At 58.5% G+C, this 57,671-nt stretch carries 47 protein-coding genes; 25 read left to right on the top strand and 22 right to left on the bottom strand.

The genetic code is table 11. The annotated features are described in order from the left end of the window. The 4 genes from ACRQEC_RS07405 to ACRQEC_RS07390 all read left to right on the top strand — a co-directional run bounded on the left by ACRQEC_RS07405 (position 1) and on the right by ACRQEC_RS07390 (position 4,504). Entirely contained in the window at positions 1 to 1,551 is a 1,551-nt protein-coding gene (locus ACRQEC_RS07405) for a sugar ABC transporter ATP-binding protein (protein ID WP_016442279.1), read from the top strand. Positions 1,552 to 1,627: 76 nt separating this feature from the next. Further along, positions 1,628 to 2,251 (top strand): KpsF/GutQ family sugar-phosphate isomerase, encoded by a 624-nt coding sequence (locus tag ACRQEC_RS07400; protein WP_016442280.1) that lies wholly within the window; start codon positions 1,628 to 1,630, stop codon positions 2,249 to 2,251. Then, positions 2,248 to 3,750 (top strand): xylulokinase, encoded by a 1,503-nt coding sequence (gene xylB, locus ACRQEC_RS07395; RefSeq protein ID WP_016442281.1) that lies wholly within the window; start codon positions 2,248 to 2,250, stop codon positions 3,748 to 3,750. The genes ACRQEC_RS07400 and xylB (ACRQEC_RS07395) overlap by 4 nt, the downstream gene beginning before the upstream one ends. A 112-nt stretch (positions 3,751 to 3,862) precedes the next feature. Then, a complete protein-coding gene (locus tag ACRQEC_RS07390; RefSeq protein WP_016442282.1) occupies positions 3,863 to 4,504 on the top strand; it encodes a transaldolase family protein in 642 nt (213 codons plus the stop codon). Here the strand turns inward: ACRQEC_RS07390 and ACRQEC_RS07385 are convergent. Next, the gene (locus tag ACRQEC_RS07385; protein ID WP_016442283.1) at positions 4,501 to 5,577 is read right to left on the bottom strand and encodes an aldose 1-epimerase; all 1,077 of its coding nucleotides are present in this window, start codon (positions 5,575 to 5,577) and stop codon (positions 4,501 to 4,503) included. The two genes, ACRQEC_RS07390 and ACRQEC_RS07385, sit on opposite strands and share 4 nt — an antisense overlap. A gap of 60 nt (positions 5,578 to 5,637) precedes the next feature. After that, the gene (xylB, locus tag ACRQEC_RS07380; RefSeq protein ID WP_016442284.1) at positions 5,638 to 7,104 is read right to left on the bottom strand and encodes a xylulokinase; all 1,467 of its coding nucleotides are present in this window, start codon (positions 7,102 to 7,104) and stop codon (positions 5,638 to 5,640) included. A 164-nt stretch (positions 7,105 to 7,268) separates the two neighbouring features. Between xylB (ACRQEC_RS07380) and ACRQEC_RS07375 the strand changes: the two genes are divergently transcribed. From ACRQEC_RS07375 to ACRQEC_RS07335, 9 genes are all read left to right on the top strand, one after another. Further along, positions 7,269 to 8,537, top strand: coding sequence for an AGE family epimerase/isomerase (locus ACRQEC_RS07375; protein WP_284890312.1), 1,269 nt, complete (start codon positions 7,269 to 7,271; stop codon positions 8,535 to 8,537). A 162-nt stretch (positions 8,538 to 8,699) separates the two neighbouring features. Next, entirely contained in the window at positions 8,700 to 9,884 is a 1,185-nt protein-coding gene (locus ACRQEC_RS07370; RefSeq protein ID WP_016442286.1) for an ROK family protein, read from the top strand. A 157-nt stretch (positions 9,885 to 10,041) separates the two neighbouring features. Next, a complete protein-coding gene (gene xylA, locus ACRQEC_RS07365; protein WP_016442287.1) occupies positions 10,042 to 11,205 on the top strand; it encodes a xylose isomerase in 1,164 nt (387 codons plus the stop codon). Between the two features lie 180 nt (positions 11,206 to 11,385). Further along, a complete protein-coding gene (locus tag ACRQEC_RS07360) occupies positions 11,386 to 13,569 on the top strand; it encodes a glycoside hydrolase family 3 protein (protein WP_016442288.1) in 2,184 nt (727 codons plus the stop codon). Between the two features lies 1 nt (position 13,570). Further along, positions 13,571 to 14,854, top strand: coding sequence for an MFS transporter (locus ACRQEC_RS07355; RefSeq protein ID WP_016442289.1), 1,284 nt, complete (start codon positions 13,571 to 13,573; stop codon positions 14,852 to 14,854). A 227-nt stretch (positions 14,855 to 15,081) separates the two neighbouring features. Beyond that, complete coding sequence (locus ACRQEC_RS07350) at positions 15,082 to 15,804, top strand: sugar O-acetyltransferase (protein WP_016442290.1); 723 nt, start codon at positions 15,082 to 15,084, stop codon at positions 15,802 to 15,804. A 62-nt stretch (positions 15,805 to 15,866) separates the two neighbouring features. After that, positions 15,867 to 17,483, top strand: coding sequence for a hypothetical protein (locus ACRQEC_RS07345; RefSeq protein WP_016442291.1), 1,617 nt, complete (start codon positions 15,867 to 15,869; stop codon positions 17,481 to 17,483). Positions 17,484 to 17,532: 49 nt separating this feature from the next. Next, a complete protein-coding gene (locus tag ACRQEC_RS07340) occupies positions 17,533 to 18,045 on the top strand; it encodes a hypothetical protein (RefSeq protein ID WP_155875813.1) in 513 nt (170 codons plus the stop codon). A gap of 116 nt (positions 18,046 to 18,161) precedes the next feature. Continuing rightward, positions 18,162 to 19,028: a Cof-type HAD-IIB family hydrolase gene (locus ACRQEC_RS07335; protein ID WP_016442293.1), complete on the top strand. Its 867-nt coding sequence runs from the start codon at positions 18,162 to 18,164 to the stop codon at positions 19,026 to 19,028. Between the two features lie 199 nt (positions 19,029 to 19,227). Here ACRQEC_RS07335 and ACRQEC_RS07330 read toward each other — a convergent pair whose 3' ends face one another. The 3 genes from ACRQEC_RS07330 to ACRQEC_RS07320 are packed head-to-tail and all read right to left on the bottom strand — an operon-like array spanning position 19,228 to position 23,596. Next, entirely contained in the window at positions 19,228 to 21,216 is a 1,989-nt protein-coding gene (locus ACRQEC_RS07330; protein WP_016442294.1) for a YjhG/YagF family D-xylonate dehydratase, read from the bottom strand. 22 nt (positions 21,217 to 21,238) lie between these two features. Further along, the gene (locus tag ACRQEC_RS07325; protein WP_016442295.1) at positions 21,239 to 22,168 is read right to left on the bottom strand and encodes a dihydrodipicolinate synthase family protein; all 930 of its coding nucleotides are present in this window, start codon (positions 22,166 to 22,168) and stop codon (positions 21,239 to 21,241) included. A gap of 18 nt (positions 22,169 to 22,186) precedes the next feature. Continuing rightward, positions 22,187 to 23,596, bottom strand: coding sequence for a GntP family permease (locus tag ACRQEC_RS07320; protein WP_016442296.1), 1,410 nt, complete (start codon positions 23,594 to 23,596; stop codon positions 22,187 to 22,189). A 136-nt stretch (positions 23,597 to 23,732) separates the two neighbouring features. Here ACRQEC_RS07320 and ACRQEC_RS07315 point away from each other — a divergent pair, with 136 nt between their 5' ends. Next, positions 23,733 to 24,512, top strand: a complete 780-nt coding sequence (locus ACRQEC_RS07315) for an IclR family transcriptional regulator (RefSeq protein WP_016442297.1) — start codon at positions 23,733 to 23,735, stop codon at positions 24,510 to 24,512. A 213-nt stretch (positions 24,513 to 24,725) separates the two neighbouring features. Here the strand turns inward: ACRQEC_RS07315 and ACRQEC_RS07310 are convergent, their stop codons facing one another. The 3 genes from ACRQEC_RS07310 to ACRQEC_RS07300 form a co-directional block, all read right to left on the bottom strand. Then, entirely contained in the window at positions 24,726 to 25,076 is a 351-nt protein-coding gene (locus ACRQEC_RS07310; protein ID WP_016442298.1) for a HepT-like ribonuclease domain-containing protein, read from the bottom strand. Next, positions 25,060 to 25,401, bottom strand: coding sequence for a nucleotidyltransferase family protein (locus ACRQEC_RS07305; protein ID WP_016442299.1), 342 nt, complete (start codon positions 25,399 to 25,401; stop codon positions 25,060 to 25,062). The genes ACRQEC_RS07310 and ACRQEC_RS07305 overlap by 17 nt, the downstream gene beginning before the upstream one ends. Before the next feature lie 311 nt (positions 25,402 to 25,712). Next, the gene (locus ACRQEC_RS07300; RefSeq protein ID WP_435730288.1) at positions 25,713 to 26,828 is read right to left on the bottom strand and encodes a sugar porter family MFS transporter; all 1,116 of its coding nucleotides are present in this window, start codon (positions 26,826 to 26,828) and stop codon (positions 25,713 to 25,715) included. 46 nt (positions 26,829 to 26,874) lie between these two features. Here ACRQEC_RS07300 and ACRQEC_RS07295 point away from each other — a divergent pair, with 46 nt between their 5' ends. Next, complete coding sequence (locus ACRQEC_RS07295; RefSeq protein ID WP_394533086.1) at positions 26,875 to 28,299, top strand: IS3 family transposase; 1,425 nt, start codon at positions 26,875 to 26,877, stop codon at positions 28,297 to 28,299. On the opposite strand, the gene ACRQEC_RS07290 is transcribed toward ACRQEC_RS07295, so the two are convergent. Together ACRQEC_RS07290 and ACRQEC_RS07285 are read right to left on the bottom strand one after the other, a co-directional pair. After that, positions 28,256 to 28,606, bottom strand: coding sequence for an MFS transporter (locus ACRQEC_RS07290; RefSeq protein ID WP_435730267.1), 351 nt, complete (start codon positions 28,604 to 28,606; stop codon positions 28,256 to 28,258). The genes ACRQEC_RS07295 and ACRQEC_RS07290 overlap by 44 nt on opposite strands. Beyond that, the gene (locus ACRQEC_RS07285) at positions 28,599 to 30,335 is read right to left on the bottom strand and encodes an alpha/beta hydrolase (RefSeq protein WP_016442301.1); all 1,737 of its coding nucleotides are present in this window, start codon (positions 30,333 to 30,335) and stop codon (positions 28,599 to 28,601) included. Before ACRQEC_RS07285 ends, ACRQEC_RS07290 begins: the two co-directional genes overlap by 8 nt. Before the next feature lie 137 nt (positions 30,336 to 30,472). Here ACRQEC_RS07285 and ACRQEC_RS07280 point away from each other — a divergent pair, with 137 nt between their 5' ends. Continuing rightward, positions 30,473 to 31,147: a GntR family transcriptional regulator gene (locus ACRQEC_RS07280; protein WP_016442302.1), complete on the top strand. Its 675-nt coding sequence runs from the start codon at positions 30,473 to 30,475 to the stop codon at positions 31,145 to 31,147. Here the strand turns inward: ACRQEC_RS07280 and ACRQEC_RS07275 are convergent. Next, on the bottom strand, positions 31,144 to 31,809 hold the full coding sequence (locus ACRQEC_RS07275; RefSeq protein WP_016442303.1) for a winged helix-turn-helix domain-containing protein: 666 nt from the start codon (positions 31,807 to 31,809) through the stop codon (positions 31,144 to 31,146). The genes ACRQEC_RS07280 and ACRQEC_RS07275 overlap by 4 nt on opposite strands. Positions 31,810 to 31,934: 125 nt before the next feature. Between ACRQEC_RS07275 and ACRQEC_RS07270 the strand changes: the two genes are divergently transcribed. Beyond that, complete coding sequence (locus tag ACRQEC_RS07270; RefSeq protein ID WP_016442304.1) at positions 31,935 to 33,338, top strand: MFS transporter; 1,404 nt, start codon at positions 31,935 to 31,937, stop codon at positions 33,336 to 33,338. Between the two features lie 40 nt (positions 33,339 to 33,378). Here ACRQEC_RS07270 and ACRQEC_RS07265 read toward each other — a convergent pair whose 3' ends face one another. Continuing rightward, entirely contained in the window at positions 33,379 to 34,893 is a 1,515-nt protein-coding gene (locus ACRQEC_RS07265; protein ID WP_039898263.1) for an alpha/beta hydrolase domain-containing protein, read from the bottom strand. 121 nt (positions 34,894 to 35,014) lie between these two features. Further along, complete coding sequence (locus tag ACRQEC_RS07260) at positions 35,015 to 35,860, bottom strand: helix-turn-helix transcriptional regulator (RefSeq protein ID WP_196800231.1); 846 nt, start codon at positions 35,858 to 35,860, stop codon at positions 35,015 to 35,017. 252 nt (positions 35,861 to 36,112) lie between these two features. On the opposite strand from ACRQEC_RS07260, the gene ACRQEC_RS07255 reads away from it, so the two are divergent. After that, the gene (locus ACRQEC_RS07255) at positions 36,113 to 37,546 is read left to right on the top strand and encodes an MFS transporter (RefSeq protein ID WP_435734866.1); all 1,434 of its coding nucleotides are present in this window, start codon (positions 36,113 to 36,115) and stop codon (positions 37,544 to 37,546) included. A gap of 154 nt (positions 37,547 to 37,700) precedes the next feature. On the opposite strand, the gene ACRQEC_RS07250 is transcribed toward ACRQEC_RS07255, so the two are convergent. From ACRQEC_RS07250 to ACRQEC_RS07240, 3 genes are read right to left on the bottom strand one after another with little or no spacing between them, the layout of a single operon-like run. Continuing rightward, positions 37,701 to 38,198, bottom strand: a complete 498-nt coding sequence (locus ACRQEC_RS07250) for a hypothetical protein (protein WP_016442308.1) — start codon at positions 38,196 to 38,198, stop codon at positions 37,701 to 37,703. After that, positions 38,188 to 38,646, bottom strand: a complete 459-nt coding sequence (locus tag ACRQEC_RS07245; RefSeq protein ID WP_016442309.1) for a flavodoxin — start codon at positions 38,644 to 38,646, stop codon at positions 38,188 to 38,190. The genes ACRQEC_RS07250 and ACRQEC_RS07245 overlap by 11 nt, the downstream gene beginning before the upstream one ends. Positions 38,647 to 38,664: 18 nt before the next feature. Continuing rightward, positions 38,665 to 39,123, bottom strand: coding sequence for an NAD(P)-dependent oxidoreductase (locus ACRQEC_RS07240; RefSeq protein WP_016442310.1), 459 nt, complete (start codon positions 39,121 to 39,123; stop codon positions 38,665 to 38,667). 257 nt (positions 39,124 to 39,380) lie between these two features. Here ACRQEC_RS07240 and ACRQEC_RS07235 point away from each other — a divergent pair, with 257 nt between their 5' ends. From ACRQEC_RS07235 to ACRQEC_RS07215, 5 genes are all read left to right on the top strand, one after another. After that, the gene (locus ACRQEC_RS07235; protein WP_155875817.1) at positions 39,381 to 40,094 is read left to right on the top strand and encodes a sugar O-acetyltransferase; all 714 of its coding nucleotides are present in this window, start codon (positions 39,381 to 39,383) and stop codon (positions 40,092 to 40,094) included. A gap of 32 nt (positions 40,095 to 40,126) precedes the next feature. Beyond that, positions 40,127 to 41,806: a formate--tetrahydrofolate ligase gene (locus ACRQEC_RS07230; protein ID WP_284896988.1), complete on the top strand. Its 1,680-nt coding sequence runs from the start codon at positions 40,127 to 40,129 to the stop codon at positions 41,804 to 41,806. A 105-nt stretch (positions 41,807 to 41,911) separates the two neighbouring features. Then, positions 41,912 to 44,647 (top strand): pyruvate, phosphate dikinase, encoded by a 2,736-nt coding sequence (ppdK, locus tag ACRQEC_RS07225; RefSeq protein ID WP_284896986.1) that lies wholly within the window; start codon positions 41,912 to 41,914, stop codon positions 44,645 to 44,647. A 262-nt stretch (positions 44,648 to 44,909) separates the two neighbouring features. Then, on the top strand, positions 44,910 to 46,451 hold the full coding sequence (locus ACRQEC_RS07220) for an IS1634 family transposase (RefSeq protein WP_435732200.1): 1,542 nt from the start codon (positions 44,910 to 44,912) through the stop codon (positions 46,449 to 46,451). A 349-nt stretch (positions 46,452 to 46,800) separates the two neighbouring features. Next, on the top strand, positions 46,801 to 47,826 hold the full coding sequence (locus ACRQEC_RS07215) for a hypothetical protein (RefSeq protein WP_394533074.1): 1,026 nt from the start codon (positions 46,801 to 46,803) through the stop codon (positions 47,824 to 47,826). On the opposite strand, the gene ACRQEC_RS07210 is transcribed toward ACRQEC_RS07215, so the two are convergent. Beyond that, positions 47,744 to 48,448, bottom strand: a complete 705-nt coding sequence (locus tag ACRQEC_RS07210) for a hypothetical protein (protein WP_435730266.1) — start codon at positions 48,446 to 48,448, stop codon at positions 47,744 to 47,746. The genes ACRQEC_RS07215 and ACRQEC_RS07210 overlap by 83 nt on opposite strands. A 143-nt stretch (positions 48,449 to 48,591) precedes the next feature. Here ACRQEC_RS07210 and ACRQEC_RS07205 point away from each other — a divergent pair, with 143 nt between their 5' ends. After that, positions 48,592 to 49,443 (top strand): aldo/keto reductase, encoded by an 852-nt coding sequence (locus tag ACRQEC_RS07205; RefSeq protein WP_394533076.1) that lies wholly within the window; start codon positions 48,592 to 48,594, stop codon positions 49,441 to 49,443. 95 nt (positions 49,444 to 49,538) lie between these two features. On the opposite strand, the gene ACRQEC_RS07200 is transcribed toward ACRQEC_RS07205, so the two are convergent. The 4 genes from ACRQEC_RS07200 to rhmD all read right to left on the bottom strand — a co-directional run bounded on the left by ACRQEC_RS07200 (position 49,539) and on the right by rhmD (position 53,799). Beyond that, on the bottom strand, positions 49,539 to 50,303 hold the full coding sequence (locus tag ACRQEC_RS07200; RefSeq protein ID WP_274736139.1) for an IclR family transcriptional regulator: 765 nt from the start codon (positions 50,301 to 50,303) through the stop codon (positions 49,539 to 49,541). Positions 50,304 to 50,391: 88 nt separating this feature from the next. Continuing rightward, positions 50,392 to 51,144, bottom strand: coding sequence for an HpcH/HpaI aldolase family protein (locus ACRQEC_RS07195; RefSeq protein WP_196800232.1), 753 nt, complete (start codon positions 51,142 to 51,144; stop codon positions 50,392 to 50,394). Beyond that, positions 51,137 to 52,537 carry an MFS transporter gene (locus ACRQEC_RS07190; protein WP_394533077.1) on the bottom strand — a complete coding sequence of 467 codons (1,401 nt, stop codon included), beginning with the start codon at positions 52,535 to 52,537 and terminating at the stop codon, positions 51,137 to 51,139. The genes ACRQEC_RS07195 and ACRQEC_RS07190 overlap by 8 nt, the downstream gene beginning before the upstream one ends. Positions 52,538 to 52,590: 53 nt before the next feature. After that, complete coding sequence (gene rhmD, locus ACRQEC_RS07185) at positions 52,591 to 53,799, bottom strand: L-rhamnonate dehydratase (RefSeq protein WP_016442323.1); 1,209 nt, start codon at positions 53,797 to 53,799, stop codon at positions 52,591 to 52,593. Between the two features lie 423 nt (positions 53,800 to 54,222). Here rhmD and fucO point away from each other — a divergent pair, with 423 nt between their 5' ends. Continuing rightward, on the top strand, positions 54,223 to 55,374 hold the full coding sequence (fucO, locus tag ACRQEC_RS07180) for a lactaldehyde reductase (protein ID WP_394533078.1): 1,152 nt from the start codon (positions 54,223 to 54,225) through the stop codon (positions 55,372 to 55,374). A 185-nt stretch (positions 55,375 to 55,559) separates the two neighbouring features. Here fucO and ACRQEC_RS07175 read toward each other — a convergent pair whose 3' ends face one another. Beyond that, positions 55,560 to 57,014 (bottom strand): MFS transporter, encoded by a 1,455-nt coding sequence (locus tag ACRQEC_RS07175; RefSeq protein ID WP_284890328.1) that lies wholly within the window; start codon positions 57,012 to 57,014, stop codon positions 55,560 to 55,562. Positions 57,015 to 57,671 lie beyond the last annotated feature (657 nt).

Genomic DNA, 57,671 nt, shown 5'->3' with positions numbered 1-57,671 from the left:
ATGACAACGTTGGAAACGCCGGGGAGCAAGCGGTCCCTCAAGGCGGTCGATATTTGGAAGCTTTTTGCGGGTACACCCGCTCTCTCCGGTGTTTCTTTAACGGTTCACCCTGGCGAAGTCGTGGGGCTCGTCGGGCATAACGGAGCGGGAAAATCAACTCTGCTTAAAGTACTTTCAGGCGCATACCGTAATGATGATGGTTACCTTGAAGTGGACGGGGAGAGAGTAACCTTCGCTTCCCCTTCAGATGCCCTTTCACACGGGGTAGCTACTGTTTACCAGGAGCTTTCCCTTCTTCCTAATCTCTCGGTGACCGAGAATACGTTCTTAGGGAGAGAAGTTAGGAAAGGCCCTAACCTCGACCGGTCAGCTATGCGAAAATCCGCCAGGTCTCTTATGGAGAAATACGGAATTGATGTTGATGTTGATCGTAAGGTAGGTAGCTACCCCGTTGCGACTCGGCAACTGATGGAGATTGCTATTGCAACAACTCGAAACACGCGCTATTTGCTCCTGGATGAGCCAACAACGTCGCTCGAAGGTGATCAGGTAGAGAGTTTCCTGGAGTGGGTGCGTGATCTTTCTAAAAAGGAAGGTATCGGGATTGTACTCGTCAACCACAAACTTGATGAGCTGTACGCCGTGGCCGATAAAATCGTTGCTCTCGTTGACGGTAAGGTAAGGATTTCGGGAAGGGCGGACGAGGTTTCGCATGCAGAGGTTGTAACCGCGATCGCCGGTGAAGTGAATGCGGGTACAGATGTATCCGTTGAAACTAGCGCTACTGTTCGTGGACGGCAAGGGAAGGTGCCGGAAGGCGTACCTGCACTTTCTGTTCGGAATCTGCGTTCAGTAGCCCATAAAGGTGTGTCGTTCGATATTTATCCGGGTCGAGTCCATGGGTTCTACGGGTTAATCGGATCTGGGCGGACCGAGGCCATGCGTTGTATCTACGGGGCTGATGAATATGAGTCGGGTGAATTTACGGTTAATGGGGACCCGTATAAGCCTAAGAACCCGAAAAGCGCGCAGAAAGCTGGGTTTTCTTATCTCACAGAGGAAAGGAAACTTGATGGGATTGTTCCTCAGTTAAATAGTTATCGAAATGCAACACTCCCAATTACGGACCGGTACTCTAAACCTGGATTCCTTGACCGCAGGAGGGCACGGAAGGCATCGAAACAACAGTTCGACGCTTTAAAGGTGCGAGGTAATGTTGAGGCGTCGATAGAGTCGCTTTCTGGTGGTAACCAGCAGAAAGTCCTCCTAGCTCGAGTCATAATGGAAGACTCGCAGATTCTGATGCTAGACGAGCCAACAAAGGGCGTGGATATTGGTGTCAAAGCTGAAATTCATAGAATCGTCCGGGAACTCGCGCATGAAGAGGGCCTTGCTGTCATGGTCGTATCGTCCGAGGAAGAAGAGATTCTTGAGCTTTGCGATGATGTGACTGTTTTCGCGCATGGCCGAGTTGTCCAATCGGGAGTTCCTGCGGGGGATCTAAACGTTACGCGGCTCCGTGAGATGGCGTGGCAAGAGATTTCTGAATAGGTTCAAAAGATAGTGGGGTGTGAGGCTGCTCAACCGTGGCCCTCGCACCCCACCTTCACTCAGGGAAGAATAGAATATGAAAAACCAGGCTGTTTTGGAAGCTGCATGTCAACAAATTGAACGGGAAGCTAGGGCGGTTGCTGGAGTAGCGCAGTTGCTGAACAACTCTTTTATAGAGGTGGCAGACTTATGTTTGCGTATGACAGGAAAAGTTATAGTTACCGGAGCGGGAACTTCTGGACATGCCGGGCGCCGAATGGCTCATCTTTTATCCGTATCTGGTACGCCAGCGGTTTTCCTTCATCCGATGGACTGTCTCCACGGCACCATGGGAGCTATCACCAAAGACGATGTTGTTTTTGCGATTTCTAAAGGAGGCGGATCCGACGAGCTTAATCAGCTCTGCTCGATTTTGCGAGAAAAGGGAACGAAAATTGTAGCATTGACTGAGAACGAGTCTTCGGAACTTGCTGGACTGGCTGATGTAACTGTCCTCTTACACACGCCCGATCAAGCGGATCCGGGTAACGTTATCGCCATGGGATCAACGCTGGTTTCCGGGGTGTGGGGTGATGCGTTGGCTTATGTGCTTATGCGTTTACGTAAGAGATCGTGGAAAGAAACGCTTGAAATTCATCCGGCGGGCGCAGTTGGAAAAATGCAGACGGCACCTGAAGAGCTCAACAGATTGGAGCAATGAAAGTGTCCTTTGTCCTTGGGATTGACTGTTCAACCCAATCCGTAACCTTAGAAGTGCGGGATGTGGAGACGTTTCACGTAGTTGATTGCGTGTCAAATCCGCTACCGGCTACTCACCCACCAGTGTCGGAACAGAATCCGGAGACCTGGTGGGACTCTCTAGTAAAAGGGATGCACCTCCTCCATGCGCGTGGTCTTGAAGTGCGCAAGATTGGAGCTATCTCAGTTGCAGGTCAGTGTCATGGACTTGTGCCTCTAGATCGAGAATGCACAGTCATTCGACCGGCGAAACTGTGGAATGACACGACCTCTGCACTTGAAGCAGAGATGCTCATTGAAACGTATGGTAAAGAATTCTGGGTAGAAAAAGTCGGTTTCGTTCCGAATGCTGCACATACGGTTTCAAAGTTACTCTGGCTCGCGCGTCATGAAGTAGATACGTTGGAGCGGATTTCTAAAATCTTGCTTCCGCATGATTACCTTACCTATCGCTTAACTGGTCAATTTGTGACAGACCGGAGCGAGGCCTCTGGGACTGGTTATTTCGATGGTTTGAGAAACGTCTATCTCTTCGACTTGGTGTCTGACGTTATAAGTAACGCGTTTGGGAAGGAAGGGAAGGGGATTCCTTCCCGATCTTGGCATGATGTTTTCCCCGATGTTCTCGAACCGTCGGAGGCTGTAGGCTCAATATCTCCTGAAGCGGCCGTAGAACTAGGACTTGCCTCTGATGTCATTGTGGCGGTTGGGGGTGGCGACCAGCATCTTGGTGCGGTCGGCATAGGTCTCGACGATGGCGATATGTGTTTCTCAATTGGCACATCGGGAGTCACTTTCAGTTCATCTCCTACTCCTGTTCGCGATTATTCTGGAGATGTTGACGGAGTCTGTAATGCCACAGGAGGTTGGCTACCATTAACGTGCACGCTCAACTCGACGAAAGTGACGGATACGGTGGCGAAATGGCTAGGAGTATCCGTTCAGGAGCTAGGCAACCTGGCGGAATCGATGAGCGTTTCTTGTAATACGCCACTGCTGGTTCCATTTTTTGATGGTGAACGTTCTCCGTCGATACCGAACGCAACCGGATTGCTTGAGGGGCTAACAAACGGTACGACACGTGAGGATCTAGCCTTCACTGCCTTCGAGGGCGTTGTAATGGGTTTGTATGCCGGATCAAGAAAAATACGGGCTCTAGGTTCGGGTATCAACGGTGTAAATGTTGCTGTGGGTGGAGGTGCAAAATCGGATGTCTACTGTCAGTTATTGGCAGACTTTATGGGTGAGCCGGTCTCGCGTCTAGAATTGACAGAAGCAACTGCTAGGGGCGCGTGTGTCCAGGCGTTGGCGGTGATGACGGGTGATTCGATTGACGCCGTTCGGGCTCGGGTTCGACCTACTATTTCATCTACATTTACGCCGAAAGCTGAGCGCGGGCGAAGCGACAGATTCTCGCGTTATCTCGATATGGTAGCTAGTAGAAAAGCAAATTGTCGTTGAAGAAAAGGTAACGTCTCTGAATGAGCTGTCGAGCGTAGCTCACTATGACACGAGTGTTCTTTGCCGATACGTCAAAACGGTCCGGATAGCAATTACGAATGAGAGAGATAAGATGGCGATCTATTTTGACAGTGCCGATTGCGCGCAGATGCGTAAGTATGCATCAACAGGAGTTTTTTCTGGAGTGACATCGAACCCTACCATTTTGGCGCGGCAGGGGTTGTGCCAGCAGGATATCCCAGAGCTTTATCGCACTCTCCAAGAATTTGGTTTTGATCGATTATTCTTCCAAACCGCAGGGTGTACCGAGAGTGACATTGAGGAGTCTGCTCGTCAAATTCTAAGTCTAGGCGATGACGTTGTGGTTAAAATTCCGGCGACGCTGGAGGGGCTATCTGTTGCGGCTAAAGTGACCAACGAAGGACATGAAGTGCTGCTTACGGCGGTTTATGACTCTACACAGGCTGCCATTGCTGGAGAAATAGGGGTGTGGGGACTCGCTCCGTATTTTTGCAGAATGCGTGACATTGGCAAAGATCCGGAATTGGAGCTCAAACGTATGGCTCGGACTCTATCTGAGACAAAAACTCGTATCCTCGCGGCGTCGCTTCGGAAAGTTGAAGATGTATCAGCGGCGTTTGCAGCTGGTGCAGATGATGTTACGATCTCACTCTCAGTAGCCGAGATGCTGGTAAATAATCCACTCTCAATTGAAGCACTGACCACATTTGAGCGTGACGGTGGAAGAATTTAACTGCACATCGGGTCGGTTGTAGAAGCCGATCCTTCAATCCTGGCTTGGATGAGAGTACGCATTTGCCTGCTATCTCCTGGTTGTACAAGTTTATTTCCGACATCATGCCGGTTGAAGGCATTAACGATAGCCTGACATGGCTCGATGGCAATTGAAGTAAGAGGATTTCGCTTGAGGTTATGCCCGGTGAACACATGGAATGTGCGCAACGGAAGATCGGCTCCAAAATTCACGTACATGTGAATTGAGCGGTTCCCGGTGTTCAGATGGGCATAACCCGAAAAATCCCTCGAAGCTTTGCCGTCAAGCGATGTAATCGCACCTGTAGGGGGATTGCAGTGCTCAATATCTTGGAGGTTTTTCAGGTGGGTGTACCCCACGTCCGCATAGGTCGAGACTTTCCCAGGCGCGGGACTTTGTATCGGTTTAAATGCAGCGTTTCCTGGAAGTGGAATGAGGTCGTCGTCGGTTTTCACTACTGAAGATCCATATATGCGCAGGTCGGCTTGCCCTAGAGGGCCGTCAAGAAGAAAATATGGATGCCAACCGATAAAGATTGGGCAGGCGAGCAGAGATTGATTCTGCGCGCTTATTCGTGTGACGAGGTCTCCGTCGGGTGTTATCTCGAAACTTACAGAGATTAGTAGTTCAAAGGGGTATCCAGGCTCGGATTCCAGATGAAGCTCTAACCTAAGAGCTTCGGAGCTGTTCTCGACAACCTTGAAATCTTTGTCGTAAACAAGACCGTGAATGCCAGGTTCATACTTCGGGTTTTTTGCCGAGAAAATGTGATCGGCAGCGAACGGAGCGGGGCTCTGACCAATGCGTGGACGGTCACCTACACCATCGTCCTTGTAGATAGCGGAAGAGTATCTTCCGTCGCAAAGTCGATCTGACCAGGGCACCAACACTGCAGATCTGAAACCATCTTGTGTTTGCAACTCATCTTCGCTGAGATAACCGTCTATAAACTCGGTCCCATCTATTTGATAGCTGAGAAGGGTTGCACCGATTGTAGATACTTTTAACGTAACCTGTCCACGTGTGGAAGTGTGATTGTAAGAAAGAATCATGTCCCACGTTCTCCGTATTGATAAAGGATGAATTAGTACGGTCGCTATTGCGATTTACAGTTAGGCTGATTCAGGACGAAAAGTCGGGTAGCTTTTACGAATTGACTCGGAGACGGCTCGATAGCGTTCCCAGACGCTTTCATTCTCTCGAGGCTTGTATGTTTGGGTAATGTCTGGGGACCAGGAGTTAGTATTCTCAGGAATACCCGCAACCACGGCGGCTTGCCGCGCTGCACCCCTAGCGACGTATTCGGAAGTTCGCGGAACACTAATAGGAATTTCAAGAACATCCGCAAGAATCTGGTTGAGCGTTTCTGATTGTGCGCCTCCGCCGATAAGCATGGCACCATTGACTGATATTCCTCCGCCGCGAAGAGCTTCGAGCGCCCCGCGCATTAGGCAAGCAAGACCCTCGTAGGCCGCACGGGCGAGGTTTTCACGTGTGAAATTATGAGAGGTGAGCCCCGCGATATGCGCGGTTGCGTAAGGCAGATTGGGTGTTCTTTCTCCTTGGAAATAAGGAACCAGGGTAATGCCTTGGGCTCCCGGTTGTGTTCGTTCGGCAAGGGTGCCTAACTCTTCAAAGCTCACGTTTAGGATCTTGCGGAAGTAGTCCTGGATGAGGGCACCATTGAGGGTGCAGGCAAGCGGTAGCCATTTGTCTGTGGCATCTGAAAATCCGGTAACACCGAAACGAGGATCTTGAATAGGGGTGTCGGAAATCGTCGCGATAACGCCGGAGGTTCCGATGGAGATTGATGCCTGGTTAGTTTGAAGGTTAAGACCAAATGCCGATCCGGCGTTATCACCCATTCCGGGGCCAATTAGAATTTGTTGACTGGAAGGTTTGTCGGTTATCCATTCCTGTGCGACAGTTCCAACGCTTTGGTTATAGGGAACGATTCGGGGAAGAATTATATCCTTAGCTTTTTCGGTGGTGATGTGTAGAGCGTGCGCCAGGATATCATAGCGGTATTCGTCAGTTGAGCAGTCTACATACCCTGTCCCAGATGCATCGCTGCGGTCAGTTGTAAGTTCAGATAGCCTTGTTGACCCAGATAATTTCCATGTTAACCAGTCGTGAGGTAGACATATCGCCTTGATCCGAGCGGCATTGTGAGGCTCGCTATCGGCGAGAAAACGGAGTTTGGAGACTGTCAAGGAAGCGACGGGAACGGAACCGGTTGCTTTTGCCCAAAATTCGGGCCCTAACTCATCAACAAGCGCGGCAGCACCTGGCCCGGAACGCGTGTCATTCCAGAGAAGCGCGGGCCGAATAACATCGCCGTTCGCATCCAATGCGACCAGGCCATGCTGTTGGCCGGCGATGGAAATGGAAGATACGTCGCTTATTCCACCAGCTTTTTGGATAGCTGTTCTCAAAGCTGTAAGCCATTCGTTAGGATCTACTTCGGTTCCTGAAGGATGGGGACAAGTGCCCATCCGAATAACTGCGCCGTTATCTGTGTTGACAATGAGAACTTTTGTTGACTGAGTAGAAGAATCTACACCCGCTACAAGTGCCACTATGTCTCCTTTGACTATTCTGTGGGTGACGTTAGCTTTAACTAAGAAATAGTCTATCAGTGTTTGTTGCCGCCGGGAACTAATGTTTTGTCTTTTGCCCGACAGAGGCTCGAGTGGAATACAATAGAGGGGTCAATGTCGTTAGGGACAAGGAAGTCGACACGATGCCTGTTTTCTCATCGCAGTTAAATTCGTCTGAAACTCCAGCGTTTTCTGATGTAACCCACCAGGAGTACCTTTTATGTGAGCGCGAGAGGCTTTTGGATCATTTCCAGCCGCGGGTGTGGCAGTCATCGGATCTGGGGTTCGCTTATCTGGATCGAGATGGCAACCCTATGCCTGAACGGGGTGCTGAACTGTATCTCGGGGCGCGAATGATCCACTGTTTTGCGGTCGCCGCAATGCTCGGTCGGCAAGGCGCGGAAAAACTGGCTGAACAAGGCGTGCGTTTTTACTTAGATGGGCCGGGCAAAGATAGCGAATATGGTGGGTGGTATGCCACCGTGGGAGGTAATACCCCATCGGATCGGAAAGAGCTATACGGTCAAGCCCATATTATGCTTGCTGCCGCCTCGGCAACTCTTGCGGGCATCCCCGGTGCGGTAAAACTACTCGAAGAATCCATCGACTTAATCGATACGAAATACTGGCTTGATGACGAGGGACGCTGCGTCGAAGCCTATGATCGGACATTTACAGACCTTGACGCCTATCGGGGCCAAAATGCAAATATGCATCTGACTGAAGCTTTTCTAGCTGCATATGAGGCTACAAACGATAAGGAATTCCTCAAACGTGCTAGTCGTATTGCAGAGAATACGGTGGGGCAGGCCGTATCTAGCGAACAAGGAAGTTGGCGCATCCCGGAGCACTTCGATGAAGAATGGCATCCGTTGCGTGACTACAACCGTGACGATCCGCGACATGCGTTCCGTCCTTACGGATCGCAACCTGGACACTGGCTGGAGTGGGCGAAACTGCTTATGCAAATTCGTGGTGCAGGAATTGAGCAGGATTGGATGCTCCCAGCGGCGAAAAACCTTGTGAAGGGAGCATTCGAAGACGGGTGGACCCGAGAGGGGGGATTTGTTTACACCGTTGATTGGGATGGATCGCCTGTGGTTACGGAAAAATTCTGGTGGCCACCCGCCGAAGGAGCTGGCGCTACTCGCTTCCTGTACGAGGAGAACCCGGATGCTGGACTATCTAAGCTGTACGAACGTATTTGGCGTTGGATTGATTCGGCAATTGTAGACAGGTCCGGTGGCGGGTGGTTCCATGAAGTTGACAGGAGCAATACCCCTGTAACCTACACGTGGCCAGGGCAACCAGACCTCTATCATGCTTATCAAGCAACCCTTTACCCTTTCATGTCGTCGAAACAAGGAATTGCCTCATGGGCTTGCAGTTGCCGTGACAATAATAAAAGGTGATTGTTGTATTGCTGTGAAACGCGAAAGGAGACCGAGCCGTACGAAGAATGGTTCGGATGCGGTAGAAGCTCGGCTACTCGCTAGGAATGGGGTGATCGTAAAAAACCGCCAGGCGGTTTATGCTGTCTAGTAGTTTGTCAAAACGACACGGGAGGGTAGCTGATGGGGAAAAGTGGTAAAACGCCCACCTCGCTCCGTATGGATAACACTAAACTTGTCCTAAAGACGATCCTCTCCAGTAAAGTCCCCCCATCCCGTGCCGATGTTTCAGCTTCCACCGGTCTAACTCGCGCCACGGTCTCGCGCTTGGTGGATTCACTTCTTGACTACGGCATTATTAGCGAACTGCCACCGGTGAAATCCGCAATCGGGCGTCCCGCATCCCCTCTTGTTCCCCGTACCGCGCGGCATGCTGTCGTTGGTTGTGAAGTCAATGTGGCTTATTTGTCTGTCGCTGTGATGGACCTTTCCGGAAAACTCCTCTACTCGCAAATCAAAAAAATGAGTACACGTCACTTAGGTCCAAGTGGCGCATTGAAAGAGCTCGAGAAGATTTACGGGCAATGGAAGCGACCCAAAGCTGTCAAAGTTCTCGGCGCCGGGCTTTGTGTTCCGGGCTTGATTGCCGATGATGGTGCAACGGTATTGACTGCCCCAAACCTAGGCTGGACGGGCGTTCAGATGAAAGAATTATCCTTTGCCCAGCCAAGATGTTTTGAGGGATTCCGCCTTTTTAACGAGGCTGATGCTGCGGGATACTCTGTTCTCCACACAGCTCCCGGAAAAGTGTCAAACTATAGGGATTTCCTTTATGTTTCCGGTGAGGTTGGTGTTGGTGCTGCGGTGTATGAAAAAGGCCGGCGTCTGGGTGGCTCTCATGGTTGGGCTGGAGAGTTTGGACATGTTTGTGTCGACCGATCAGGACCGAAATGCAACTGCGGTTCTAATGGTTGTTTAGAACAGTATGTTGGCGAATCGGGATTAGTGCGAAATGCAGGTCTTCCTGAAGGTACCGAACTGTCGAAGCTAATTGAGCTTTTCCGAGAGGGGAGTGAAACTGCTCGGGATGCGATGGACGCCGGAGCTCTCGCCCTAGGGCTAGCGCTCGCGAATACGCTAAATCTTCTTGATCTGGACACGGTTTTCTTTGGCGGTACTTTCGTAGATTTATATCCATGTTTCGAGACGATTCTTAAAGCTGAATTGAAGTACCGTGTGCTTTCGTCGCATTGGAAAGATATTGAACTCATCGTGAATCGAAAGGGTGAGATATCGGCGGCAATAGGCGCTTGTCTATGGATTTTTAATGATTTGATAGAGGACCTGAGTGGTTTCCCTGGCGTCTAACCACATAAGCCTTATGTGAATCGCCTCACAATAAGCTTGGCTTAGGCTTTGTTTTGAGCCGAATCAAAATGCCTTGATTTTCGCCCCCTTGACGCACCGTTTTCGCCCCCTTAGTTTAGAGGTAGAACAAAGGAGTTCGGCTACGCAAGGAGGAATAATGAGAAAGCCTACAAAAGAAGATAAGTTCTCCTTCGGTCTGTGGACCGTGGGGTGGACCGGAACCGATCCCTTCGGCGGGGATTCCCGCCCGGCCCTCGATCCGTGGGTCTATACGGAAAAGCTTGCCGAGCTGGGCGCCTGGGGCATCACCTTCCATGACAATGACGTTTTCGCTTTTGACGCCAGCGACGCTGAGCGTGCCGAGCGGGTGGGCAAGGTCAAGGAAGCTGCCGATGCCAATGGCCTGACCATTGAAATGGTCACCACGAACACCTTCTCCCATCCCATCTTCAAGGACGGCGGCTTCACCAATAACGATCGTTCGATCCGGCGCTTCGGGCTCCAGAAGATCCTGCGCAACGTGGATCTGGCCGCGGAAGTTGGCGCCACCACTTTCGTAATGTGGGGCGGGCGTGAAGGGACCGAATACGATTCCTCCAAGGATCTCAATGCCGCTTTCGAACGCTACAAGGAAGGCCTGGATACGGTAGCTGGCTACATTAAGGAGAAGGGCTACGATCTCAAGATCGGCCTGGAACCCAAGCCGAACGAACCGCGCGGTGATATTTTCCTGCCCACCATCGGCCATGCCCTCGGCATTATTGCGGAGCTGGATAATGGCGATATCGTCGGCCTCAACCCGGAAACCGGGCATGAGCAGATGGCCGGCCTCAATTACACCCACGGGCTGGCGCAGGCGCTCAACGCCGGCAAGCTTTTCCATATCGACCTCAACGGCCAGGCCGGACCCCGCTATGACCAGGACAAATGCTTCGGTCATGGCGATCTAGCCTCCGCCTTCTTCACGGTGGATCTGCTGGTCAACGGCTTCTCCAATGGCGGCCCGCGCTACGAAGGCCCCATCCACTTCGATTACAAGCCCTCGCGCACCGAAGGTCTGGAAGGCGTGTGGGAATCCGCGGCCGCGAATATGGAAATGTACCTCATGCTCGCGGAGAAGGCGAAGGCCTTCCGCGCCGACCCGCGCACCCAGGAAATCATGGAAGCTGCCTCGGTTCCCGAACTGGCCGAACCGACCGTGGCGGAAGGCGAGAGCCTGGATGATGTGCGGGCGGAGAAGTTCGACGTCGCAGCCCTGGCCGCGCGCGAATACCACTACGTTGAGCTCTACCAGCAGGCCATGCGCCACCTTATTGGCTAATCGCCGGTGTCCGCAGTCGAAGAAAGGAGGTTCCTGTTTTGAAGTACTGCGGAACCGGCCTTGTACGGAAACCCTCGCGAGGACGCGAGAGCGACACGGGCCCTTGTTGGCCACTAATTAGAAGACATAAATGGATAACAAGAAATACCTAATCGTCCAATTCACAAAGGAGTGAGAATCGTGAAGGCTAAGCAATTTAGCGATTATGTATCCGACGTAAAGAATGGTGGGTCCGCAAACGCGGTCGCGCATGATATTTACGATGCACTAACGGAAGATGAACGTATTGCCTTACTGCAGGGCAGTGTGCCGTTCTGGCGGGGTATCGATGCGATGATGGGGCCCGATGTTGGCTACAACGCGCAACCATTTGTTATGGGTGCCGTAGAGAGGATCGGATTCCCGGGTATCCGGTTCATCGATGGTCCGCGTGGATGCGCTGTTGGAACTGCCACGGCCTTCCCAGTTTCGATGGCTCGCGGAGCTACTTGGGATACTAACTTGGAAGAACGAGTTGGTGAAGCCATCGGAGAAGAGGTTCGAGCCAATAGTGGAAACTTCTTTGGTGGAGTGTGTGTCAATCTTCCACGGAACCCGGCCTGGGGGCGCGCCCAAGAAACCTATTCGGAAGAACCGGTGATCCTCGGCAATATGGGCTCAGCGTTTGCCAAGGGTATCCAGAAGAATGCGATGGCTTGTGTTAAGCACTATGCGTTGAATTCCATGGAAAATGCGCGCTTCTCTGTAGACGTAACGTGTTCTGATAAGGATCTACATAAGCATTATCTGCCGCACTTCCGAAAGATTATCAAATCCGGGGTTGCGTCAGTTATGTCCTGCTACAACTCTGTAAACGGCGAATGGGGTGGTCAGAATCGGAAGATGCTTACCGAAATCCTCCGTGATATCTGGGGCTTTGAAGGTTTTGTTATCACCGATTTTGTATGGGGCATGCGCGATCCGGCGAAGGCTTTGGAGGCAGGACTTGATATTGAAGCTCCCTTTGCGCAACAGCGTAAAGACGGGATGCTTGAGCGGATTGCAAATGGCGAAACAAGCTGGGAAGCGGTAAAGCGTGCTGGAATTCGGATTATTCGTACTGTTCTGAAGCACTACGCAAAGCTAGGTGAGGTGCCTTCAAAGGAGGTTATTGCGTCCCCCGAACACGCAAAACTGGCTTTTGATGCGGCCGTACAGTCGATGACTTTGTTGAAAAATGATTCGATTGATGGTGTGCGGTTGCTGCCGGTATCGCGGGACTTCTCGGGCACTATCTTGGTTGTTGGAAGGCTTGCAGATCTTGCCAACACTGGTGATAACGGCTCCTCGAAGGTGGATGCTCCGTACGTGGTCACACCCTATGAGGGTATTAAAAGGAGTTTCCCCGCTGCAAATGTTGTATTGGCTGACGTGGACTCTGACGAGTTCGACTCTCAGGTTAGGGCCGCTGATTTAGTAATCGCGGTTGTTGGGTATACAGCGCTAGAAGAGGGCGAGTTTGTTGATGGTACCGTGATGCAGCGTGATGACCTTCTTAAGCTGTATCCCAAACCTGTGACGGAAGAAGAGAAGCGTATTGCGGAAGCTTTCGCCAAGAGTGGTGCTGAAGGCCAATCTGTTGTTGGCGGCGCGACTGCTGGTGGTGATCGCGTTAGCCTTGCGCTTCCGGAGGGAGATACCGACCTTATTCGCAGGGTCGTGGATCTGAACGAAAAGGTTGTAGTCTCCGTGGTGACGGCGGGCGCCGTTATTATGACCGATTGGATTGATTCAGTTCCGGCTGTCATGCTCGCGTGGTATTCGGGACAAGAAGGCGGTAACGCGCTGGGTGCTGTACTCTCTGGTGAGCGCGCTCCGGGTGGACGTCTTCCCTATGTAATGCCGAAGAAGCAGGAGCATACTGCGCCTCTTGATATTAACGCCACAGCGATTACTTATGACGATAAGTTCGGGTCGAGGCTCCTAGATGAGATAGGTGAGGAACCGCTCTTCCCACTCGGATGGGGCCTAACGTACACCACTTTCTCGTTGAGCGATTTCGAGCTTGTTAGCGCAAGCGAAACTACGGGTAAGGTTCGTGTAACTATCGGTAACGATGGGTACCGACTAGCTCATGGAGTAGTCCAGATTTACGGTTCTGTTTCCGGTGGTGTGCGCGAGTTGCTGGGATTCACTTCAGTATTGCTGGCGCCCGGTGAATCGGTGACAACGACGATAGATATCGATCTGTGGCCACTGTGTGAGTGGAACGAACAGTCAGCGGAGTTCGACCCACTCCCAACCGGGGTAGTACTTGAGGCTGCGCAATATCGCGGTGCCCCAGACGCTTTGGCTCTCTCCGTCGAGATTCCCGAAAGGAACTGAAATGGAGCGGAAAGAGAATCGTGCGGATCCTGTCGCAGTATCAGAGCACGCAAAAGATCCCTTTAGCGGGCAAACCAAGCCGCCTTACCGAGTAGGTGTTGGCGTCACAATTGGTGCGCTCCTCTGGATCGTGCCGTACTTGGGGATCAATGCTCTTTTACTTCCTGCCAAGGTTGTCGAGATTGCACCTGATCAAAAGGAAGTGGTTGTTGCGACCCTCGCAACATTTGCGATGGTGACGGCAACTCTCGCCAATATCATTATCGGGGCTTTTTCTGACTTGACTAGATCAAGGTTCGGTAAACGAACGCCTTGGTTGTGGGTGGGGTCAATCGGTACTGCCGCGGCGACAATGCTCGTGTATTACTCGCCGTCAGTACCACTTCTGATTCTCAATTGGTGTGTCTATCAGGTCTTCTTGAATTCGCTTGTCGCGCCGCTGCTAGCAACAATTGCTGATCGGGTTGCTCCTAAATTCCGCGGAACAATTTCAGCAATGTATGCCATAGGTTTTACGGTGGGCATGGCTTCGGGTCAGCTCATTGGAGCGCAGTTCCTTAAGGATCTGCGAATGGGATACATCGTCATGGCCGTTCTAGTGTTCTGTGCGGCACCGATCTCAGCAACGATTATTCGGGAGCCGTCTAGCGCAAGTATGCCGAAGAAGAACTTCAATAAGGAGACTTTCCTTACGAATTTCATGTTTCCGACCAAACATTGTCGGGATTTCTACCTGGCACTGTTTGGGCGCCTGTTTATCTTGGCAGCTGGATTCGCGATTACGGGTTATCAGCTGTATATCTTCACCGATTACATTGGTGCGGACGACAGTACAACACAATCGACTATCACGATCATGTCTCTATGTCTGATGGTGGTGGGTGTAATCGTTGCGGCCATTATTGGTCCGCTCTCCGACAAGCTTGCTGTCCGGAAGATGCCCGTAATTGTGTCGGCATTCCTAATTGCTATCGGTTTAGTTTTCCCATGGATTTTCCCATATCCGTGGGCAATGATTGCCTACGCAATTGTCGGAGCTGGTATCGGTAACGGCGCGTTCAATGCCGTTGATCAGGCGCTGAATTTGGAAGTCCTTCCGAACCCAGAGACTGCCGCGAAGGATCTAGGAATTCTGAATCTCGCGCAAAGCGGATCGCAGATTATCGGCCCACTGATTGCCTCTGCTGTCATCGGTATCGCTGGCTACCATGCGATTTTCCCGGCGAGTATTGTTCTCGCGCTGGTGGGATGCGTAGCTATTGCCATGATCAAGTCCACCAAGTAAGGAGGCTCGTTGAGGTAAGCCCACTACGTGATGCCATCGGACTGCTCACGCTGAGCGTAAAACAGCGTGCCAAGGCTAATGGGCTTGGCTATGCAGGCTGGGGTTACCAATCTCCGGAATTGCACTCCTCCGGGGTCGTGCGGGGCGGGTAGGTCACTACTCGCCCCACACGGGCGTCGTCGTACTACTTTTCCGTCTTTCCCGCGCATCAAACTTAAGGAAGAAAAATGCCCGAAACACCCCGCAACCCGCGCCATATTGCCCGCCCGCAGGTCTCCGAGCTGCCCGAACGTTCCCGCTGCCCGCTTCCGGGCGAAGAAACAGACGTGCAATGGCGGCGCATGGTGGAAGGTCGGCTCTACCGCTGGGGGCCGACGCAAGCCCGGGTGCGCGAACGCGCCATCGCGTTGCTGGAAGAATTCAATGCCGAGGCTGCCTGGGGCAGTGCCCGAGCAACCGAAATCCTGGGCGAGCTCCTCGGCGGCTTCGGGGCCGGAGCGCAGATCGTGCGCCCCTTCACGTGCGATTACGGAGTGAATATCAGCCTGGGGGAGGGGTCTTTCATTAATACCGGCGCGGTGATTTTGGACCTGTGCCCGGTGCGCATCGGCGCCGGGGTGCTCATCGCCCCGCACGTGACCATCTCCTGCGCCTCGCATCCCATCGACCCAGCTCTGCGCGCCACCCGCCTCGAATACGGCCGCCCCATCACCATCGAAAATAACGTCTGGATCGGCATGGGCGCCTCCATCGCCGGCGGCGTGACCATCGGCGAAAATTCCGTGGTGGGCGCCGGTGCCGTGGTGCTGCGCGACGTCCCGCCGGGGAGCGTCGTCGGCGGGGTTCCGGCCCGCGTGCTCCGTTCTATTAATTCCGACGACGCCGCCTTCGCGGCAGTCCTCCTCGCCGACTATCAATCGGAAGTAGGTGAGGAGCCGCTTTCGGGGTAGGCGGGGATGCGCGGGCGGCGCATAATCGCTACCCTGGAAAGGCGCCGAAGGAAGGAAGTTTTGTGCCGCATCGTCACCGTCGACCCAGCACCGCCACCACGCCATTCACGGATTCGCACACTGCCCGCCGCGCGCACCCGGCCGCGTTTGGCCTGCTCACCGTGCTGGCCCTTGTGCTAGCTCTCAGCCTCAGTTCTTGTAGCGGCGAGCCGAGCGTCGAGGAGCGCGGGCCTATTGCTGTGCATCGCGCCCCGACTGCGGACCTGGTACTTCCCGCCACGGACGCGGAAGGTGCCATCGCCGCTTCCGCCGCGCTTTTTGCCAGTGCTCAGCTTGCGGTGCTGAGCGGCCCGGGCTCCGTGGAACAGGCCGGCGAGCTAGCCGAATCGCTGGGCGTACCGGTTTTCCCGGTGGGAAACGCGGAGACTCAGCCCGAAGCCTCGACTGCTGGGAGCACCCTCGCCGCGGAATTTGAGCGGCTCGGCGTGCAGCATACCCTCCTGGTGGGTACCCCGAAGCCGGCCTGGTTGAATGGCGAAGCCGAAGAGTACCAGCCCGCGGAGAGTCGGGAATCCGCGCCGCCCGCTGAATCTGCCCAGCCCGATGGCACCGCGCAGCCTTCCGGTTCCGCACATCCCGCACCGTCCGATTTCCACTACCTGCCGGCCACCACCGCGTCATTCCCTGTCGTGACCGACGGCGCTAATCCTGCGACCCTGGCCACGGTGCGCGCGGCAGGGGGCGCCGTCGTCGAATCAAGTCCTGATCCGCGCGCAAGCAGTGCAACTATCCAGGCGCTCGCGGGAGGTGAGGCGGCGGTGGCCAGCTTCGGCGTCGACCTTCCGAATCTTTCCTGGCAGTTGGCCGCGGCGCGCACCGGAACGGAACTGCCCGGCGGCGGGCAGCTGGTGCTGGACGGTAAGCGCTACGTGGCGCTCTACGGTTCGCCGGTCACGGCCGCGCTCGGGGTGCTCGGCGAGCAGGGCGTGGAGGAAACCGCGGCGCGGGCCGATATGCATGCCCAGCCTTATCGCGCGCTCACGGAGGATACGGTGATCCCCGCGATGGAGCTCATCGTGACGGTGGCGGCCGGGCAGGCCGGTGACGATGGCAATTTCTCACACGAATGGGATCCGGATATTTTCATCCCCTATATTGAGGCGGCGGCGCGCCACGGGCAGTATGTGGTTCTCGATTTCCAGCCCGGGCGTTCCAGCTTCCCCGAGCAGGTCAAACGCTATGAGAAGCTGTTGCGCTACCCGAATGTGGGCATCGCGCTGGATCCGGAATGGCGCCTGGGCCCGGATGATTTTCCGCTGGAGCGCATCGGCCACGTGGAGATCGCCGAGGTCAATGAGACGGTGAGGTGGCTCGCCGATTTTGTGCGGGAGAATCAGCTGCCGCAGAAAGTCGTGATCCTGCACCAGTTCCAGGTGCAGATGCTGCGCGACGTCGATCAGCTCGACCAGTCCCGCGCCGAAGTCGCGCTGGTGATCCACGCCGACGGCCAGGGCAGCCAGGCCGCCAAGCAGGACACCTGGCGCACCTTGCACAGCCACGCGCCCGCGGGTGTGGCATGGGGCTGGAAGAACTTCTACGATGAGGACAAACCTATGCTCACGCCGGAGGAAACCTACACCCAGGTGGAGCCGACCCCGGCTTTTGTGAGCTACCAGTAGGCGCGGGCGGATTCGCGCGGGGCACGGACCCAGAAACGAAAGGTGTGACATGCGGAGCACGAAACTAATGGCTTGGGCCGCGGGAGCGGTGGCCGCGCTCTGCGGCGTGGCGGGTCTGGGTGGATGCAGTGGTGGTACGACGCCGCAGCCACCGGCCACGCACCTCCCCGGCGCGCCCGGGGATACCGCTCAGTTCCCGTCTGAGGCTATCGCGCACGGCACCGGAGAAGTGAAGGTGCGCGGCGGGGTTATTATTTCGGGTGGCGTGGCCACCATGTGCGATGTGTTCCTGGAGAGCTCCCCGCCCCAATGCGGGGGGGCGCGGGTGACTATCGCCGGCCTGGAAAGCTATTCGCCCCAGGAGCTGGGCTTGGAAACTGTGGACCCGGCGGTGGTGACCCGGCCGGGTGAAACTCCCAAGCCGGCCAGCCCCGATCCGGCCTGGGGTGAGCTGGCCCTGACGATTGATATCACGGAGGTGGCCGCGGATGGTCAGTCAGCCACCGCGCAGCTGGTGGAAATTTACGGGAAGGACGGGAAGGAAACGATTAGTCACCGGTAGCTGCGCCGGGTGCGCCGCGGACTGCGGGTGCGTTCGGGCAGGTCGGTTGCCCGGTGCAAGGGCCGCGGGCGGCGCAGCCCCTCCCGGAGCGCGCGCGAGTAGCGTACCGTGGAGATATGGCTATTCATCTGGACCTGGAAGCTGAGCTTCCCGCAGACCTTCTCACCGTTGACGCGCTGGCCCTCGATTTGGACGGCACCCTGGCGCGCAATGACAAACACGTTTCCGATGCCACGATCGCCGCGCTGGCCCGGCTGCATGCCACCGGTGTCGCTATTATCGTGGCGACCGGCCGGGTATACCCGGCTACCGTGGGAATTTACGAGCGTGCCAATATTGACGGACCGCTTATCGCGGCCAGCGGCGCGATGGCGGTAGCCTCTGTGCGAGATTATGCGCATGGTGTGGCGGGTGCGGCGTCGTACGAACCCATGGACGACGCACTCTACGCACGCATCCTCGACTTTTGCCGCAAGCACAACCTCCAGCTGGTTATTTTCGGGCGCGACCATCTTTTCGCCAAGGAAGACGGCGAAGCGGTGCGGGTGCTTGCCGAGCGCAACGAAGGCGAGCAGCCCATCGTGGCGGACCTGGAGGAACTGCCGCGCGAGGACCGCCTCAAGGCGGCGCTTTTCGCCAGTGATGCCGAATACGAGCGTATCCGCGCCGATCTTGCGGCGGAATTCCCCAATGCGGCGCGTTCCTATGATGGCACCATCGAGGTGACCAGCCCGGCTACCGATAAATGGGTGGCGCTGCGCACTATCCTCGAAGGGCTCGGCGTTCCGGTTGCTCGCACCGCCGGCATCGGCGATTCCGCCAATGACCTGCCCTGGCTGCGCGAAGTGGGCGTGGCGATTTGCCCGTCCAATTCTGTGGCGGCGGTCAAGGATATTTCGGCTTATGAGATCGGTTCCAATGACGAGGATGCCGTGGCCGCGCTGTGCAACCGGATCGCGGAAGCTAGGGAGGCGCACTCATAGGCATGCGGGTCGCGTTGATAAAGCGCACGAGGCGTGCTGAGTAGCGAGCTTACCGGGCGCCCGAAGGCGCTAATAAAACGCTAATAAAAGTGCGGGCGGCTTGATGAGTGCGATCAAGCCGCCCGCGGCGTGTCAGCTCGGTGCTGACGGGTCATGGAGATGTAGCTCCGATTGAGGAACTAGACAAGATTTATTACGTTTATTGGGCCCAGGGCACCCCCGCCTCCTTGAGTGCCGCACGTCCGGCCTGCAGGGTTTCAACGATACGGTCGACGTCGTAGACGCAACCGCGCCAAATCCCACCCGAGGCATCCTGGAGTGCTGCCCAGAGTCGGGTGTCATCAGGGAGATCCTCGTCCGGAGCCAGGTCCGGGTTCGAGGGCCGCTCGGCAAGAATCGTGGCACCCTCCGCCCAGCTAACCTCCGCCCCGGGCCGCCCAATGAAGTTGAGCGAACCTTCCAGGTTGACGGTATCCACCACAATCTCGATGAGATCGCCTTCCTGGAGCTTGCCGATGGGGCCACCGGCCAAGGCCTCCGGGCCCACGTGCCCGAAGCAGGCACCGGTGGATACCCCGGAGAAACGCGCGTCCGTAATGAGGGAAACATGCTTGCCGTAAGGGAGCTTCTTCAGTGCGGAGGTGAGCTGGTAGGTTTCCTCCATCCCCGTACCCGAGGGGCCGATGCCCGCAATGACCATGACATCGCCGGCCTGGATCTTGCCGTCCTTGAGTGCGGCCATAGCGTCCTTTTCGTGCACGAAAATGCGAGCCGGTCCGGTCTGGCGGAATACTCCATCCTCGCCCACCACGCTCGGATCAATGGCTGTGGATTTTACAACCGACCCTTCCGGCGCAATATTGCCCTTCGGGAAAGTGACAGTGGAGGTTAGGCCGTTACGGTGGGCCTTCTCCGGATCCATAATCACGTCGTCCTTGGGGATCTTATTGACGCGCAGCAGGCGCTCCTGCACGCGGGCGCGCCGGTCGGAATTCTCCCACCACTCGAGGTTCTCCCCTACGGTTTTCCCTGTTACGGTCAGAGCATCCAGATGGAGCAATCCCAGATCACGCAGGTGCAGCATCGTTTCCGGAACTCCGCCGGCCAGGTAAGCCACCCCGGTGGGGAAATGTACCGGGCCAATAGGCATCACGGATACCAGGCGCGGAACCTTCTTATTAATGCGCTCCCAATCATCAACCGTGGGTACCTTGCAGCCGGCCTCGTAAGCGATAGCCGTGAGGTGGAGCAGCAGATTGGTAGACCCGCCGAAAGCGGCGTGTAGCACCATGGCATTTTCAATGGACTTATCAGTGATGACATCCCGGGTGGTAATGCCATCACGCTTCAAACCGAGTAGCGCCCGGGCCGAAGCAGTACCCAGGTTCTTCCAAATATCTTCACCCGAAGGGCAGAGCGCAGAATGCGGGAGGGCGAGCCCGAGGGCTTCACCCACCACCTGTGACGTGGCTGCGGTACCGAGGAACTGGCAACCGCCACCGCCCGAAGCGCAAGCCCGGCAGCCTTCGATCATGGCTTCTTCCAGGGTCATCTCCCCGGCGGCAAAGCGAATACCCACGGTCTGAACTGTCCCCAGATCCTCGTGGTCATAAGCCTTGAGGGTGGCACCTCCCGGAACCAGGATGGTCGGGGTGTCATGCTGGGAAACGAGGGCCATCATGAGAGCCGGCAGGCCCTTGTCGCATGAGGCCACGCCCAGCACCGCGGTGCGGGTGGGGAGCGATCTGATCTGGCGGCGGAAGACCATTGCGGCGTCGTTCCGATACGGAAGTGAGTCAAACATTCCGGTGGTGCCCTGGGAACGCCCATCACACGGATCGGACACAAAAGTAGCGTACGGAATATGATCAAGGCGCTTGAACTCCTTGGCCGCTTCGTCCAGCAGCATGCCGAGCTCGAAATGCCCGGTGTGCAGGCCGAGAGCCGTGGGATTGCCGTCCGCATCGCGCAGGCCGCCGAGGGTGGAAATCATCATGATGTCGTCATTGGCGAGATCATCGGCTTCCCAGCCCATGCCGCGGCCCTGCGTCATCGAGAAAATATATCCCGAGGGCGCATTGCGTAAGAAATCTTCGGTGAGCGGGAGCTTGCCGCTGGGGCCCTCCGCGTGCGTGCGAGTTTCGTAAAATTCTGGTGGCTGTTCCTCGTAAATATCTTCGAGGCGCATAGTTGTCTCCTCTGCTGTGTTTCTAGCGGTCGGTGGGCGGGAGGTCAGCTGCGGCGATCAGGTCATCGGCGCGGGCAAGCAGCTCCGTGACTGCTTCCTTTTCCGCCGCGGTCAATCCGGTCGGGGTGGCACGGCACGCGGTGGAAAGGGCGACGCCGCGCTGGTGGATCGCTTCCTTGATGACGGGCACGAAAACCGGGGCGATAGTGTAAATATTCGCCAGGTGGTTCATGAGCTCCTGCATGCGCTCCAGTGTGGCCGCATTCCCTTCGCGCGCCGCGCGTACCCAGGCAGCTGTCACCTCCGGGTACACATTCGCCAGGCCGGAAATAGCTCCGTTTCCACCGCTGAGCAGCGTGTAGTAGAAGTTCTCATCGAAACCGGCCAGGAAGCGGAAATCGGGATGCCGCGGGCGTACCGCCTGGATCAGCGCGCGGGTATGGGACAGCTCCGTGACAGTGTCCTTAATCCCGATGATATTCGGGAACTCATCCACCAGGCGCCGCAGCAGTTCCGGGCCAATATCGTTCCCGGTTCGAGCCGGGAAATTGTAGAGCAGAATCTTCCCGTCAATTGCCTGCGCGCAAGCCGCGTAATAATCAAAGAGCGCTTCCTCACCCAGGGTGAAGTAGTACGGGGTAATAAGGGCGACGACGTCCGCTCCCGCTTCCAGCGCCGCGTTGGAAAGCTTGATGGTTTCCGGAAGGGAGTTCATCCCGGTGCCGGCCAGCAACTCCACCCGGCCATTAATGTGCTGCGCGGCAAGCTTGATCAGCTCAAGTTTCTGCTCATAAGCGAGGGCGAAGAACTCTCCGATGGAGCCGGCCACAAGAATGCCATCAACGCCGCCCGTGATGAGTCGGTCCCACAGCTGCCGGTTGGTTGCGGCGTCGATATCGAGGTTGTTATCGAAAGCCGTGACCGTGGGGCAAATGAATTGCGGGTTTTCCATGGTGGGGGAGCTCCTTTCCTAGACAAAGAGGTGAATGATCTCAACCATGACAATTCCGACGATGGAAATAATCGTGGTGAGGGCGGACCAGGTCTTGAAGGTTTGGCCGACCGTCATACCGAAGTATTCCTTGACCAGCCAGAAGCCCGCGTCATTCACATGGGACATGAAGAGGGAACCGGCGCCGATGGCAAGGACCATGAGGGCCAGGGAAATGGGTTCCATGCCTTCGGCCAGGTGTGCCACCAGGCCGGCCGCGGTAATCGTGGCAACGGTGGCGGAGCCGGTAGCCAGGCGGATGAAGACCGCCACGAGCCAGGCAGCCAGGAGCGGGGAAAGCGGCAGGCCGGAGAGCCAGTTGCCGATCACATCCGCGATACCCGAATCGACGAGGGTCTGCTTGAAACCGCCACCGGCACCCACGATGAGGAGAATGCCGGCGATGGGCGGGAGCGAGGAGCCGATAATATCGGAGACTCCTTGCAGGCCGCGCCCGCCGCGCATCCCCAGCGCGAAAGCACCGTAAATCACGGAGGAGAGCAGTGCGACAACCGGTTCTCCCAGGAAGAGCAGCGCCGTGGTGAGAACGGGAACGTTCAGTGATGTCATTTCGACGACGGAGCGCAGCATCATGAGGATAACCGGCAGCAGCACGATCATGATGGACGCGAAGAAGCCGGGGCGGTGTTCGGCCGGGACCGGTTCATCGGTGGAAATGAGTTCCTTGGGCTGCAGATCGGGGATAGCGCGGGCCATCATGGGCGCCACGAGCGGTCCGCCGATAATAACCGCCGGGATGGCGATAATGAGGCCGATGCCCAGGGTGAGGCCGAGGTTCGCGCCCAGTGCGTCAATGGCGATAAGCGGGCCGGGGTGCGGGGGAACGAAGCCGTGCAGGCAGACCAGGCCGGCCAGGGCGGGCACGCCAATGAGCAACACGTTAACATGGGACTTGCGGGCGACCATGAGGACGACCGGAATAAGCAGAACCACGCCGACCTCGAAGAAGAGCGGGATTCCGATAATGAACGCAATCAGTGCCATAGCCCAGGGGAGCTTCGAGGTGCTGGTGCGCCCGATGATGGAATCGACGATGGTATCCGCGCCTCCGGATTTGATGAGGAGTGCGCCAATCATGGAGCCGAGCACGATGAGAACACCAACGGAGCCGACGGTGCTGCCCAAGCCCTTGGTGAAGGAATCGAAAACGTCGAGGAGGGGAACGCCGGCCACAAGAGCCATGACCACCGATCCGAACATGAGGGAAAGGAAGGGGTGGATCTTGCAAACGGTGATAAGAACAACGATGGTGGCAATGCCCAGGAGGGCCGCGGCCACAAGAATGCCAGGGTGAGCGGAGGCGGTTTCCGCCTCCATGGGGAAGACCGCTGGTAATGTTCCTAGCGGCATAGCAAGAAGGGATGCCATGATGACCTCTCAAATCTACACAAGCGACGATGCCGGATTGCGTGGTGTTCCAAGCCGAAATGCCGTCGCTTTCCGCGGCGTGCCCCGCACTGGGCGGTTCCGATAAATGGAACGCAATTCGATAAGTGGAACAGTTATGAGTTTAGCCGATAGGGGCGATATGGGTGAGCAAAGCAAGAAATTGGTGGGTTCTGACCGAGTTCTCGCCATTTTGGTGGCTTTGGGGGAGCGGGTGCGCGGGGCTTCGCTCGAGGAGCTCGCGCGGGCGGTAGACTCCCCAAAACCCACTGTTCATCGGGGTTTGGCAGCTTTGCGGCGGGCGGGATTGGCCGATCAGCGCCCCGATGGGACGTACGTCCTTGGAGATAATTATGTGCGCCTAGCGTTACGTAATCTCGAAGCGTGGAGTAATGATGAGCGGGTTGGCCCCGTTTTGGAGCGACTGGTGGAACGCTTCGGGGAGACTGCCCACTATGCCACTCTGGAAGCGGACCGCGTTATCTACCGGGCGAAAAAGGATCCCATCCTCGGGCCCGTGAAACTGACATCGCGCATCGGTGGAGAAAATCCCATCCATTCCACGGCGGTGGGGAAGCTTCTTTTTGCCTACCGGGTACGAAGTCTGGAGGATGTGCGTGAGTTGGAGAAGCGTGTGGGATTCCCGGCCCGCACCGAATACACGGTGACCGACCCGGAAGAACTGTATCGGGAACTCCTCCAAATTAGGGAGCAGGGCTACGCGGTGGATCGTCAGGAAAACGAGACCGGTATTAACTGCCTGGCTGTTCCGTACTTTTTCTCCTCAACCGCGGTTCCGGACGGGGCAATCTCGGTCAGCGCGCTGACCTATCGGACTCCGCTCGCGGATCTGGAAGCACATGTGGAGGAAATCCGCGCGATTGTGGGGTTGTCATAAAAGCGGTCTTGGACATAGGTCCAGACCGGCCTAGATTCTAGTTTGAAGTGCAATAGCGGGAGTATGCTGGGTTAGCGGCGTGATCTTCCTGATGTCTTCTTTTCGAACTATTGGAAAAATTCCAATAGTTGCCCTTCGGTGTCCATAGCCTTTGTTGTGACTACTTGCTGGAAGAGCAAGGTCCCGCTGTTTCCTATGCTTCCTGCGGGCAACTTACTCTTCGATTCGAGCAAGTATGGCGGTGATTAAGGGGAGTGTGTCGTTTGCTAGGGTTTTCCAGAGCATCTGTTCATCAATATCAAGGTATCCGTGCGCAAGTCGGTTACGCATCCCACGTACCTGTCCTAAAGGCAAATCAGACCATGAAATTGTCAGTTCTTTGGGAAGGTCCTCAATCATAGCGTGAAGTCGAATTACAACTTGACAGGATGCAAGGTACAGCAGTTCTGACTCAGCTGAACGTGCAAGGAAAGTATCTCTTCCGTGGCTAACGATGTATGCGACTGTATCTGCCAATTCGTTGAGAGCTTCGGCCACGATGCGCGGATCAGTAGGGGGAGCCATGCTTGATCTCTATAGCCTGGGAGCGTGCATGATCTGCAGCGTAGCCCCTCGAACGAATCGACATGACATCGACTGGAGTTTCGAGTAGCTCGCTCAGCTTCATTTCTATTGTTACAAGGTCAAAGTAGCTAGCATCGGGCAAAAATTCGACCAGGAGGTCATAGTCCGATTCGGTGGTTGCCTCACCGCGAGCAACTGAACCGAAAACCCAGAACCGCCCGGTGCCTTTATGAAGTTTAATGACATCGCGAATTTCCTCCTCAGCGGACTGAAGCCGCTGGAGTGATGGAACTTGCGTTGAACTAGGCAAAGCGGTGATAGCCATATATTCATTGTACTTCTGTATCTGTAGACGTACAGTCCATTCGCCGTTCACTGATAAGTGTTCTGGGCGGAGAGATAGGTTCTATGAATCTGAGTCATAGTCTGAACTGCGTTGAGAAGAGCTGCGCGTTCCAATCGAACTATCCGGATATTCCGGATAGTTGCCGGGCGTCTTGGCTCGATGTGCACCGGCCTCCCGCTTCGCCCGAGGAAAACTAACGGCGGCGATAGTGAACCTAGAGGATTCACCATCGCCGCCGTCTGGATTACCCGGTGCTCGGAAGGCGCCGCAGCACAGCCGCAGCAGCCTAGCTACCGCGTACTAAATTCCATCTCCTCGAGTTCGCGGCCCTTCGTCTCCGGGATATAGCGCACTACCAGCCAGATGAGCAGTGCGCCCACCACCGCGTAGGAGAAGTAGGTACCGGCCAGGCCGAGATGCTGCGCGAATACCGGGAAGAGCAGCGTCACTAGGGTTCCGCCAATCCAGTTGCCCGCCGTTGCCAAACCAAGTCCTGCGGTGCGGATGAGGTTCGGGAAAATCTCCCCGAGGAATACCCACAGCACCACGCCCCAGGTACCGCAGAAAATGATGTAAACGAGGTGTACGCTCACCAGCGCAATAGCCGCCCACGCTCCGGGAAGTTCGAGCGCACCGCTGGCGTCGACCGTGCCCTGCATGAAAGCGATGGCCGAAGTGATCATCGTGATGAACATGCCGATAGCACCCCACAGGAGCAGTGGCCGGCGCCCCACGCGGTCAATCAAGAGCATACCCACCACGGTCATGCCGATACCGATCATTGAAGTGACAACGGGGATGAAGACCGCGAGGTTTCCGGTGTAGCCCACCGTCTCCCACAGCTGAGTTGCATACAGCAAAATGTTATTAATACCGGCCATTTGGATAAGGAAGGCGAAGGCGAGTGCCACCCACACCACCGGGTGCAGGAAGTACTTGCTATTGCGCAGATCGCGCAGCCGCGGTTGGTGCCCGCGTAGGCTCCGCTTGATTTCTTCGACGCGTTCGGCCGGATTCGCATCCGCTCCGGTAGAGGTCAGAATAGCAACAGCTTCCGTCTCACGCCCCACGGAAACTAGGTAACGCGGCGATTCGGGCAGGCGTAGCGCCAACAATCCGTAAATCAGTGCAGGCACCAATTCGCTCATGAACATCCAGCGCCAGGTTTCTAGCCCGAACCACAGAATGTCGTCCGCGGAGCCGGCAATTTTCACGAGGATGAAATTGGAGATAAAGGCCCCGAAAATACCAATGCCGATGGCCAGCTGTTGCAGGGTTCCGAGCCGCCCGCGTTTATCCGCGGGTGCGATCTCTGCGATATAGGCGGGAGCGACGACGGCGCTAATGCCCACGCCCAGCCCGCCAAGCAGTCGCCAGCCCACCAACTGCCAAGCGCTAAAGGACAGTCGGGGGTGCGGACGGTTTCCTAGAGATTTTTAAGGAGAACGTTCAATGAGTAAGCGTACGTATACGAGCGAGCAGATCCGTAAAGCCCTCACCACCTACCAACGCACGCAATCGGTAACCGCCACGGTCCGTAAACTCGGCTACCCCGGACGAGACACGCTCTACAAATGGATCAGGAATAACAACGAGAAACCAGACCAGAGAAAACCAAAGAAACACGCCCCTAACCAGAAAATACCGGCGGACGTGAAAGTGGCTGCCTGCAAGCGATTCCGCAGCGGGGAAAACTCTTACGCCATCGCCCAGGATCTGGGAATCGTGAACTGCACAAACATCTATGCTTGGGTTAAAAAGTGGGATGCGGAAGGCAGTCTAGGACTCATGAACGAGAAAGAACGCGACCAGATCAAAGCGAAAACCCTCCACCAGTTGGAAGCCCAACTACCCCAAGACCCGCAAGAATTACGTGCTCTAGCAGCCGAACTCATCGTGCGTGAACGCGTCTTGAAAGCCCAGCTCGAGCTAGCAAAAAAAGAAGAAGCCCGCGTAAGCGGGCCTAGTGAAACGGTAGAGAAAACACAGGTAGCTAACCAGCTACGCTCTACCACACCCCTGGCGGCGGTCTTAGACGTCCTGGGCTTGCCGGCAAGCTCGTACTATTACACCGCTAAACGCCTAGAGCGGCCTGACAAGCATGCTCGCTTGCGTGAGTTGATCGCCCAGATCGCGCGTGAGGGCTTGTATACGTATGGGTATCGGCGTATCCATTTAGCGCTTAGAAAGCTTGGGTATGTGGTCTCGGAGAAAATCATCCAGCGCTTGATGCACGAAGAGGAAATCCCGGTCAGGTATGCCAAAGCACGCCGGAAGTACTCCAGTTACGGCGGGGAGATCAGCCCCGCGCCGGAAAACCTGGTCAAGCGTGACTTCCACGCTGATGAGCCAGGACGGCTTTGGCTCACCGATATCAGCGAGTTCCACGCAGCTAACGGCAAGGTTTATCTTTCCCCGATTATTGACTGTTATGACGGGAAAGTCGTGGCCTATACGAGGGGATTACACCCAACCTCAGTGTTGGCTGATTCCTCCCTTGAAAACGCACTGGCAACCCTCCCGCACCAGCGCCTAAGCCAGCTACAAGCCGGCGAACCTGAGCACCCACTCGTGATTCATTCGGATCGGGGAGTCCACTACCGGTCTGTGTCCTGGATTGAGCTTACGCGGCGTTACGGGTTGACGCGGTCGATGTCGAAGAAGGGGTGTAGTCCGGATAACTCGGCTTGTGAGGGATTTTTCGGGCGGATGAAAACCGAGATCTATCACGGGAAGAAGTGGGCTACAACTGATGAGTTATGCGAGGCGATAGACGAGTATATGCTCTTCTATAACCAGAAACGTATTACCTTGAAGTTCGATGGTTTAACAATTATGGAACAGCGTCAAGCGGTTTTAAGCAATAATGTCCAATAAACAGTCCGCAGCCCCGTCCGGACATAAGAGCTGAAATAGCCAGCAGGATAGCGGCTGTAACCATGACCTTAATGCGGCCGTATTTATTGGAGAATTGCCCGGCGAACCAGGCCCCGATGGCTGCGCCGAGGCTCACCACCGATACCACCACTCCCGTCATGAGGGAGCTGAGGTCGAACCCGGTCACGTTCCCTGATACCGACCCAATCGCGCCGTTAATGACGGCGACGTCGAAGCCAAAGAGGAAACCTCCGAGCGCGGCGGCGATGGCTACCTGAAGGAGCCGCGAAGAAGTCGCCTTACTCATTGTTCTGCCTTTCTTTTGTGGAGGTGGGAAGCGGCCCGGCGAAAGCGGCCGCCATAAAACTGCTTATATTCGCACGGACTTTCGCCCAGGCATCGGTGCCAGGGGCGCTGAGCATGCCGTGGAACGTCCCTGGATACATATGCAGCTCCACGGCTGCTCCGGCGTCCATAAGATCGCGCGCCCAGTCCAGGCCCTCGTCGCGCAGCGGGTCCACCGGATTGACTACAAGCAACATGGGCAAGCCGGAATATGGTCCGCTACCTGCGGAAATCGGCTCGGCGCGATACCCGGAATCGCCGACGTACGCGTTCCACGCCGCGGCCGCTGCCTCCCGCGTCCACACCGGCCCGTCGCGATAGGTTCGGTAGGAAAGCGTATCGAGGCGCGGGCTCACGCACGGTTCTAGGGCGACGACGCCGCACAAGCCCGCCAGTTCCTCCGGCTGCGCGAAGCGCAGCACCTGATCGGCCAAGCCGGCCCCGGCCGAATCGCCGAAAATCAGCACGGGTGCACTCGGGAAAACGCGCGTAATATAAGCGAGCGCAGCCCGGCAATCTTCCACCGCCGCTGGGAAAGGATGCTCGGGAGCCAGTCGGTAATCGGGAACTACCACGGTGGCCTCGGCCAGCTGCGCAATCTCCGCGTTGCGGGCGTCATCGTAGCGGGCGCGGCCCGCCACGTAACCACCGCCGTGCAAGGACAGGACCACGCGGGGCTGCGTCGTCGTGCTATCGGGGTGGAAAATACGCAACTCGAGGCCGTTTTCCGTAACGACCTCGCGGCGAATTCCCGCGGGTAGTTCCGGCTCTGCTCCCAGTAGCGCCTCGCCCTCCGCGCGCATTGCCGCGGTATCCCAGGTGGTCTGCTCGGGGACGCCCGCGAGCAGCGGCGTGAGCTGCGGATCCAAGTACGGTTGCGGGCGCACCTGCGCTTTTGCGCACTCGGCGAGGAAGGGGTCCACGGCGGCGTAGAACGCGCTGTCCTGGTCGCGGCGCACCGTATGTGTGGACTGCGGGATAAGTACTCCGCGCAGTTGCGGGTTGCGGTGTTCGGCCAGGGCTTCGATGCCGGCGGCTCCGAAAAGCACGTCATCGCCGTCGCCGGTAACAAGGAGGGTTGGCATATGCAGCTGGCCGAGCACCTCACGGCCGGGGCGACCCACCACGCCGGTGGCAATGAAATCGAGATCAACCTCGGTTTTACCCTGCGCCCAGCCGGCATATTCGGAGGGTGTCCAGGTGGTGTAGGACTCGCGCAGCGAAGCGATGGCCTCGGGGAGGTATTCGCGCACCCGCTGCTGAGTTTTGCCCAGGCTTTCCGCGGCCTCGCGGTAGGTCTGTACCTGCTCCGGGGTGAGGAGTGCTGGATCTTCGAGCACTAGCCCCGCGATGAGGGCGGGATGCGCGGCGGCAATATGCGCGGCAACTGCACCGCCGAGGGAATGCCCCATGAGGAGAATCTGGCGCGAGGGCGTACTGGCCGCGGCCCGCACCACCACATCGGTTGCGCTGGCAACCAGGGCGGAAAAGGGATCGGCCAGGTCATCCTTGGCGAAACGGGCCGAGAGTCCGTGGCCGAGGAGATCGCAGAGCACTACTCGGTAGTCCCGCCCGTAATGCGCGGCGAGGCTGTGTAGCGAGGCGGCGCAATCGGTCACCCCGTGAAAAGCGACGATAGTGCCCTCGATGGGAGCCCCAGAAACTGAATACGATAACGCGGAATGCCTCATTGCGCTCCTTTGCTAGAAGATGCCCGCACGGCCGGGTGAGGTGCCCGAACCGAATAACCCTAGGGTAATAAACATCACCCTAGGCCGTCTAGGGTGCGGCTGCCTTTCGCGATGAGATCTAGGTAATAATAAAGAGCATGAAGCCGAAATACGCAGCCGTGTACGAAAGTCTCCTCGCGACCATCGAGAAGCTGCAACCCGGTGCGAAACTCGATAGTGAATTGGAACTATCGCGCAAAATGGACGTGGCGCCTATGACGGTACGCCGCGCCCTGACACTGCTCGCGCAGGAGGGGCGCACTGTTGGCATTCCGGGGAAGGGGACCTTCGTGGCGGTGCCACGCCCGGAGCGGGGCAGGGAACCGCTGCCCAGCCTCGAGGAACACCTGCGCACCAGTCTTGACACGGAGCTTATTGGCTGCGCTTTGCAACGTGCTAACTCTGCCCAACGTGAAGCTTTCGGCTTGGATTCTGGAGAATTTGTGTATCTCGTCCGACAGTTGCGTACCGGGTCTGGTGTGCGCGGCGTCGAAGAAACCCACATCGATGCCAAGCATTTTCCCGATTTACTTTCTGAGGATCTCAGTCGTCCGGTGCGCGATTGTCTCGAAAATGCTTATGGATACCGTTTGGTAACAACACAGCTCACACTCGCGCACGGCACCGCCAGTGTGGACGATGCTGAAGTGCTCGATGTGGAACCGGGGAGTGGGGTGCTCTGCGTCTCCTGGCAGAGTGGGGATGAAAGTGGTAGGCCGCTGTTGTGTACTCGTGGGATTTTCGCGGGTGAGTTGCGGCTTGAGGTTCGTTAAGAATTCTTGTGGGGGCTGCGCGGAATAATGGCCTGCAGGGTCACGAAAGGTGTGGCATTATCCGTGGCGTTTTCCGTGGCGGCGCCTTCTTGATGGGCCGCCGCGGCCGCCTCGTTATCCACTCGATATTCTTCCACGAGCTCGTACATTTTCTTGGAAAGATCGGCAGCTTGCTTGCGAGTGAGAAGGACTTCCGCCGGGTGCAAACTGGTGAACAGTGGCCGTTCCTCCGGGTGATCGGTGCGAGCAGTCATCGCCGCCAGCCACAGCGAGGTGGCCCATTCCAGAATCGCGGTGCCAGCCGCGGTCACGCTTTTGGAATATTCGGGATTGGGCAGGCTGGAATCGGTGGCCATGCGCGGGGATGTGAGCGTCCACACTCGATCCCGCTTATCGCGCGCCCGGGTGGGATCCTCGCGAATCAGGCCGCCGCGAGCCAGAATCCGCAGGTGGTAGCTCATGGAATTAGCGGGTAGGTCCAGTTCTTCGGCCAGGTCGGCGGCGCGAGCGTGGCCTAGGCGGCTCAGGGTGTGAAGTAAACTTAAACGAACCGGGTGAGAAAGCGCCCGCAGCTGTTCGCGGTTGAGGCGAGCTGCCGTTTCTGTAGTGGTGGTCCCCGGCGCGGTCCTGCTCGATTCGGGGGTGCCGTCAGATGAAGCCATGGGTTCATTGTAGCTGGAGTGCCCAATCCTCTCATATTCGCAACAAATATTGCGCAATATATGTTGCGTAATTATAGTGGGAGGTGGAAGCCAGGGAAATGGCCAAAAATAGGCAAGGAGAAAGCATGTCAAGCACGGCGAATGCGCCAGTCACAGTAACGGATCAGGTGGCTGACCAAGATCGGGCGCCTGCCTCGGAGCGTGAACCTGCCACCATCTGGGCATCCCGTGAATACCGGGCCTGGTTTGCCGGCGACCTCCTCCAAGACCTGGGCGCGGGCATTGCAATGTTCGCTTTCCCATTGGTCTGCCTGGCGGTTACCGGCTCCCCGGTCCACGCCGGAACTGTGGGCTTCTTCCAAGGTGCGGGCACCCTGCTGGGTATCCTCCCCGGGGGAGTTCTGGCGGACCGCCACAACCGGCGCACGCTGCGCCTGGTCTCCTCCGGACTGGGCGTGCTCGCGCAGCTCGCGCTGGTGGCACTGCTCCTCACCGGCACCGCGAACGTGGCCAACCTTGCCGCGCTCGCCTTCCTGGATCGCCTGCGTAATTCGCTGCTTTCCCCGGCCTCCAATTCCATGCTTAAACAGGTGGTGCCCGGGCGCTTACTGCCCAATGCCGTGGCCGCAAATCAAGGGCGCGACGCCGCAGTCACTCTGGCTACCGGCCCGGCCGGCGGAGCATTGCTCGCTATCCATCTCTACGTTCCTGCCCTCGCGCAAATCATCGGGCAGCTGGCGAGCATGGGGGCTACACTCCTCATGCGCGGGGATTACCGGCCCGGGCGTTCCTGCGGGGATGAGTGCTCCGGCAGAGCCGGGTGCCCTGAGAACTCAGAAAACTCTGCGAGCTCTATCAGTACCGGACGTATCTCCCGCGCTCTCGCGGAATTCAACGAATCCCTGCGCTGGATATGGGACCGCACTGCGGTGCGGGTGCTCCTTATCTGCGCCTGCCTGCTCAACCTGGGTTGGGCTGGCATGATGATGAGCGTAACCCTCGGCCTTGCCGACCGCGGGGTGGAGCCGGCGCTCATTGGCCTGCTCGCCACCGCGCTCGGCTGCGGGGCACTAGCCGGGGCGGTGGTTGCAGCCAAAGTGGTTGCCCGGGTGGCCTCCGGAGTGCTGATCGTGGCGGGATTCCTCATGTGCGCCGGCGTCGTCGCCCTGGTGCCTTTCCTTCCTGGCCTGGGGTGGATCGGCGCGGTGTACGCATTAATGGGCTTGATTATCCCCGCCGTCAATGCGGCGGTCATGGGCCTGGTCACCCTTATGACGCCCAACGAGCTCATGGGCCGCGTGGGTTCGGTCAGCCAGTTCTTCTCCTCTGGCGCGGCGGCCTTCGCGCCCGCGCTGGCCGGCTGGGGCATCGGCGCTCTGGGCTGGGAACTCACCCAGAGTGCCTTCGCCTTTCCCACCGCGCTCGCGGCCTTCGCCATGCTGGCCTCCGCGCAGGTCCGGCGCATCCCGGCCTCGCCGCAGTGGGAGAATTACCTGGAAGAAACCGGTGCTTTGAGTGCGCGGGATTAAGGGCGACGCCGCACCTCTCGCACCGGAAGCTCAGGCGAAATTACCGCCCCTGCGGTGAACTCAGGGGTGCCGGTGCCCCGTTCACCGCACGCTCCCACAGCTCACGCTCCACGGCGTGGAGCAAACGCCGGCCCACGGGCTCGAGGTACCCGGTCGCTTCCAGCGCATCATCGACCTCATCGCAGGTTGCCTGGTAGTCCTCGAAAGAAGCGAAACGCCCCAAAATCGACTCGCGCGAGTGTAGGGTCATGAGGCCGTACACCGGATTAGAAGGTTCTCCGGGGAGGAAGTCCGCAATCGGATGAGCCACAATGCCCAGCTCAACGCCGCCTGAAAGCATTCCATCGCTATCTTTAATCCAGCGGTTCCCATCGGCATCAAACCAGGTAGAAGGTGCAGCCGGCGCACCCTCCGCAGCCCACTTCTCCACGGCGGCCATGGATCCGGTAATAATGGGCTCAATAGGAAGCGCGCTGAGGGATTCGAGGAATGCGGTATCTATCTGGCGCGGGCGCCGCTTCGCCTTGACCACTTCCGAATTTTGCGGAATCACCCGCGAACGAGCATCAGAATGCGGGGAGCGCGTTACGTGCCAATGCCGGCGCAGCGGCCCATCCCCAAGGTGGAAAGAATCCGGGCCAGCACCGAAGAGACTCACATCGGCCTCCGAAGAAGTGCTAATGATCGGCACATCGAGTTGGGCGGGTTCAACAAGGTAGGGGACAAACGCTGCTTGTTTCTCCTCGGTTCCGGGCGCCTCAAGATCAACACCGCTGAGCATCTGCGGTGGAATCCCGGACTTGTGCTGGTTAATAGCTTTGACAAACACAGATCCAACCCCGGGAGCGTAACCGTCATACGTAGGTGCGCCGTCGGTTAGTCGCAAGAGATTATGGAAGTACGTCAGATACGTATTGGCATACACCGAGGATTGGGACTGACCGATAAGGAAAACATGCTCTAATTCAACGGGGCTATCCGATGAGCGTAACCACGCAGACACCTGGGCGATCACATCCCAGGCCAAGCCTTCTTCACACTCGTCGAGCTGCATAAACGGATTCCAGCCCGGCTCCGCAGCATCAATCTGGCGTGGCTTTCCACCCCAGCTCAGCTTTCCGTAACGCTCCGGATCAAAGGTCTGCAAGGCGGAAATCTGGATGGGCTTGGCCGTCACCGCGACATAGGTATGCCGTTTGCTCATGAGGTAGTCCCAGGCCCGCCGCCAATCATCTTCAATGTCGTATCCCTGCGAGGCGTTCAAAATGGACACCCACGCGGTCGGTGAACTCTCCTCCGCAGGGCGCCGCACCAGCACGCGGGTGCAATACGGGATTCCCTCTTTTTCTACGACGACGCAGGAGTTATCCTCCGGAGCGAAACCATAAATATTCGCGGTACCGGAAAGGAAATACTCCTCCTCAACGTATCCGTACGTGGCTAAATCTAGTGGTTCGCGTGCGAAACGCATTGTAGAAAAGGGATAGCTTTTATCGTTGGCTGGAATCGGACCTACGGCATGGGGAACCGGTACGGTCAGTGTTGGTGCGTTCATCATTTCTCCCTCGAAATAATCTCCTGTGCGGTTAAATGCCAGCCTAGAGTCCGAGCTCTGAATTAGCTTGGCACATCGGGGTGAAAACACCTCCCATGGACTGTCGGGGGGATTAGTCTCTCTATGAGCTCGGTAGTATTCCGTAGCGTTCCGCTGCATCCAGTAGCTCCACTACATTGTGTGCTCCGAGTTTTCGCATGAGGGTGCGGCGATGGCTGCGCACCGTATTGATAGATACATGCAGAGCACAGGCCGCCTCGGAATTGGTGAGGCCCCGTGCAATTTGCGCTAATACCTCCCTCTCGCGGGGTGTAAGAGCCGGTGCGTTTCTCGATTCGGTTCTGCGTGGCGTATTTTGAGATCCGGAATTCTCCGGTGTTTCCGCGGTGACTTGAGTGGGGTTGGTGGGAAGCACGTCCCATACCTCCGCTAAACCTTCAGAATTGAGAATAGTTGCGTGAGGTGCGGTGCGCAGAAGTAGCGCAGCGAGGGTGGAAAGCTGGGAGATACGCAACCGATCTGTTGTCGAAAAAGCTCCGGCTCGCGAATGGGATTCCAGCCAGATCGTGCCCTCTAATTCTTGGCCGATGATGCAGGGCTGAATAACCGCGGATGTGTGAGTTGCTTCGGAAGCCGAGCGAAATAGCGGCCGAGTTCGTTCGTAGGCGAGCGAAGAATCGTCCGGGAAGGAATACAGGCGAGCTACCTCTGCGGGGGTACGGGCCCAGTACTGTTCGCGGCAGTCAAGAGTTCTTCCAAAGGTCGAATCGGATTCCACCAAGAGAGTGGAATTGTAATGACGCAGCCCGTATACGCCCAGTACCGCAAAGGTATTCTGGCGCGGCAAGAATACGTGGAAAGAAATGTAGTCTGCATGAGGTGCCACGTCCGCAAGTAAAGCAACGAAATAGCGCGCGATGGCCCGGCGGTCATCGGCTGCGTGGAGCGCTTGGATTGCGTCCGTCAAACGCTGTGAGAATTGTAGGTTTGTTCGCATGCTGCACCGCCATTCGTTACACGGATTTTTGAATATTACTTCCGGTGATTACGGACTAGTCTACTCGTCTGATGGTGTGAAGAGAGAGTAAATAATTCACCCGCTTTGACGCGGTTTTAATCACCATGCTCTCAGTACGCTAGCGAATGGACGTAAGGGAACGCCCACGATTTACCGCATATAACGGATGCAATGCAGCTCCGTTGCGCGAAAGGATAACCAATGACGGACCCACACACGACATCGGGTGCTGCACCGGCATCGTCGCCGAAGAGCGGTCTCGCATCGAATGTAACCGTGAAGGCCTCGAGCGAGGAAGTGAACGTAGAAAAATCTGCCAAAAAAGCCGCAAAATCTGGCTTTTGGGGCGCTCTTGCCAAATACTATGACTTCGGCCTGTACGGAACCGCATCCGCAGTCATCTTCCCTACCGTTTTCTTCGGTGGCGGAGATAATCCGACCTTAGCGAATATTGCTTCGCTTGCCTCTTTTGGAGTTGCGTATCTTGCTCGACCTCTCGGAGCCATCGTGCTCGGCCACCTCGGCGATACTTGGGGAAGGAAGAAGACGCTCCTCCTCACACTCGGGTTAATGGGATTTGCCACTCTCGTTATTGGAATCCTGCCGTCCTACGACTCGATTGGTCCTACCGCCGGCATTATTTTGATTGCGATGCGACTCATCCAGGGCTTCTCCGCGGGTGGTGAGCAAGCCGGATCCACAGCAATGACCTCAGAGTTAGCCCCGCCCGAGAAACGCGGGCGCCTCGTTGCTTTCACCATGCACGGACTTCTCATCGGTCAGCTCCTCGGCATTGCCGCTTTTATCCCTGTGTCAGGGAATGAGTCCTTCCTTCTCGACTGGGGCTGGCGAATCCCTTACTTCGTTGAGATTCCCCTGGTGCTCTACGCGCTGTGGGTACGGACGAAGGCAGATGAACCCCGTGATGTTTACGAGGCCCTCGCCCGCCAGCAGGGCAAAACCACGCAACATTCGGCAACAAAAACTGCCGGAAAAAATAAGGGGAGCCTCGGCGACCTCTTCAAGAATCATTGGCGCCAAGTCATTCGCGTTATGGCGATGGGACAGTTCGCGATCACCGGCGTTTTGCTCACGAACTACATGCTCAACTACGGCACGACCTACTGGGGTTGGGAACGTTCAACCCTGCTGACTCTAGCCACCGTATCGATGGTTATCGGTGTTCCAGTTCAGCCGCTGTGGGCAGCGCTTTCGGATAAGATCGGCCGCCGGCCGGTGTACCTCATCTCGATGTTCAGCCTCGTGGCACTGTTCCCGGTTATCTTCTGGGCAATTCAGATCAAGAGCGTGCCGCTGCTTGTAGTTTTGCTCTTCATTATCGGGTTGGTCTCGACCGGCGGAAACGTTGTTCAGGCTCCGATGTATAGCGAGATGTTCCCAACCCGCCTGCGGATGACGGGCTATGCCGTCTCCACTCAGTTGGGCAATATCATTGTGGGCTTCACCCCGATGATCGCGGCCATTATCGTGCGGCCGGGTAGCTTCGGTTGGTGGCCGGTACTGACCTTCACCACCATCATGATGGGCCTAGGAATTCTGGCGTGCCTGTCCACGCCGGAAACCATGGGCAAGGTTATTACCGACGATCTTGAACAAGAAGTAACCGGAGCCTAATTAACGCCTTATTGCAGAAAAGGTACCGTCGCCCTGGAGGAAACCGGGGCGACGGTACCTGCTTTCGTTTTTGGTTCGCGCCGTGGCGGCATGCGGTTTCCGTGCCGTCCCTTATTTAGAACGACGACGCTGCGCCTGCCGCCCCGCGCGTCCACTAGCGATTGCGTGCGTATTCCTCATATGCCTCGTTCCCAGCCCACAGGCGTTCCTTGGTGACCATGAGCATGACCGGCTCCATGAGCGCAGTTGCTTCCCCGTCATTGGTGTGTCCCGAGCCGGCCGGAGGTAAATCCCAGCTGACGGTCGCTCCGCCCGGCAGGGTTTCGACTTCTTTTGTCATCGCAGCCTGCACGCACATCTCCTGGTGCAGCTGCGGGTCAACCTGGAAAGACTCCCGATAGACCTCCTTCAGTCCCGCACCTTCACCGGGAACGTTGTACGTCAAGGTAGCGGTGTCACCCTCCGCAAACTCAACCGTCCAGGAAACCCCATAGGGGCCGGGCAGGTTGAGTTGGGAAAGCGTCACCGTTCCGGTGCAAGCCGCCAATTCATCGAAAGAGGGATGCGATTCCCGTGAACATGCCGCGAGGGTAGCAAGCGTGCCAAGAATTCCGATAAGTGCAGTGGTCGCGCCCGTGACCTTACTGAGCATCGGCCCAGGCGCGGATTTCTTCGTCGCTGAGGCCGCTGTGGAAACGCAATCCTGGTGCCCACGCAATCTGCGGGAAGGTGGAGCGTAGATACTCCGTTGCCTCGTCCATCGGTGAGCTTCCGGAGGTGCAGAAGGGGTGTACCCGCGCCTTCCCCAAATCATGCGAGTTCACGAAGCTATCCACCACTTTCGGCGGGATGCCCCACCAGATCGGGAAACCGAGGAAGATGTCCGTGGCGCCACCTAAATCGACCGGTGCTGCGAGTTCCGGGGCCGGGAGCTTTCCGTGCTGTTCCAGGTTCGCCCGGCTATCCTCGACTCGCCAATCCAAATCCTGATTCGTGTAGGGCTGCGCTGCGGCTATCCGTACCGCTTCACCGCCGACGATATCCTGCAAACGTTCTGCTGCCTTTTCAGTAATGCCAGTTTCAGAAAAGTAAATAATCATAGGTTCCCTTCTTTACTTCTAGCTCACCACCAGATGCTGGCGGATATGCGCGGTCAGCGGCCCGCGTTCGAGTTCCTCAATCACGGCCGCGGCCAGATCGGCGGAGGTGATCTCCGGGGAAATATATGTCCATTTGGCGATGTGGGCACCCTCCAAAGCTGCCGGGACCTTCGCGTCCCCGTTATCGAGCACGATGAGTCGGGTCGGCAGCCCGGAAACCAATTCGATGAGATGGTGCGCGGCGCGTTCGGGGAAATCCTTCCCGGCATCCGCGTTGGGCGTGAGGGCATCAACCATGGCATCGACGCCGGCAATATCTCCGCGTTCGATATCGAAAATATCGCGGCGCAGCGAGACCGGAGCTTCCGTTTCGTTTTCCGAGCGCGTCACGGCCATAACTTCGTGCCCGCGCGACATAGCTTCCTGGGTGAGGAGTTTTCCGGCCGCGCCATTAGCTCCAATAATTGCAATGCGCATAATTCATCCTTTCTGATGTGGGGCCGGCTGAACGGCCCGCTGCTGGTGAGGTCTTATCAATACGGTTGCGGTGGTGGACGCCCGGCCGCGCAGTTGGGAGCCCGTCACGGGGCGAAGTGGCAGCATGCCAGCTGGGCCACGATGTCCAGCCGGCCACCGCCGGGGTAGAAAGCCTGGGAAACGCACCACCGCATCCCTTCCGAAGGGTGAACAAGAGTTCACCTTAGATGGTAGCTCAGATATGCCAGAATGAACCCATGACCAAATCGAATCAGCCCGCGCCGGAATCCGTGCCCGGCGCCGCCGCCCAACCCGTGCCCGCCGCACCACAATCGGCGTCCCAACCCTCTCCCACCTGGGAACGCATGGTCGCCGGGAAAATGTACATCGCGGACGACCCCTACCTCGCCAAAGTCCGCCGCGAGGGCCTCACCGTCCAGCATGAACTCAATGCCACCAACCCCTCCGATAACGAAACGATCCGCACTATCGCCGCACGTTTCTTCGGTTCTTTCGACCCGAGCGCCACCGTGGTTCCGCCCGTCCACTGCGATTACGGCGCGAATGTCCACATTGGCCCGGAGGTTTTCATTAACTCCGGCGCGATTCTGCTCGACGTCGCACCCATCACCCTGGGCCGCCGCGTCCTCATCGGCCCGCGCGTCACCATCACCACCGCCGGTCACCCGGTTCCCCCGCGCCTGCGCGCCGAAACCGACCTCGAATTCGGCACCGCTATCACCATCGGCGATAACGTGTGGATCGGCGCCTCGGCCACTATCGGCCCGGGCGTCACCATTGGCGAAAACTCCATCGTGGGCGCCGGCGCCGTCGTCATGCGCGACGTCCCCGCGAACTGCATTGTGGTTGGGGTTCCGGCCCGCGTGCTCCGATATTTTAATAACGACGACGACGCCCGCGGCCAAGCGCTTCTCGACGCCTACGTTGCTGACATGGGTCCGCTTGCCTAGGTGATCGGCCGTGGCGGTATAAACTACAGCGTATGTCTATTGATCTTCCCCTTGTTGATATGGCTCTGGCGGCCGGTGTGCCTGCAGATGCCGTCATCCCCTTCGGCCGGGATCGGGCGAAGATCGATTACCGCTGGGTAGAAAGCCTCGGTGCGCAGCTGGGCCATCCCGAAACCGGCTCCGTCGAACCTGGAACCAACTCCGTGCAACCCGGCCGCCTTGTGCTGGTGACCGCCATGTCACCCACCCCGGCCGGGGAAGGGAAAACCACCACCTCCATCGGCCTGGCGGACGGCCTGCGCTACCTCGGTAAGCGTGCGGTGCTGGCCCTGCGTGAACCTTCGCTGGGGCCCGTCTTCGGGCTCAAGGGCGGGGCCATCGGTGGGGGCCGCGCCACCCTCACCCCGGCGGACTCCATTAACCTGCACTTCAACGGGGATTTTGCCGCTATCGCCGCCTCACACAACCTGCTGGCCGCCATGGCCGATAACGCGGTGTATTTCGATACCCACGATATCGACCCGGCCACGGTGAGCGTGCGCCGCGTGATCGACATGAACGACCGGGCCCTGCGTGCCATCCTCCTCAGCCCCAGCGGGCGCCTGGATAGTGCCGGCCCGGGTGCGGGCACTCACTCCAATCCCGGCGCGCACGCCACCCGCGCCACCGGCTTCGATATTGTTCCCGCCAGCGAAGTCATGGCAGCTTTCTGCCTGGCCTCCTCCTTCGCGGACCTGCGCGAGCGCCTCGATTCCATGGAAGTGGCCCGCACCCGCGCCGGCAAGCCGGTCACCGCCAAAGACCTGGGGGCCACCGGCGCTATGCTCGCCCTCCTCGCCGAAGCTTTTTCCCCGAACCTGGTCGCCACTCAGGAAGGCACCCTCGCCCTGGTCCACGGCGGGCCCTTCGCTAATATTGCCCACGGCTGCAATTCCGTGATGGCGACCCGCGCCGCGCTCGCGATGGGGGAGATCGCGGTGACCGAAGCCGGCTTCGGGGCCGATCTGGGCGCCGAAAAATTTATTGACATTATGTGCCGGACCTCCGGGCTGCGCCCCGACGCCGTCGTATTTGTGGTTACTTTGCGCGCCCTGCGCTATCACGGGGGTATCGCCAACGCTGCCCGGCATATCCATAATTTGCGGGCGGTCTGGGGGCAGTCCGTCGTCGTCGCCCTTAATCGTTTTGATACGGATACCGAAGCCGATATCGCAAACGTGCGCGCGCAATTCGAAGATCTGGGCGTGCCCGTGGCTGTTTCCGAGCATTTCGCGCGCGGCGGGGAAGGAGCGGCGCCACTGGCCCAAGCGGTCTTGGGCGCCCTCGAAACGCCCTCCCGCACTACGTTCACGTACCCCGATAACGCGAGCCTCGGCGAAAAAATCACCGCGGTGGTGCGGCGCGTTTACGGGGGTGCGAGCGTGACCTTCGCGCAAGAAGCCCGCGAGCAACTGCGTGACCTGGAAGAACGCGGCTACGGCAGCTATCCCGTGTGCATCGCGAAAACCCCGGCCTCCTTCACCACCGACCCGAAACGCCTGGGCGCACCCAGCGATTTCGACGTGCCGGTACGGGACGTGCATCTCTCCGCGGGCGGCCGGTTCGTCGTGGTGATGGCCGGGAGCGTCATGCTGATGCCGGGCCTGCCCAAAGAACCGTCCGCGCTGGCCATTGGCGTGGACGCGGCCGGCAACGTGCGCGGTATTCACTAAAAATCCCTCTCGATCACACCGCCCCAAAGTGTTACCCTGGACACGTGAGCGGCGACGGGGCCGCTCCGCGCACTTATGCGCGTGTGAATCCCCACGGAGGACGATATGACCAAGTTCGTATACGCATTTACCGAGGGCAACAAGGACATGAAGGACCTGCTCGGCGGCAAGGGGGCCAACCTGGCCGAGATGGTCCACATGGATTTGCCTGTCCCACCCGGTTTCACCATCACCACCGAAGCCTGCCGCTACTACCTGAGTAACGGGCAGGAACCCGAAGAACTCGAAGCGGAGGTGACGCGCCACCTGGAAACCGTGGAAGAGCAGATGGGCAAGAAACTTGGCGATCCGGAGGACCCGCTGCTGCTCTCGGTGCGTTCGGGCGCGAAGTTCTCCATGCCGGGCATGATGGAAACCGTACTCAATATTGGCCTCAATGATGAATCCGTGAAGGGCCTGGCGGCGCAATCCGGCAACGAGCGTTTCGCCTGGGATTCCTACCGGCGCCTCATCCAAATGTTCGCCCGCACCGTCCTCGATATTGATGGGGATCTTTTCTCCGACGCCCTGCACGCCCTGCAAAAGGCGAAAGGCTACAGCGGCGATCTTGATATGACGACGGCGGACTTGCAAGAGCTGGTCGAACAATTCAAGAGAATCGTGCGGCGCGCCACCGGGTATCCCTTCCCGCAGAACCCGCGCCGGCAAATGAACCTCGCGATCACCGCGGTGTTCCGCTCCTGGAACACCGAACGTGCCCGCATCTACCGCCGCCGCGAACACATCCCGGATGATCTGGGCACCGCCGTCAATATTTGCACGATGGTCTTCGGCAATATGGGGGAGAAATCCGGAACCGGAGTGGCCTTCACCCGCGATCCTTCCACCGGGCACTCCGGGGTGTACGGCGATTATTTAGTCAATGCCCAGGGCGAAGACGTGGTAGCCGGCATCCGCAATACCCTCTCCCTCAAGGACCTCGAACAGCTGGACCCGGCTTCCTATACCGAGCTCATGGACATCATGAAGCGTCTGGAAAACCACTACCGGGACCTGTGCGATATCGAGTTCACTATCCAGGAAGGCAAACTGTGGATGCTGCAAACCCGTGTGGGTAAGCGCACCGCCGCCGCGGCCTTCCGGGTCGCCACCCAGCTTGTGGACGAAGGCCTCATCAGCGCGGAAGAAGCCATCACCCGTACTACCGGCGAACAGCTCACTTCTCTGCTCTTCCCGCAATTCCAGCGCGATGCGCAGCGCACCCTCATCACCAAGGCCATGGCGGCCTCCCCGGGTGCGGCCGTGGGTGAAGTGGTCTTCAGTAATGAGCAGGCGGAAGCGCGCGCGGCAGAAGGCGCGAAAGTGATTCTGGTGCGCCGCGAAACCAACCCGGATGACCTGCCCGGCATGGTGGTGGCCGCCGGCGTGCTCACCGCGCGCGGCGGTAAAACCTCGCACGCCGCGGTGGTGGCCCGCGGGATGGGCCGCACCTGCGTGGTGGGTGCGGAGGACCTGCTTGTGGAAGAAAAGGCCGGCACGGTCTTCATCAAGTCCACCGGGCAGACGCTGCGTGCCGGGGATGTTATTTCCATTGATGGCACCACCGGGGAAGTATTCTTCGGGGCGGTACCGGTGGAAGACTCCCCGGTCATGATCTACGTATCCCAGGGCTTGGAGGCCGCGCTGGAGGCTGCCGGTGACGATAAGGACACCTGCGAATTGGTGCGTTCTGTGGATCGCATCCTTACCCAGGCCGATAAGTCCTCGCGCATGCACGTGCGGGCGAACGCCGATAATCCGGAAGATGCCGCGCGCGCTCGCGAATTCGGGGCGCAGGGCATCGGCCTGTGCCGCACCGAGCATATGTTCTTAGGGGAGCGGCGCGAACTCATCGAGCACGTGATCCTCGCGGCTACCCCGGAATTGCAGGCGGCCGCACTGGGCGCGCTCATGCCGCTGCAACGCGGTGACTTCGAAGGTATTTTCGAGGCGATGGACGGCCTGCCGGTGGTGGTGCGCCTCATCGACCCGCCGCTGCACGAATTCCTCCCGGATATGACGAAGCTCGCGGTTGAGGTAGCCACCATGGAAGCCCGCGGCCAGCAGGTGCCCGAGCACACCCGCACCCTGTTGCGGGCGGCAACCGAACGTCACGAAGATAACCCGATGCTGGGCCTGCGCGGGGTGCGCCTGTCCATCCAGATCCCCGGCTTCGTGGATCTGCAGGTGCGAGCGGTGGCCGAGGCGGCGGTGGCCTGCCGCAAGCGCGGCCTGGATCCGCATCCGGAAATCATGATCCCGCTGATCGGTTCGGAGAAGGAATTCCGCCTGGTGGCGGACCGCGCCCGCAAGATCATCGCCGAGGTGGAACGCGAATCCGGCTACGATCTGGACATCGCGATCGGCAATATGATCGAGCTGCCGCGCGCGGCGATTATCGCGGAGAAGATCGCCGAAGATTCTGAATTCTTCTCCTTCGGCACCAATGACCTGACCCAGACCACGTGGGGCTTCTCGCGGGACGACGTCGAACACGAATTCATTCCGACCTATATGGCGGAAGGGATCTTTGACACCTCGCCCTTCGAGACCATCGACCGCGAAGGTGTGGGTGAGCTGGTGCGCATGGGTACCGAACGCGGCCGGAAGGGCAACCCGAATCTCACCGTGGGTATCTGCGGTGAGCACGGTGGGGATCCCGCTTCGGTGCACTTCTTCGACTCCGTCGGTTTGGATTACGTGTCCTGCTCCCCGTTCCGGGTGCCGGTGGCACGCCTGGAAGCCGGGCGCGCGGCCGTCATGGCCAAGGGGCATGAGTCCGGAGCCGGCGCGACGGCGTAGCGCTTGCGTATTGCGCGTAGTTGCGTGGACGTTAGTCAGGCACGCAAACGTTAGCTAAGCACGGCTAGCACTGCACAGCGGCCGGGCGGGAACCGAGCTCTTCACGGAGCTGGTTTCCGCCCGGCCGCTTAGCATCTGACCTGACTTGGCTCATTTTGGCGTGATGTGATTCATATTGACGTTGTGGCCTGGGGTTTTATCTCGTGGTAACGCGAAATTCCTGACTAAAGGACGGGAAGGTGGGGGCGGTAGGCTAGGGAGTATGCCACTACCCCGGATCCGTACCGTTCCTACCGCCTCGGGCGCTACCGCGGTACAAGTCGTGTGGCGTTACGTGGATAATAAGCCCGTACTCGAGCACATTGGTTCAGCCCACACGCCCGGCGACCTCGCGCTCTTAAAAGCCCAGGCCCAGCGTCTCATCGACGGGGACCAGCTCTCTTTAGACCTGGAGACGGCCGTTGAGAAAGCGGCCTCGCGCTTGGCTAGTGGTTCGGTGGATAATCCCTTGCCCGTGGCTAGCGAGCGTGCCGGTTATCTCCTCGACGCGCTCCGTGGGGCTTTTGATTTCCTAGGCCTAGGCCCGCCAACCAATCATGACCCGGTGTTCTACGATCTGGTGGCCGCCAGGATTATTCACCCGGGCTCCAAGTTTGATTCCATCGAAACTCTCGCCGAGGTCGGGGTGCGCTCGGCTTCGTATTCCACGATTAAACGCCACCTGCCCCGTTACGCGGAAGAAGAATTCCGTGACAGAATCACGGCCACGCTAGCAAGGCATGCGGGTATCGGGCCAGGCGTTCTCGTCCTTTACGACGTAACAACCTTGCATTTCGAGACGGATAAAGAAGACGAGTTACGCAAGCCGGGGTATTCCAAAGAACGCCGTATCGACCCGCAAATCACGGTCGGGATGCTCACCGACGCATGCGGGTTGCCGTTGGCGATTGGTGGGTTTGAAGGAAACCGGGCAGAGACCCACACGATGCTACCCATGATTGAACGCCTCAGGCGTGCCTACCAGCTTACCGATATCACGGTTGTGGCTGATGCGGGGATGTTCTCAGCTTCTAACAAGCAAGAGATTATCGGGGCTGGTCTGGGCTATATTCTGGGCACGAAAGAACGTGATATTCCTGCTCCTATCGCAAAGTGGCGTGAAGAGAATCCGGGTAAAGACTATGTTGATAGTCAAGTCTGGCGCCAAGAAAACCATGCTAAGAGGGTGGCTGGGCAGGGCGTGGGTGTGGTCGAGTCGGTTGTTTATTATCAGTATTCCAAGGATCGGGCTCGGCGCACGCGGCGGGGTGTGGAAGAACAGTTAGACAAGGCCAGGCGTGCGGTGGACGGGAAAATACCGGTCAAGCGTAACCGGTATGTTGACTTGCGTGCCCCGGATAAGCGCGTGAACCAGGCATTAGCTGATAAGCATCTTGCGTTGGCTGGGATTAAGGGGTACGAGACGAATCGGTTGGATTTGGATGCTGGTGCGGTGATCGGGTTTTATCACCAGTTATTCCGTATTGAGAAGGCTTTCCGGATGGCGAAGTCGGATTTACGGGCGCGTCCGATCTTTCACTGTAAAGAAGACTCGATCCAGGCGCATTTAACGATTGTGATGGTGGCGATGGCGTGCGGGCATGTTCTTGAGCAGTCTACGGGTGTGTCGTTGAAACGGTTGGTGCGGACGTTGAAGAAGTACCGCTCGTTCACGCTGGAGGTAGGCGGGCAGGTCGTTCATGCTCACACCCCGCCGCCGGCGGACGTGGCCGTGCTTATCGAGTCACTGCCAAAACCTGACTAAGATGAGCCAAGTCAGGCGGAGCCGGCGCGACGGCGTAGCGCTTGCGTATTGCGCGTAGTTGCGTGGACGTTAGTCAGGCACGCAAACGTTAGCTAAGCACGGCTAGCACTGCACAGCGGCCGGGCGGGAACCGAGCTCTTCACGGAGCTGGTTTCCGCCCGGCCGCTTAGCATCTGATGGCTTAGCGGTACCGGGCCACCGGGGCCGTTCGGGCACGGCAACGCAAGCATCCGGAGCCGCGGGCGCCGTCGTGCAATAAAGCGCGGTGCAGTCAATTCTCAGGTACCTCGCCTAGGATAGGCTTGGATAGGCAGGTTGGTGCGGTAAGCAGTATCGGAGATGGTATCTCGTGGGCGTTTTCTCATTACGTGGCGGGCAATTTCATCGCGCGGCGCCTCCCGCTGATCTTCCGGAAGGAACCCGCGCCTCCGTTGCCGAAGCGCTGCGCGCCCAGATTGCGGAGTTTCTCGATTTCCCGGCCTTCCAAGTAGCGTGGACGCGCCCGGAAGGGGAGCGTGGCACCGCTTCTTTGGTCGCCTTGGATGCCACCGGGAACATTATTAGCGTCGATATTATTGATGTTCTCGACGGCGCAGCGCTCCTCGCGGCCCTCGCCCGTTCCGCCCAGCACGCCACTTTGGATCGGCGGGAAATTACCCGGCTTTTCCCGGGCGGGCCTCATGATTTTTCTACCGCCTGGCAGGAGTTCACCGCCGTCAATCCGCCCATCCCGGAACCGGCCCCGCGCTTGAGTATCTTCGCTTGTGCTATCGATCCGGATATTACTGATGCCGTGCGGGCTCTGGCCGGAGCGGGGGTGCAAGTTTGGCAGGTAACCATCCTGGAGCGGGCCGCTGGGATTTTGCTCTCTGTGGATGAAGTCCGCCTCCAGCGCGCCACCGCGCTCGGGCCAGCCGCCGGGGTGCCGGTTTTGGATGTGGCGGCTGAAGCGGGTGATCATCCCGAGGCGGAAGCTCAGCCGGAGGCGGTAGCGGAAGCGAGTGAAGCTGTCGAGATGGAATCCGCCGCAGAAGCCGAGTCGCCAGCAGAAACACCCGAAGCGCCGGCAGCTGCTGCCGAGCGCCCGCGGCGGCGGGGGAGCCGGGCTGCCCAGCCGGGTACCGAAAGCGCCGCACGCAGCCGCAATATTTGGCAGGAAATCCGCGGCCGCCGCGCCGCGCATACCTCCGCTGCGGCCGCCACATCCGTGCCGAACCCTGCGCACCGCGCCTCCCATAGCTCAGCGGCCAGCTCCGCCCACACAGCGGAACAAGGCCCCGCGCATCGCTTCGCTAATCCCACCCCTCCTGCGCGCACTTATCAGAGTGACTATCAGGCCGCTCCGCGGCGTCGGGCTCGGCGCGCGGCGGAATAAAGTTCACGCGGTGCGGCCTGAATTCGAAGCCACCCGGCTTTACCGTAATAATCGGACTGGTATCCTCCGGTAAACCGAGCCGCTTGCGGCGCTCCGCTTCCTTGCGGCGAGCTTGCTCCCGCCGCTCGATACGCGCTTCTATCGCTATTTCCTCAAGCGCTTTCTTTGCTTTCAGGGTGGCTTCTCTCTCCTCCGCTACGGTCAAGCCGGATTTCCACTCCCGTAGCCCAATCACTTCGATAAGCACGACCGCGGTAGCCGCACCAGCGCAGATGAGTGCCTGCCGGGAGTTCAGCGTCAGCACTAGCGTGACAAGAAAAAAGACCCCCGCAAAAAATACAATCCGGCACAGCGGGGCAAGCCATCCCCCAGGACTCGGATGGCGCCAGCGGCGTTGATGCCAACGGTCGATGTGCGTTGAAAGGAATTCAACAGCTACGGTGCTCAGCACCACAATGAGAAGCAGAGCGAAAAAATTCGCCTGATGAGGGAGAAACAACCGGCTCAGCGCCAGCGTAATCACGATGCCTGTCGCAGTAATGGTGCCGACGATGAGGTGCCCACTCCATGACTGGCGGAAAGGCACCGGCGTCCAATCCGGATCCGGCGATACACGAACCATGGCTATCCCCTCACTCGACGCATATGCAAAGTGTACGTGGCTGACAATTTTTCGCGGCTTTAATGTTCCTGAGGTACATTTTGCGGCTCGGGCTGCCTCGTGGCACGCTGGAGTGTAGAACAACCACGAGAGGAACGATATCCATGCGCAACATCACCTTGGCCAATGGCGATACCGTGCCGGCTCTCGGGCTGGGCACCTGGTTCCTAGGCGATAACCCGGCGAGCAGGCAGGAAGAAATCGCGGCGCTGCGCTGCGGAATCGAAGGCGGTGCGCGGCTCATCGACACCGCGGAAATGTACGGAAGCGGGCGCTCCGAAGAACTCGTGGGCGAAGCAATCACGCCCTTCTCGCGCGAATCGCTCTACCTCATCACCAAAGTGCTGCCCTCCAACGCCTCGCGCCACCGCATGGAGGCCGCGCTGGATGCCAGCCTGGCGCGCCTCGGAACCGACTACGTGGATATGTACCTCTACCACTGGCGCGGCGGCACCCCGCTGGCGGAAACCGTGGCGGAACTCGAGCGCCTGCGCGGCAGCGGGAAAATCCGCAGCTGGGGCGTCTCCAATTTCGACGTCGAAGATATGCAAGACCTTGCCGCGGTGCCCGGCGGCACAAACTGCCAGGCTAACGAAGTGCTCTACCACCTCGGCTCGCGCGGGATTGAGGTGGAATTGCGCGGCCTCATGGAACGGCGCGGCGCGGCGCTCATCGCCTACTGCCCACTCGCCCAGGCCGGAACCCTGCGCAATGGCTTGGTCACCAATCCTGCCGTCACCGAGGTCGCCCGCGAACTAGGTACAAGCCCCTTCCAGGTGCTGCTCGCCTGGGTGCTGGCGCAGGGTGAGGTCATCGCGATTCCGCGCACCGGCAAGCGCCCGCATATGCGGGAAAACTTGGAGGCCGCGCGGATCGAGTTGAGCGCCGAGCAGCTGGCGCGCCTGGACAGCGCTTTCCCGGCTCCGCGCCGCCGAGTCCCGCTCGATGTGGAATAGCTTCGCACCAGATAGTACGACGGCGCCGCGGCGCGCCCGCGCGCCGCGGGGACGCGGCGTCGTCGTACTTAAACGTCACGCACCGTAATTCCCAGCTATACCGCGCCGTAACCGATCTGGCGGGAAATCTCCGCGGCGGTTGCCGTGACCGCCGCCGCCAATTCCCGCATCCGCGCCTTCCCCATATAAATAACCGCGCTGGAGACGCTAATCGACGCGGCAATATTCCCGGAGGCATTGCGGATAGGTGCAGCAACGCAACGAATCCCCGGCTCGCTGATTTCCCAGTCTTCCGAATAGCCATTGCGGGAGTATTTTTCCATCGCGGCGGTGAATTCCTCCAGGGTTTCCGGCGGGGGAGTATCCCGCATCCGCTCGCGATCGGCCAGATAGAGATTCTCCCAGCGTTCGGGGCTATCAAGAATCAGTGACCGGCCCAACCCGGTGCGGGTAATCGGGCGGCGAGTGCCCACTTGGGAACGCACCTCAATACCGCGATGCCCGGGGAATTTGAGCAGGTAGAGGGCCTCGCCTTCCAGCTCGGTACCCAGGTGAACGGTGTCGAGGGTGTCCTCGGAAAGCTGGGAGAGCAACGGGGAGGCAATACCGACCAAAGAAATATCATCGAGGGCCTGAAAACCCAGCTCAATAAGGGAAGCCCCCAGGAAATAAGTTCCGGTTTCATCGGTGCGCAGGAAACGTTCCTGGCGCAGAGCCTGGAGAAGCCGATGCACTTTCGAACGGCTCAGGCCGGTTGCCGCGGTGACCTCGGTGAGATTCCGAGCCCCTGTGGCGACGGCACGAAGAACAAGGAGGCCATGGCGAAGTGTCTGCGTGCCAGGGATATCGTCGGATGTCATATACAAACGGTACCAGGTTCCCAATAGTTGGGAACCTGGTACCGGAGAGGAGCGGAGAGGTAATGAGCTACGCGGGTACGCGGGCTAATTACCGCTCCGGGAATTTCGCGGCGAGTGCCTCCACCAGCAGAGTGGAATCCGCCGTGGTCGCGATGAAATTCGCGCCCGCGGCAATATACTGTTCGGCTACCGCATCATCGAAGGCGAGGGAACCGGCCACCAGCCCGGCCGCTCGGATTTTTGCCAGCGCATCGCACACGATAGCGTGCAATTCCTCCGCGGGGGGATTACCCAGTGAAGCGCCCAGGTCGGCGGGCCCGATGAAAAAGCCGTCCGGTCCCTCCACCTCAAGCAGCTCATCGAGGTGGGAGAGCGCCTCCCGGGATTCGATTTGCAGCAGCACGAAAAGTTCCGCTTCGGCCTCCTCCATATAGGAGGTGTAACGGCCCCAATTCCCGGCACGCGCCACCGATGCCCCTACCCCGCGGATCCCGCGGGGTGCGTAACGCACCGCCCGCATGGCCGCGCGGGCCTGCTCCGGGGTATCTACCATAGGTAGCAGCAGGTTCTGCGCTCCCAGATCCAGCACCTGTTTAATATGTGCCGGGGTGGTTTCCACCGGACGCACAATCAGGGGCATGGGATACCCGGAAGCAGCCCGGAGCTGATCCAGCAGGGAGGCCACTGTATAGGGTGCGTGTTCGCCGTCGAATAACAGCCAATCAGCACCCGAACCGGCGCAAATTTCCGCCGAGGTAGCCGAAGCCATGGTCATCCAGATTCCACGGCGCGCCCGCTGCGGGGAGGCCGCAAACTCTGCTTTGAACTGGTTTTTAGGCAACGTCGCTTTCAATACCAACGTCCTTTCGATTCTTGAGAGCGACGATAATGAAGGAACCGAGGATTGCCACCGCTGCAACCGCCCAGAGTCCCGCCACGCTCGACTGGTGGGTATCAAAGATTTCGTTGAACCATACTCTCAGATTCGGTGCCACAAAACCACCAACAGCACCCCAGGTATTGATGAAACCAATACCCGCGGCCAGGGCGGCCCCGGCAAGCAGATTCGTCGGCATTGTCCAGAAGAGCGGCTGGCAGGCGATCACGCCGGTGGCGACGATACACAGTGCCGCAATGGCAAGAATCGGGGAGGCATGTGCCGAAAGCCCGAGGGACAAGCCAGCGGCCAGCAGCAGCCCGGCCGACCAGATCCGCTGCCGATCCGGGGTGGTGGCATTCTTGGAGAACCACCACGTCCCGATAAGGGAAACCACCCACGGAATGGCGACGACGAGGGACACCTTGAAGCCCACCGATTCGCCCAGCAGGCGCGCCACCTGCGTGGGGATATAGAAGACGACGCCGTACACCGCCACCTGGATGGCGAAGTAGGCCATGGCAAGCGTCCATACCCGAGCGTTCGTGAAGGCATCCTTGAGGGTGGACTTCACCCCGGAACCTGAATCTTCACCTTCCACCGCTTCGGCCAGGACGATTCGCTCTTCCGGAGTCAGGAACTTGGCAGAGCGCGGTCCGTCGTCGAAATAGAAGAAGGCGAGGCACCCAACAACCGCGGCGAGCAGGCCCTCGATGAGGAACATCCAGAACCACCCCGGGAAACCGAGGAAGCCGTGCATCTGCAACAGCGCACCGGATAGCGGCGAGCCGAGCGCCAGCGCGAGGGGCGCTCCCAGATAGAAGAGTCCCATCACGTAAGCGCGCGGTTTGGCGGGGAAGAAGATGGAAGAGAGGTAGATCATGCCGGGGAAGAAGCCGGCCTCCACCACGCCCAGAAGCAGGCGAATGGTGAGGAATTTCGCCGGGGTATCGGCGAAGGCCATGCAGGCGGATACCAGGCCCCAGGCCACCGCGATGGAACCGATCCATTTCTGCGCCCCGATTTTGCGCATCATGAGATTCGCGGGGGCGCCGAGGAAAGCGTAGAGCACGAAGAAGATCCCCGCGCCCAGTGCGAAGGTGGCTTCACCGATGCCGGTGTCCAGCATGTATTCCTGCTGGGCGTATCCGATATTGGAACGGTCCAGGAAGGCGAGGACGTACAGCAGCATCATGAAAGGGACAAGGCGACGGCGCGCCTTGCGAACTGCGATATTCAGGGTTTCTTCGCGGGCTGCGGAGGCGCCGGGTGCCCCGGAGCGTGTGCCGGAGGCCGCGGTGCCGGAAGTGCCGGACTTAGCCGCGGGCGATCCTGGAGATGGCGAAGAGGCTGTCATATTTTCTCCTTTTCGGTATGCGTGGATGCGTATCTACCCGGAACGCGAGCGCTCTAGTGCGTATAGGGGCGTTCCAGCGCGATATCGCGATTAAGTTCGACGCCGAATCCGGGCTTCGTCAGAGTTTCCTTGGAAATACGGCCGTTTTCGGGGACTGGTTCACCCAGGAGGATCGGGTCGAATTGCGGGCGGATGGTATCCGCCTTCGGGCTGGTCATAAGGAATTCGCTGAACGGCGTATTCGTGAAGGTGATAACCGCGTGGTGCGAGTACACGGAGGAACCGTGCGGGACCACCAGCTGGCCGCGAGATTTGGCAATGGCCGCGATCTCAAGGAGGGTGGTGATGCCGCCGCACCAGCCCACGTCCGGCTGCATAATGTCAATGCCGGTTTCGGAAAGCGTACGGAAGGCCGCGAGGTTACCGTGGTGCTCACCGGTGGAGACCATCACCCCGGCCGGGACCTGGCGCTTGAGTTCGGCGTAATTGTCATACTGTGCGGCGGGGAAGGATTCCTCGATCCACTTGAGGTTATAGGGAGCGCAGGCGTGGGCGAGTTTGACCGCGTAATTGACATCCTGGCTCATCCAGCAATCCCACATGAGCCAGAAGTCCGGGCCCACCTTCTCGCGCATATCCTTGATGCGTTCCACCTCGCGGCGAATGCCGGCGTCACCATCGTGCGGGCCCCACTGGGTGGGCATCTTTCCGCCGATGAAACCCATCTCCTTGGCCAGATCCGGGCGCGAGCCGGTGGCATAGAACTTGATTTCATCGCGAACCGCGCCGCCGAGTAGCGAGTAGACGGGCTGGCCGAGCACCTTCCCGAATAGATCCCAGAGGGCCAGGTCCACGCAAGAAATGGTGTTCATAACAACGCCGCCACCACCGGAGTAGTAGTGAGTGGAGTTGATCATCTGGTCGTGGATGAGCTTGATATCGTCCACCCGCTTGCCTTCGATGAAGCGGCTGAGGTGGTTTTCCACGATGAAACAGCCGATTTCGCCGGCCGTGGAGATCGCGAAGCCGGTGGTGCCGTCGCTGGCTTCCACTTCCACCACGAGGGTGCCGAGCACATTAATGCCGAAGGACTGGCGTGATTGTTCGTACTCCTTGTACTTGGACATCGGGGTAGCGATATGGTCATCGATCCAGTGCCCGCCGCCCTGGTCGTGATAGTCACCGCCGCCCTGGCCTTTGTTCTTGGCGGTGGCGCCGCCCATGAAGAAGGCGCGCACGTGCTTGATTGTTGGTAATGACATGAGATGCTCCTTTGCGTCTATGTGCGATTGCTATGTGATTGTTGAGAGGGTGTTGCGGGGTAGCTGCGCCGTCGTTCCGCGTGCGCGACCGCAAGCAGTCGTTCCGTACGCGATACCGTGCGGCCGTTTCACGTACGCGATAACGTGCCGCGCGCATCTCCACCGCAACACATTCAATCCCATTTAGTGGGATGGAATGTTAATAGTTGGGATTCTGACACGGCCAGTCTAAAATGAAAGCCGGGGAGAGTAAAGCCTTCCCGGCCCGGCAGCTCGCGGATTAGGCGGGAAAATATCGCCACGGCCCCGGCGATCAATCCATGTCGGGCCTTACGTCATAGTGCGGGGGTCAAAAAAATGGAACAATGTTCCATGTCAGGAAAGTGGCGCAGTTGCTACGAATATTCGACATAAGGAGTTGTCATGGTTAATCGCATGATCCTCAACCAAACCTCGTACTTCGGGCGCGGTGCGCTCGACCAGCTGGTCCCCGAGCTGCATCGCCGCGGCTTCAAGAAAGTCCTCATCATCACCGACAAGGGTGTGCGCCAGGCCGGGACCGTGGACCTAGTCACGAAGCGTCTGGATGAGGCCGATTTTGCTTACGAGATTTTCGACGACGTCGTTCCGAACCCGCCCGTCGAAAACGTGAAGGCCGGCGTGCAGGCGCTCAAGGATTCCGGTGCGGATGTGCTCATCGGCTTGGGTGGCGGTTCCCCGCAGGACACCGCGAAGGCCATCGGCATTATCGGTGCGAACCCCGAATTTTCCGACGTTCTCTCCCTCGAGGGCGTAGCCGACACCAAGAACCCCTCCGTGCCGATTATTGGTATTCCCACCACCGCCGGTACCGCTTCGGAAACCACCATTAACTACGTGATTACCGATACGGAGAAGCATCGCAAGTTTGTGTGCGTGGACGAACACGATATTCCGGTGCTCGCCATTGTGGATCCGGATCTCATGGACGGCATGCCCCGCTCCCTCAAGGTTGCGACCGGGCTCGATGCCCTGACCCACGCCATCGAAGGCTACATCACGCCGGGTGCCTGGGAGCTTTCGGACGCGGTCCACCTCAAGGCCATCCAGATGATCGCGAAGAACCTGCGCAAGGCTGCCGATGGCGATACCGACGCCGTTGAGCAAATGGGATACGCCTCCTACATCGCGGGCATGGGCTACTCCAATGTGGGCCTGGGCCTGGTGCACGGCATGGCGCACCCGCTCGGTGGGCGTTACGACGCGCCGCACGGTGTGGCCAACGGTATCCTGCTGCCGGCCGTTATGAAGTTCAATGCGGAGTACACCGGTGAAAAGTACCGCGATATTGCGCATGCCTTCGGCATGAAGGATTCGTACGACGTCGCGCTAGAAGAAGCGCGTACCTACGCTGTGGATGCGGTCAAGCAGCTGGTTGAGGACCTGGGTAATCCCACCACGATCTCCGCGGTGGGCGTGGACGAATCCGGTCTCGATGCCCTGGCCGAGGATGCTTTCAACGACGTGTGCACCCCGGGCAACCCCCGCAAGGCCACCAAGGAAGAAATCCGCGCGATCTACGCCTCGCTGCTCTAAGGGCTGAGGTATTCGCTTAGCTCATTCATGTGCTCAAGCGGCGAACGTGGCCGGTGCCTGGCTCGGGTGCCGGCCACGTTCACGTCAGGGCACCTTCCTGCGTGAGCGTTGTGTGTGAGCACGCCGTGTGTTGCTATCCGGGTCCGTTATATGGCCGGGTGCGCGGTGGCCGGGTAGCGTCGTCGTTAGGAATCCGTGCGCATCTTCAGGACGCATGCGCATAACAAAGCCGCCCCGGCAATACTCGCGGAAAGCGCTAGCGCCCCGCGGTAGCCGCCCCAGGTGCCAACCAGGGGCGCAACCAGGCCGATACCCAGGCTCGCACCCACGCCGAAAGCCGCGCCGTTGAGGCCGGGGAGTGAACCGGGCGCCTCGGGCGGGGCCAGGATCACGCCCAGGCCGTTGACTGTTGTGAGAATCATGCCGTTATAGGTAATTCCAAGAAGCGCGATAAGGGCGAAAACAACCCAGCGGTGCTCAAGGAAAAGCCAGATGCCGCCAATCGCGCACAGGGAAACGGCGAGTCCGGTGCGCAGCACGGTGAGCCAGCCGATTTTCCCTGCCAGCCATCCGGATAGCGGTGCGGCGGCCAGGCCAATAAGCGCGGGCGGAGTGAGGTAGAGGAGCGCGGCACGGCCGGCCTCAAGCCCGTAGCCTGCCTCGGAATTCTGGGCGAAAAGCGCGACCGTAAAATTGATAACCGCGAAAACCGAGGCGAGAGACAGCAGCGTTGTGGCAATAAGCGGCCAGCAATGGCGCGATGCCAGATGGCGCAAAGCGAAAAGCGGCGAGGCAACTCGGCGTTCCGCCACGCAAAAAGCGCAGAAAAATAGCACGGCCGCCCCGAAAAATGCGAGGCTGGCCGGGGCGAACCACCCGCGGGTGCCACCGATATTGACGTAGTAGGTCAGGAAAATCAGGCTGAGCGAGAGCAACCCGCCACCCCACCAATCCATCTTTCCGGTTGTGACTGAACGATCCTGCGCGGGAAGCGCCCGAGCCGTCAGGAAAATCGCGACCGCGGTGAGTGCGGCGATAACGAAGAAAATCGCCTGGAAGCCGAAGCGGTCCGTGAGGATCCCGCCGAGCCAGCCGTCCAGGCCGCCCACGCCGCCGTTCGCGGCGCTGATAATACCCAGCATGGTGCCGAGCAGCGCGGGAGAAACCGATTCGCTCAGAATCATATACGCGAGCTGGAAAACCGCTCCCGAGACGCCTTGCAGGACCCGCCCGGTCACGAAAATGGGGAAGTTCGGGGCGAACGCGCACACCAGTGTGCCCACCAGCAGGATCACGAGGATCGCCAGCAACATTCGCGCGCGCCCGAGGAAATCACTCCACCGGGTCAGCAGAATTCCGGCGACCGCACCGGCCAGGAAGAATAGGCTCGACACCAGCGCGAGCGTCCCCTCGCTCACCGCAAAACTTCGCCCGATATCGGGGAGCGCGGGAGTCACCATCGTGGTGTTGAGCTGATAGGACAGGACGGCAATAACTAGGGTGACGAGCAAGCCGAGCTGTGTGCCGGGCCGGAGCGCGGTTCCTCCGTCCGGATGGTTTGTATTGGAATTGGGGGACGGACGCTTCGGGTCGCGTTGCTGAGGGGTACCGGCAGTGGCCGGAACTTTTCGTGCACTCACTTCTCTATTATCGACGACGCCGCAGCTTCTCGCCCGCGCGCCTTATTGCCGCGGCTCGGAGCTTGGCTAGGCGATGCGTGGGGGATGTGTGGGTGTGTGCTGCGGTGGTCTAGGTGCGGTGTAGAAGTGGTCGAGGAGCCGTCTGGGAGCCTCCGGCTGGGTTGTTGAGGTGTATTTTTCATGTGTTCGAGCGCGGTTTTCTCTGGTTTTCTGGGTGTTTGGGCTGGGTGTGGTGGGTGTCTCTTTGGTTTGATTTGCGTCTAGCGGGGTGGGCTTGTAAGCTTGTTATCCGTCGCCGAGAGCCGGAAACGCCTCAAGGTGGCAGGGAATCCTCGTGATTATGTTCTAGTCCACAGGCTGCCGGGTTTGAAAGAATCGGGCCATGGTGGTAGGCTAACGGGGTTGCTCTTCTTGAGCGTGAATGATTCTCTCCGTACTGGTTACTTGTGTTTATTCGGGTGGCTGGTTGTGGGGTGTGGGTGTGGTGTTTGGATGCTTAATAGCGTGTCTGACTAATATATTTTTTACGTGAATTTTTTGTTCACATGACCTAACCAGGTTGACTGATCATTTGTTGTTGGTTTGGTTGGTGTGGTTGTGTGGGTGTGTGCAAGGACAGGTAGCACTCCAATAGATAGTGACTGGATGCTGTGTTTT

Source organism: Actinotignum saccati (assembly GCF_051265055.1).
GTDB lineage: Bacteria > Actinomycetota > Actinomycetes > Actinomycetales > Actinomycetaceae > Actinotignum.
The sequence above is the reverse complement of the archived record's forward strand: the minus strand, read 5'-3'. Positions and strand labels throughout refer to the sequence as shown.

Coding starts and splice junctions, on each gene's coding strand:
- ACRQEC_RS07405 (WP_016442279.1), top strand. CDS start 1: ATGACAACGTTGGAAACGCCGGGGAGCAAGCGGTCCCTCAAGGCGGTC.
- ACRQEC_RS07400 (WP_016442280.1), top strand. CDS start 1,628: ATGAAAAACCAGGCTGTTTTGGAAGCTGCATGTCAACAAATTGAACGG.
- xylB (WP_016442281.1), top strand. CDS start 2,248: ATGAAAGTGTCCTTTGTCCTTGGGATTGACTGTTCAACCCAATCCGTA.
- ACRQEC_RS07390 (WP_016442282.1), top strand. CDS start 3,863: ATGGCGATCTATTTTGACAGTGCCGATTGCGCGCAGATGCGTAAGTAT.
- ACRQEC_RS07385 (WP_016442283.1), bottom strand. CDS start 5,577: ATGATTCTTTCTTACAATCACACTTCCACACGTGGACAGGTTACGTTA.
- ACRQEC_RS07375 (WP_284890312.1), top strand. CDS start 7,269: ATGCCTGTTTTCTCATCGCAGTTAAATTCGTCTGAAACTCCAGCGTTT.
- ACRQEC_RS07370 (WP_016442286.1), top strand. CDS start 8,700: ATGGGGAAAAGTGGTAAAACGCCCACCTCGCTCCGTATGGATAACACT.
- xylA (WP_016442287.1), top strand. CDS start 10,042: ATGAGAAAGCCTACAAAAGAAGATAAGTTCTCCTTCGGTCTGTGGACC.
- ACRQEC_RS07355 (WP_016442289.1), top strand. CDS start 13,571: ATGGAGCGGAAAGAGAATCGTGCGGATCCTGTCGCAGTATCAGAGCAC.
- ACRQEC_RS07350 (WP_016442290.1), top strand. CDS start 15,082: ATGCCCGAAACACCCCGCAACCCGCGCCATATTGCCCGCCCGCAGGTC.
- ACRQEC_RS07340 (WP_155875813.1), top strand. CDS start 17,533: ATGCGGAGCACGAAACTAATGGCTTGGGCCGCGGGAGCGGTGGCCGCG.
- ACRQEC_RS07335 (WP_016442293.1), top strand. CDS start 18,162: ATGGCTATTCATCTGGACCTGGAAGCTGAGCTTCCCGCAGACCTTCTC.
- ACRQEC_RS07330 (WP_016442294.1), bottom strand. CDS start 21,216: ATGCGCCTCGAAGATATTTACGAGGAACAGCCACCAGAATTTTACGAA.
- ACRQEC_RS07325 (WP_016442295.1), bottom strand. CDS start 22,168: ATGGAAAACCCGCAATTCATTTGCCCCACGGTCACGGCTTTCGATAAC.
- ACRQEC_RS07320 (WP_016442296.1), bottom strand. CDS start 23,596: ATGGCATCCCTTCTTGCTATGCCGCTAGGAACATTACCAGCGGTCTTC.
- ACRQEC_RS07315 (WP_016442297.1), top strand. CDS start 23,733: ATGAGTTTAGCCGATAGGGGCGATATGGGTGAGCAAAGCAAGAAATTG.
- ACRQEC_RS07310 (WP_016442298.1), bottom strand. CDS start 25,076: ATGGCTCCCCCTACTGATCCGCGCATCGTGGCCGAAGCTCTCAACGAA.
- ACRQEC_RS07305 (WP_016442299.1), bottom strand. CDS start 25,401: ATGGCTATCACCGCTTTGCCTAGTTCAACGCAAGTTCCATCACTCCAG.
- ACRQEC_RS07295 (WP_394533086.1), top strand. CDS start 26,875: ATGAGTAAGCGTACGTATACGAGCGAGCAGATCCGTAAAGCCCTCACC.
- ACRQEC_RS07290 (WP_435730267.1), bottom strand. CDS start 28,606: ATGAGTAAGGCGACTTCTTCGCGGCTCCTTCAGGTAGCCATCGCCGCC.
- ACRQEC_RS07285 (WP_016442301.1), bottom strand. CDS start 30,335: ATGAGGCATTCCGCGTTATCGTATTCAGTTTCTGGGGCTCCCATCGAG.
- ACRQEC_RS07280 (WP_016442302.1), top strand. CDS start 30,473: ATGAAGCCGAAATACGCAGCCGTGTACGAAAGTCTCCTCGCGACCATC.
- ACRQEC_RS07275 (WP_016442303.1), bottom strand. CDS start 31,809: ATGGCTTCATCTGACGGCACCCCCGAATCGAGCAGGACCGCGCCGGGG.
- ACRQEC_RS07270 (WP_016442304.1), top strand. CDS start 31,935: ATGTCAAGCACGGCGAATGCGCCAGTCACAGTAACGGATCAGGTGGCT.
- ACRQEC_RS07265 (WP_039898263.1), bottom strand. CDS start 34,893: ATGAACGCACCAACACTGACCGTACCGGTTCCCCATGCCGTAGGTCCG.
- ACRQEC_RS07255 (WP_435734866.1), top strand. CDS start 36,113: ATGACGGACCCACACACGACATCGGGTGCTGCACCGGCATCGTCGCCG.
- ACRQEC_RS07250 (WP_016442308.1), bottom strand. CDS start 38,198: ATGCTCAGTAAGGTCACGGGCGCGACCACTGCACTTATCGGAATTCTT.
- ACRQEC_RS07245 (WP_016442309.1), bottom strand. CDS start 38,646: ATGATTATTTACTTTTCTGAAACTGGCATTACTGAAAAGGCAGCAGAA.
- ACRQEC_RS07240 (WP_016442310.1), bottom strand. CDS start 39,123: ATGCGCATTGCAATTATTGGAGCTAATGGCGCGGCCGGAAAACTCCTC.
- ACRQEC_RS07235 (WP_155875817.1), top strand. CDS start 39,381: ATGACCAAATCGAATCAGCCCGCGCCGGAATCCGTGCCCGGCGCCGCC.
- ACRQEC_RS07230 (WP_284896988.1), top strand. CDS start 40,127: ATGTCTATTGATCTTCCCCTTGTTGATATGGCTCTGGCGGCCGGTGTG.
- ppdK (WP_284896986.1), top strand. CDS start 41,912: ATGACCAAGTTCGTATACGCATTTACCGAGGGCAACAAGGACATGAAG.
- ACRQEC_RS07220 (WP_435732200.1), top strand. CDS start 44,910: ATGCCACTACCCCGGATCCGTACCGTTCCTACCGCCTCGGGCGCTACC.
- ACRQEC_RS07210 (WP_435730266.1), bottom strand. CDS start 48,448: ATGGTTCGTGTATCGCCGGATCCGGATTGGACGCCGGTGCCTTTCCGC.
- ACRQEC_RS07205 (WP_394533076.1), top strand. CDS start 48,592: ATGCGCAACATCACCTTGGCCAATGGCGATACCGTGCCGGCTCTCGGG.
- ACRQEC_RS07200 (WP_274736139.1), bottom strand. CDS start 50,303: ATGACATCCGACGATATCCCTGGCACGCAGACACTTCGCCATGGCCTC.
- ACRQEC_RS07190 (WP_394533077.1), bottom strand. CDS start 52,537: ATGACAGCCTCTTCGCCATCTCCAGGATCGCCCGCGGCTAAGTCCGGC.
- rhmD (WP_016442323.1), bottom strand. CDS start 53,799: ATGTCATTACCAACAATCAAGCACGTGCGCGCCTTCTTCATGGGCGGC.
- fucO (WP_394533078.1), top strand. CDS start 54,223: ATGGTTAATCGCATGATCCTCAACCAAACCTCGTACTTCGGGCGCGGT.